This is a genomic window from Lentzea sp. NPDC020367, assembly GCF_044387305.1.
GTDB lineage: Bacteria > Actinomycetota > Actinomycetes > Mycobacteriales > Pseudonocardiaceae > Lentzea.
The window spans coordinates 847024-904694 of the sequence record NZ_JBIRVV010000004.1 but is presented as its reverse complement, the minus strand read 5'-3'; the positions used below and the strand labels follow the sequence as shown (position 1 = coordinate 904694).

The window sequence follows — 57671 nt, the reverse complement described above, 5'->3', positions numbered from 1 at the left end:
GTCAACGCGGGCATCAACACCGCGCACAAGAGCGGCATCCAGCTCAAGGGCGACACCGGTCTGTACAAGGTGACCGCCGAGGTCGAGGTCCGCACGCCCAGCGGCGAGAGCGTCAAGATCCCGGTCACGTCCTACCTGCGGGTCGGTCTGCCCGAGGCGGGCCAGATGGGCCTGCCGACGCCGGACGGCACGCGCGACAAGATCGTCGACGAGACCAACAAGGGCCAGAAGTTCCCGCCGCCCTACATGAGTGACGCGCTCGCCGCGGGCAACGCCAAGGTCGGCGAGTTCGCGGTCGCGTCGGAGGTCCAGACGCAGATCGAGGAGGCGCTGCGGGACGTCCCCGGCCTGGCGAACTTCCTGCCGAGCTGGAACGACCCCCACTCGAACCCGCGCAGCAGCAAGGGCAAGGCCTTCTCCGACGTCGCCGAGCAGCTCGCGAACCAGCGCAGGCTGACCTCGCAGCTCTCGCCGGCGGCGTTGCGGACCAACATGGACAGCCTCATGGGTCCCGGCGTCCAGGTGCAGCTCAAGAGCAGCAGCAAGTCCACCAACACCTACGTCAACGTCACCGTCAAGGCGAAGGTGACCGGCACCGAGCACCTCGGTCAGGCCGACGCGCGCAACGTCCGCGACGCGTCGTCGACCGGTCCGAAGCTCGACAGCTCCAGCAGCACCACCAAGGGCTGGAGCGGTGGCGTCGAGGGCAAGGTCGTCATCCCGGCGGAGACCAAGGCCGCCAAGCTGTCGCCGGCGCCGCAGGCCGGGGTGAAGTACAACCACTCGTGGACCGACAAGACCTCGGCAGGCCCGACGGTCAACAGCACCTCGCTGAGCGTCGGCAGCCCGAACGCCCAGGTGTTCCGGGGCGACGTGGAGTTCGAGGTCGAGATCACCACGTTCACCCGGCCGCGGGCCTGGGTGCGGCGGGTCGTGCCCGGCGCTCCCGGTTTCCACTCGCCGGAGCAGCACACGGTCGCGAAGACCGGTGACGGCGCCACCGACCTCAAGCCCATCAAGGGCCCGGTCAACCTCTGGGTGTCGGACAGCTCCACTTTGGACACCGACCCCGGCAAGGGCTTCGAGCCGGGCGCGCCCGAGCCGAAGACGCTCAAGGACGCGCCGACCGTCAAGAAGCTCCTGAGCACCAGGAACCCGGAGAAAGCACCGGACTTCCTGCACGTGGAGGCCGTCGCGAACACGACGGCGCTGCGCGACCAGGCCATCGACGCGCTCAACCGCGCGGCCGGTGGCGACTCGGCGCTGACCGTGCCGGGCACCGCCTCCCGTGCGCAGATCGACAAGATGTTCTCCCCGGAGAACATCAAGGCGAACCTGCGCACGCTGACCGAGACCGGCATCCAGGAGCAGGGCCTCAAGTACGACCGCCGGGTCACCGACCGGACGGGCGCCATCGGCGTCAAGTTCGGGCTGAGCAACCCGAAGATCGTGTCCATCTCGGACAACACCGGTACCGAGAACGCCAGCACCGGTGGTTACAAGGCGGGCCAGTCGTCGTCGACGAACCGGTCGGTCGACGTCACCGCCGGCATCAACGTGCCGATCAAGCCGAACTACCCCGCGCCGCCCGCCGGTGAGCCGACGCCCGCCAGCGGTGCCGGTGGCTTCGCGGTGGCCGGCAAGGTCACGCCGTGGTCGGACTCGAAGTCGACCGGCAAGGAGGTCGGCGGCAGCCACGACCGCAACTACGTGACGCCCGCGGGCGGCCGCACCGTGCTGGTGCAGCTCGACGCCGACGTCACCGTGGTCGGCGAGAGCCGTGCGGCGAACTTCATCGCCGGCACCACGCCCAGGGCCGAGGGCGCGACCGTCAGCCTGCCGAAGTCCGTCTTCGTGCGGGTGACCGAGGACGTGGCGCGGGACATGGGTCTGCTGCCCGACGTGCAGCCGACCGTGCCCAAGCCCGAGTTCCCGAAGATGGCGCCGCCGGCGACGGTGGCGAAGGGCGAACCGGGTGCGCTCGGTCTGTCCACCGTGGAATCCGTGCCGGACCTGTCGAACGTGGTCGAGGACCTCTCGAACAAGGTCAACGCGAAGACGGCGAAGCGCTTCGGCGACCCGCTGCTGCCGGACTCGGTGCTCAAGGACTCGATGAGCAACCTGCAGCGCCTGGTCGACTTCAGCTCGCCGGCCAGCGTCAAGGCGATGATCGACAGCGCGCTGGACGGCGGCGTTCCGCTGCTGGTGCACCAGCCCGGCACGTTCGGCAAGGACTCGTACCAGGTCACCCTGCGGGCCAAGGCGGACACGCCGAAGTTCCAGAACGTCGTCAACGACGGCGTCGAGATGGAGTCGACGATCGCCGGCTCGCACAAGGTGACCGATGGCCAGGGCCGCGCCACCGGCTGGGGCCTCGGTCTCAAGGCGCCGGGCCTCGCCCAGCCGGGCAGCGCGAACCCGAACGTCTCCGGCACCGCGGGTGTCATGGCGGCGGCGAACATCGGGCAGTCCAAGAGCAGCTCGGTCTCCACGTCCACGACGGACCAGTTCGCGAGCTTCCGCGCGGGCAGCGGACCGGCGGCGCGCTACACCGTGCCGATCGAGTTCGAGCTCGTCGTGGAGAAGGGCGACAAGGAGATCGCGCGGGCCGAGAGCGGCCTGCAGGAGATGACCGTCCGCCTGCACGCGGACAACCAGAAGGTCGACGGCTCGGCCGCGGCGCAGCCCTACGCGAAGGACCAGAACTCCCGCACGGCCGACCAGGGCACCCCGCAGGCCGCCTCCGACTGGCAGCAGGAGGGCAGCCCCTCCGCGCTGCCGCCGGGCGCGTCGGTGGAGAACCTGCGTGGCGCGCAGGACCTGCGTGAGGCGACGATCCAGGCGTTGAAGGACGCCGGCGCGAAGAAGGGCCTGACCGGCAAGGGCACGGGCGCGTTGAACAGCCTGCTGTCCACGCTGAGCCCGGAGAACCTGCAGCCGCACCTGCCCGGAATGCTGTCCGGCCCGCTGACCGTGCCGGGCCTGCACGAGGCCGCGCTGACGTTCGGCCAGGACGCGGACGTCAAGGTCTACGCCAAGCTGGTCGACCCGACGCTGGGCTCGCTCAGCGACGGTGTGGCGCTGGAGAACCCGAAGTCTCAGGTCACCGCGACCAGCACGGACTCGAAGGTCACCGAGACCGGCGACCTGTCCGCCGGTCTCGCGACCGGTGGCGCGGGCGTCAAGCAGAACACCGACCCGAAGGACAACGTCACCTTCGGCACCAGCGGTGTCGAGCTGCGGCACGCCGGCGAGGACTCGACGGCGAACTCCGGCGGGCAGACCGACAACAAGGTCAACAACCTCAAGCCGAAGGCGACGACCGGACTGGTGCAGTTCGGTGTCGAGTACCGCGTGGTCGCGACGATCGGCGGGAAGACCTCCGTCGTCGACCTGTCCGTGCCGAACTCGGCCGCGGTCCGGATGCCCGTCTCGGACGCGCAGACGGTGCTGGGCAAGAACTTCAGCCCGGAGCTCACGACCGCCCAGACCGAGGTGAAGACCGCGGCGGACGCCTGGCGCACCGCCGAGGTCAACGTCGACACCGAGCGGCACGCAGCGCAGCAGGTGATCAACAACTCGGCCGCGACGCTCGCCAGGGCCGACTCGGCGTTCACGTCCTTCCAGATCGACTACAACAAGGCGATCCAGAAGCACCTGGACGAGCAGGCGAAGCTCCCGGCTCTGGAGACCAGGGCCGAGATCGCCCGCCAGGAGGCGCAGCGCGTTCTCGACGCGATCTCCGAGCTGTCGCCCAAGGTCGGCGGCTTCGGCGCGCTGGCCATGACCGCGCAGTTCGAGATCGACGACGCCAAGTCGGACGTCGAGGCCAAGGCCACCACGCTGCGGACGCTGGAGGCCCAGCTGGCCGCGGCGCCGGGCAACGTGGCCCTGCAGGGTCAGGTCGACGCGGCCAGGCTGGCGCACACCAACGCCCAGACCACGTTGCGCACGGCGGAGGGCTCCTTCGCCAACGCCAAGGCGGGCATGGAGGACGCCCAGCACCAGCTGGACCTCGCCAACGCCGCGATCGGCGGTCTGCGCACGGACGCCGCCACCCGGCGTGCGGAGCTCGTGGCTCAGCAGCAGGTCGTGACCCAGTTCGAGGCCGCCCGCATCGCGCAGCAGGCGCGTCACGACCAGGCCGCAGCCCAGCTCGCCACCGACCACGCGACGCAGAAGGCGCTCGTCACGGCGGCCGAGACCAGGCTGAACACCGCCCGCACCGCCGCGGACGGACGGCAGCAGGAGTGGTGGGACAAGAAGGCGGCGGTCGACCAGCGGATCACCGACTACAACAACCCGCCGTCGACGACCACCACGTCGTCGTCCACTCCCCCGCCGCCTCCGCCCGCTCCGGAGACGTCCTCGTCCCCGGAGGCTTCTTCCAGCAGGGACGTCGAGACGCGTCCGGCGCCGCCTGCTGAAACGTCCTCGTCCAGCGAGGCGTCGACGAGCAGGAGCGCCGCACCGCAGCCGCCGAACGCGCCGTCCACCGAGGCGACCACGTCGAACGCGAACAGCGACACCGACGCGCCCACCAGCGTGCCGAACGTCGTGGTGGAGAGCCATCTCAAGGCGTTGACGGCGGACGCGATGACGAACGCCTCCCCGCTCGCCAACGAGGTGGAGGCGGCACTGCGGTCGGACACCAGCCGGTACGTGCAGTCCGAGGCGGGGCTCGCCCTGCTGCGGGCGTCGGTCGTGCTCGACACGAGGACCGACGACATCGCCACGATGATCCAGCGGCACGGTGTCGACCAGGTGGCGCGGGCGTTCACCAGGGAGTTCGGCCGCCCGATCATCGAGACGGCGCAGCTGGCGCAGTTCGGCGACCTGAGCACTCCGGAGAGCCGGACCGCGTTCAACGGCTGGGCGCACCGCATGTGGGACACGATCGGCAGCACGCCGTCCTACACCGCGAACCCGGACAAGCTCGCCGCCGACGTCTTCAACCACGACAAGGGCTACAACCGCGGCACGAACTTCGCGCAGGAGACGGCGTTCGCGGAACTGGTCGGCGCACCGTCGCTGGCCGACGCCATCGTCGCGACCAAGGTCTACGGCACCGACTCCTACAGCCAGGCGCTGTGGGTCCAGAAGGTGCTGGGCGACGCGGAGATCATCCCGTCGGACGCGATCGTGAGCCCGCAGGCGTTCACGCAGGCCGTCACGGACCACCGGGCCGAGATCGGCGCGGCGCTCGGCGCCGAGGTGACGCCGGAACTGGTCACCGAGCTGAAGCAGCACCTCCAGGGCGACGGCATGGTCGCCGACGACCCGGCGCCGGCTCCGGCCACCGCGCCCGTGCCGCCGTCGGCTCCCGCTCCCACCACCGAGGCCGAGGCCCGGCTGGTGGAGTTGACCGACGCCGCCATGGAGAACGCCACCCCGCTGATGAAGCAGGTGGAGGCGGAGCTCAAGGCGAACCCGCAGAAGTACCTGAACCACAAGGAGGGCCTGGACCTGCTGCGTGCCTCGGCCGTCCTGCACGTCAACGCGGGCGACGTCGCGGCGCTGGTCGACCAGCACGGCCTGGAGGCCGTCCAGAAGGCGTTCAACGACCAGTTCGAACGGCCGATCATCGAGAGCGAGCAGATCGAGGCGTTCGCCGACGACCCCGGCCACGGCAAGTTCGACGACTGGTCGCACCAGCTGTGGAACACCCTCGAAGGCAGCCCGACGTTCGCGGCCGACCCCGCGAAGATCGCCTCCGAGATCTTCGACCACGAGAAGGGCTACAACCGGGCGTTCAACTTCGCCCAGGACGCCGCGATCATCGACGTGACCGGCGCGCCGTCGCTGGCCGACTCGATCCGCGAGATCAAGCCCGACGGCACCGAGCCCCACCACCAGGCGTTGTGGACGCACAAGGTGCTCGCCAAGTCGCAGCTCGTACCGGCGGGCCTCGTCGGCCCGGAGGTGTTCACCCAGGCCGTCACCGACAACCGGACCGAGCTCGGTCAGGTGCTCGGCGTCCAGCTCGACACCGCGGCGATCGCCGTGATGACGGCGAACCTGCAGGACTACGGCATCGTCGACGACGACCCGGCCCCGTCCGCTCCCCCGATGGAGGCGCCGACGTCGACCGTGCCGCCCAGCGACCCGAGTCCGTTGCACAGCACGGACACGAGCGCGGCGTGGTTCGACCCGCAGAACCCGGTGTCGTCGCAGGCCATCGCGGACGCCCGTGCCACGACCCCGGCCACCAGCTGGGTGCGCGGTGAGGACGGCGGTGTCCTCGACTCGACGAAGGTCGGCCCGCACGGCATCAACATGCAGGCCTGGCGCGGCCCGATCGCGTACGACAACCGCGTGCTGAACGTGGACGGCGTGCCGGTCCGCGACTTCACCGTCCGGCTGCACCTCAACGGCGGCGACGCCGACGTCCAGGACCGCACCCGCGCGGGCGTCGAGGAGCTGTACAACCAGGGTTACAAGCTGCCCGGCGGCGAGCAGTTCCACGTCACGGTCGAGTTCACGAACGACCCCGCTGACGCGCACGCCACGATCGACGTCACGAACGACCCGAAGGGCAGGGCCAACCAGCTCACCTGGCCCTCGCACACCGACTCGCGGCGCCTGGCGCACGAGGTCGGGCACTTCCTCGGGTTGCGCGACGAGTACCTGGAGACCGGCGACGTGAAGCCGATCTTCCAGCACGAGGACGGCAGGGGCCGCGTCGTCAACGACAACTCCCCCATGACCCAGGGCATCGACAAGGCGGACGCCCGGCTCAAGCCGCGCCACCTCCAGCTGGTCCAGAACCGGATGGAGGCGCTGCAGTCGCACAACCCGCCGCAGCCCGGCGCCGACGAGCGGTCGGAGCTCCCGCCGCCGAACATGCCCAAGCGCGGCAACGAACACCTCGGCGAGGACCCGGCAGGGGACGCCGTCAAGCGGACCCGCGAGGAGCTCGAGGAGTTGTCCATCGAGGACAACGCGGACGTCGAGATGGCCGAGCAGGAAGCCACGCCGTTCAACGAGAACGGCGTGCACAACGCGGCGTACGAGAACCTGGCCCGGGGCAACGCGCTCGCGGAGGTCACCACCGAGAACTACCTGCAGTGGACGCAGGCCAGCATCGACGCCGACGAGAAGCCGTCGTTCGTCGTCAGCATGATCGTCCGGGCGAGCGAGCTCGACCAGCTCGACACCGTCATCGACGGTGTCATGGCCGGCGCGCACGACATGGACGGCCGCGTGGCGTTCGTGCTCGGCGTGAACGGCGCGACGCAGGCGGAGATCGACGCCGCCATCGCCACCGCCACCCCGTCGGTCGTCGGCCGGCCGGAAGCGGTCGCGCTGGTGAGCGTTCCGCACGGCCCGCAGGGCTTCAAGTTCGGCGAGACCCGCAACGCCACGCTGGAAAGCGAGGCGCACGTGTTCGCGGTGACCGCACTGGCCGTGGCCGGAACGCACCCGTACGTGGCGGTCATGGACTTCGACGCGGGCGACCGCACGACCCGCGACGGCGCGCACGTCTTCGACCACGTCGCCAAGCTCACGGAGGCGCACGAGGTCGGCCCCGCCGACGGTCCCGACGTCTCGAAGCCGTTGCGGCCGCTGATGATCGGCGGCGGCTACCGGGTGGCGGTCACGCCGGAACAGCTGCGCGCCGACGTCCTCGCCCGCATCGACGGCGACTCGAAGACCTCGGACGCGCAGAAGGAGGCCTACCGGGCCGAGCTCGACCAGCCGGGCTTCCACGAGCGGTTCGTGCACGTGATCGACGCGGACATGCACGCGCGCCGCAACCAGCAGGGCATCCACCCGCTGCTGCCCTACACGCCGGAGCCGAACCTGTTCGTCGACGGCCTGGTGCCGCTGGTGGACCCGAACGTGCGGTTCGGTCCAGGCCAGGCGGAGTTCGGGCAGCTCAGCCAGTCGCTCAACCGGTTCTACGCGGCGGAGCTGGCCAAGCTGCACACGCCGGCCGACGCCGCGGACATGGAAGCCGCCACCGAGATGGCCAAGGTGGACGTCCAGAACAACCGGCACCCGGTGCGCGGTCAGGCGTTCGCGACCGACTTCGTGGCGGGTGACACGGGCACCGACCTGTCCAGGATCGCCTACGGGCTGATCACGGACGGCAAGCTGCCGCAGTCGCACACCGCGCTGCCGAACGTGTCGGAGCGGTTCCTCGACGGCAAGCCCGCCAAGAAGGGCACGAAGTTCGCCGACGAGCGCGCACGTCTCGCCACCGGTGCGCACGCCGTGGTCGAGCCGTTCCTGCCTCCTGCCGCAGGGCAGACCACGAACACGTGGACCCCGCCCAACACGATGAAGACCCAGCTCGGCGCGCCGCAGAAGAACCGGATGAACCCGGCCGTGTCCGCGCCGATGCCCGCTCCGTTCGACCAGATGCAGGCGGGCGTCCAGAAGGACCAGAAGGTCGTCGCGGCCCACGGGCTCGTGGCGTCCGACCACGTGAGCAACACGCAGCGGCAGTTGCGGTTCCTCAACGAGGACGTCCTGGTCCGCCAGCCCGTCCCGCCGGTCACCGACAACGGCCTGTACGCCGTCGTCGCGCAGGCCCGCGGCCTGAACCCGGTGACGCTGCGCCAGCAGGTGGTGGGCCTCGCGGCCACCCACCAGGCGGTGACCAGGTTCGTGGCGGACTACACCGTCAGCCGGCCGATGCACCAGGGCCACATGAACGGCGCGCTGGTGGAGAACGCGAACTGGCACATGAAGCCCGACGCCGCCGAGAACGTCGGCGCCGGCAACGCCCGTGACCTGGTCGGACAGCTGATCGCGACGCAGCAGGGCGTCAACATCCGGATCCACCAGGCAGGCGGCAACCCGGTGCTGCTGCGGCCGATGGGCCCGCCGTTCCCCGACACCGTCGACGTCGAGATGGTGATCGACGGCCGGCAGGTCACCTACCGGCCGTACCAGCCGCCGGGAGGGGTGCAGCCGGACGCGCAGATGCATTAGCGTGGCTCGCGTGGACGAGTTCGCGCAGGCGCTCCGGACGGCGATCACGAATCGTGGTCTCGGTCTGGAGCGCCTGCGCGAGCACCTCTCGCAGAACGGCGTGTCGGTCTCGATGGCGACGCTGAGCTACTGGCAGACGGGCAGAAGCCGCCCGGAGCGGCAGAAGTCGCTGCAGGCCGTGGTCCACTTGGAACACATCCTGCAGCTGCCGCCGGGCCACCTCTCGGAGTTGCTGGGGCCGCCTCGCCCGCGTGGCCGCTGGCTGCGCCACGCTCCGGCGCCGATGTCCGCGTTCTGGCCGTCCCCGACACCCGTCGAGCAGGCGCTGCACGACCTCGACACGCAGTGGGACGACCAGCTCCTGCGGGTGAGCCAGCAGGACTTCGTGACGATCGGCGCGGACCGCACCGAGCGCACGTTCCGGTCGCGGCAGGTGCTGTCGGCGTCGATGACCGGGCCGGACCGGTGGGTCGTGATCATGCACGTCGACTCGCACGACCGCCCGTTGCCGCTGGTCAACGCCCTGAAGAACTGCACGGTCGGGCAGGTGGTCCGGGAACCGTCCGAAGGGCTGCTGGTCGCGGAGCTGCTGTTCGAACGGCCGCTGCGCAAGGGCGAGAGCGTCGTGATCGAGCACGAGCTGGTGAACCAGGACCCGTGTCCACTTGCGACGAACTACGAGCGCAAGTTCCGCCTGCCGACCCGGGAGTACGTGCTGGAGGTGACGTTCGAGGGCGACGCGCCCTCCTCCGTCGTCCAGCTCGCGGACGGTTCCGCCGTGACTCCCGGCCGCACGCTGCTGGACGTGGCGCTGGACGTGCAGCCCGGTGTGCGCGGGTTCAGCTGGACCTGGTCATGAACTCGTCCCTGTAGGAACGAGCTTGCCAGCCGCCGCAAGCGGCGGTTTTCAGGCTTGCTGCTGCCGTCCTAGCTGGCTGCCAGGATGGGCGCTGCGTCTGGGCGCATGACTTCGCCCCAGCGCACGACACCGCGGGCCGCGATGTTGTGCGCTGCGTTGTGGTCGGCGTGCCCAACGAAGTCACACCGGCCACACTGGAAGACCGCTTGACTGCGGCGGTTGCGTTTGTCGACGTGCCCACAGGCGTGGCAGGTCTGCGAGGTGTAGGCCGGATCGACCTGCACCACCATCACACCGGCCTGGTGGGCCTTGTAGGTCAGGAACTGACCGAGCTGGGCGAACGCCCAGGAGTGCAGCGTGGCCCGTTGGGGCTTGCGAAGCCGTACCCGGACACGGATTCCCGTCAGTTCCTCGACGGCGATCCCGCGCCCGGTGCGTTCAGCCTCGGCCACGATGCTCTTGCTGATCCGATGGTTCACGTCGGCGGCGAACCGGGCCTCCTTGCGGCGGCGCTTCTTGAGCAACCGTCGCGCGGAGGAGGTCCTCTTGACCTGCAACCGCTTCCGCAACCGCAGTTGGCGTATGCGGTAGCGGTTGAGACGCGACCCGGACATCCGGTCGCCATCGGATGTGGTGGCGATGTTGACGATCCCCAGGTCGACCCCGAGGAACCCGTTCACCGGTTCCCGCCGGGGTGCCTCGGGGCTGTCGACGACGGCGTGCAGCAGCCACACCCCGTCCCGGTGCAGCAGATCGGTCTCCCCGATCGCCGACCGGGAACGCAACAGGGCGAGATGCCTGGGGTTTCCCACGATCCGCACACCGCGCAGCCGACCGGCGACCGTCCAGATCGACACCGTCCCGCCGCGGCCCGCGTCACCGAGTTACCAGGACAGGCAGCGGGCGTCGAACGGCTGCCCGGCCTGCGGACGGAACCTGATCGGGGTGCCCTCGACCTTGCGGCGCCGCTCCGACCCAGGCGGCCCGTAGTTGCCCGCCTTGAGATTGGCCCGCAGTGTCGTGTAAGCGTCCACTGTCTTGCCGATCACCCGGATCGCCGGCTGCGCGGCCAACCCGAACCGTTCCCGCAATTCGGCGTAGAAGCGTTTCTGCACGTCGAACTTCCGGAACACCTGCTCGGCGCACATCCGCTCAGACAACCAGGAAGCCGCCGTATTGCAGACGCGCAAGGTATCGGCCAGCGCCGACGCCTGCTCAGGCGACGGCAGCAACCTCACCTGCACAACCTGCTTCACGTTGATCACCATGGCGTTGGCCTGCGTCACCACGATGGGAACCCGACACCGATGTACGCAGGGGACGCAGTGTCATCCACGACCTTCACGTCCATCTGGTCTTCGTCACAAAGTACCGGCGTGGCGCGTTCACCGATCAGATCCTGCGCCACTGCGAGGAGATCATGCGGGACGTGTGCGCCGGCCTCGGCTCGGCGCTGCGCGAGTTCAACGGCGAGACCGACCACGTGCACCTGCTCGTGCACCACCCGCCCAGCCTGGCCCTGTCCACACTGGTCAACAGCCTCAACGGCGTCTCCTCCCGACGCCTGCGGCAGGAATTCTCCACGCACATCCGCCGACACCTGTGGGGGCAGCACTTCTGGTCACCCTCCTACTTCGCCGCGTCGTGCGGTGGTGCGCCCCTGTCCATCATCAAGGAGTACAAGGAGTACATCGACCAGCAGCAGCGTCCCGACTGACGGCCCGCCGCGCGGGCCGCGCAAGCCGGGATCGGCCCCTCCTGGCCGTAAACGACCAGACTTCCGCCGACTGGAGTTCAGGTGAACCCGCGCGACGACGGGATCAGCGCGGCGGCGGCGGGTGCGGCGAAGCAGATCACCGCGCAGACGCCGAGCACCGCGCTCGCGCCGAACAGGTCGATCGCCGGCGCGATGAACGCCAGGCCGAGCGGCGCCAGGCCGTAGGAGAGCAGGAAGTCCAATGAGGACACTCGGGCGAGCTTGCCCGGTTCGACCTCGCGCTGGATCGCGGTGAACCAGGGGACGTTGAACAGCTCGATGCCGATCCCCGCGACGGCGTACACGGCGATCAGCACGAACGGGTGCACCGGTGCCAGCAGGCCCAGCGGGATGAGGCCGTAGCAGGCGAGTCCGGCCAGCGAGGCCCATCCCGCCGCCCGCGACCGCCAGCGGGCGATCAGCACCGCGCCCCCGAGCGCTCCCAGGGTGTACGCGGTCGTGGCGGCCGCCAGCACCGCCTCCGTGTCGTAGCGGTCCCGGCTCACCACCGGCAGCAGCACGGCCGTCGCGGAGTAGCCGAAGGCGATCATCGCGGTCAGCGCGCCGAGTCCGCCGAGCAACCACGGGTGCCGGCGTGCCTCTCTGATGCCGTCGAGGAAGTCGGCGACGAAGCCCGCCCGGGTCTCGCCGATCTGGACCGGCTTGCCCGTCCCCTTCGGTGGCACGAGCGCGGCGCACAGCCACAGCACGGCGGTGATCGCGAGCAGCGCGCGGGCGTCCAGGAGCAGTGCCGCGAGCGCGGTGAGGCTCGGCGCGATCAGCGTGGTCACCCTGATCGCCAGGGTGGTCGCCGCGTTGGCCTGCTGCCGTCCGGATTCCGGCACCACCTCGGCCACCAGCGCCTGGAACGCGGGGCGGCAGGCGCCCTGGCCGGCACCGACGATCGCCGCGGCGACGGCCATGAGCAGCAGGGACTTCCCCATCCCCACCGCGATGACCGGTGTCATGACCGCGGCGACGAGGCACGACCAGAAGACCACGGCGCGCCGGGGATGCCGGTCGGCGAGCACACCGGCGACGGGGACCGCGGCGACGAAACCCGCGGTTCTCGTGGCCAGTACGACGCCCAGTTCCACGGCGGTGATCGAGCGTTCGAGCACGGCCAGGCCCAGTACGAAGGGCATCGCCCACATCGCGAGGCCCGACGCGGTCGTTCCGGTCCACAGACGCAGGAACGCGGTGTTCCGGAAGACAGATGGCGCCGTTGCTTTCTCCGTCACGACGACCAAGGTCTCATCCTGGGCGCACTTCTGACCACCACGAGATCGTTATTCCCGGTGACCGCGAACGGACGGCACGAGGCCGGGTGTTCCCCCGCGCCTTGACGGGAACACCCGGCCTCGTGCCGTCCGTTGTGGACGGATCAGCCGATCTTCTCGATCTTCGCGTTGCGGATCAGGAACTTGCCGGGCTCACGGACCTGTTCGAAGGCCGCGTTGTTCAGCAGCGCACAGCTGCCGGACACCGACGCCACCTTGACGGTCGTGGACTTGTTGTTGTCCAGGTTCGTGACCTTCAGCGTGGTGCCGACCGGGAACGTGCCGCTGGACGCGGCGGGCTCGCCGCCCTCGCCGGACAACGTCACGGTCGAGCCGTTGCAGACCTGCTGGCCGGTAGCGCCACCGCCGTTGTTGTTGCCCTGGTTCGCGTTGGGCTGCTTGGTGGGCTGCTGGGCCGGCGCCTGACCGGCGTTGTTGTTGCCGGCCTGGCCGGCGTTGTTGCCGGCCTGGGCCGCGCCACCGTCACCCTTGCAGCCCGCCGCCTTGCGTCGCTGCTGGATGAGGTCGACCACGGCCTGCCGGTTCGCGATGCGAGCCTCGGACTGGGAGTCCGGAGCGCTCTTCTGGCCCGCGATGAAGGTCAGGTTGTTCTGCAACGCCTTGTCCAGTCCGCCGCAGTCCTCACCGGACGTGGCGGCCTGCCCCGCTTCGGGCTTCGCCTGGACGTTGTTGCCACAACCGGCGGCCGCACGCCGCTGGTTGATCAGGTTGACGACCGCCTGCCGGTTGGCGATGCGGGCGTCCGACTGCGCGTCGGGGTTCGCCTGCTGACCGGCGATGAAGGTCAGGTTGTTCTGGAGCGCGGTGTCGAGTCCACCGCAGTCCTCAGCCGCGTTCGAGTTGGTGCCGCTGAAGGCGAAGATGCCACCGGCGACAGCGGCGACCGCCAGCACGGCGCCCGCGCCGATCATGGCGGGCTTGCGGTGTCGAGCGCCCATTCTGTGTCTCCTCGGGGGGTCGAACGGTGTTGTACCGATGACTACGGGGAGGTCACGGACGGGGTTCAAAGCGAACAGAACACTGTTGGTTTTAAATGCCTTTAAGGTTTTCGGTGCGATGGTGATCTTGCTGGTCAGGCCGTGTTTTCGCGCGGCGGGGGCCAGTTCGGCCTGGTGGGGGCGACTGGGCCGAGCGGATGAGACCACCGGGGGGCCGTGGTCTGGTCTCGGGTCCGGTCGCACCTGTCGCCGCGCCGGGAATTGACGAAAACGTGCCGTCGAACCCTGAAATCCGGCCCCTTTCACCCCTGGTTCGAATTGACGCCCGAATAGGGCGATCCGCCGACGGTGATCTGACCGGGATCGTCGGCCACGGCGGCATCGAGCAACGGGCGTCGCCCGATCGTCACCCTGCACGAGCACGAGAGCTGGTTACATGATCCCATGCCCCAAGACCTGGAGCACTGGCGAACGAAAGTCCGTGACGCCGGACTGGGCTTCGAGGACGACCCGATCACCCTTTCCCTGACTCTGGCGCTTCCCGCCCTGTTCCCCTTGCACGACAGGCGATCCGCAGAAGCGCTGCTCACCGCGTTGCCGGGCTTCCGCGCGCGGCTCTACGACGTCCAGCGGACCGCGGACTTTCTCTCCCCAGTGGAATCAGGCGACGAGCTGGTGCGAGAAGCGTTGGGCGCCTTGGGAGAACCGGACAGTGGCGCCGCCGTGCTCGCCGGCGCGCTGCGCGCCGTTGCGGAACCCGATCGTCCACGTGCCGTGGAATCCTTGTGCCGTCTGGCATCCGTGCCGGGCGTCGCCGCCCAGGCCGCGGATCTCGCGCTGGCACAGGCGTCGGCCGACGACCCGGACGGCTACCTGCCCGCGCTCGCGCAGGCGGCGCCCTCGGTCGAGGACCCCGCGCGGATCATCGAACTGCTGCACCGGACTTTCGCCGCGGCGAGCGACGAGGTCGCCGCCGACGCCTACCTCTGCCTGCCCCGGCAGGACTCGCCGCTGGGCTCGGCGGCCGCCCGGATCGCGCTGGACCTGTTCTCCCGCAACACCTTCGGCTCCGAGCCCGATCCGGAGGACGAACCCAGCCCGATGCTCGACCTCCACCTCGCCGTCCAGAGGCTCGACGGACGGCGATCGGACCAGGCCGCCGCGTTCGCCCGTCGCGCCGCCGAGAACGCGCACAGCCAGGACCTCCGGGTCCGTGCGCTGGTCGCGCTCTCCCAGGCGGTGGCCCGGCTCGGCCACCCCTGGTACGCCCGCGAGAAAGCCGGCGAAGCCCTGGCCATCGCCCGTGGCGTCGGCGACAGGGGCCTGCTCTTCGACACCCTGCAGACCGTCGTGACGAGCAATCACGCCGTGAACGACCACGCCCGTGCGGCGGCCGCGTCGCTCGAAGCCCTGGAACTCTCCCGAAAACTCGACCCGGAGGACCGGGCCGTCGCGCTGGGTCTCGCCTGCGCGGCCCACTCCGGAGACCCGGCCCGTGCGGCCGAGTTCGCCGCCGAGTCGGTCGCGCTGCTCCGCGACCTGGCCGACCGCGATCCCGATCGGCACCTGCCGCGCTACATCACCGCCCTCGACACCTACGCGATCGCACTGGGCGATGCGGGCCAGGACGGGTTCGACGTCGGCCGGCAGGCCCTGACGCTGATCCAGGACCTGCACCGGCGCGACCCCGGGCGGCACGGCCCGCAGTACGCCAGGGTGGTGCTGAACTTCTCGAACCGCCTGGCCGCCCGCGGTGAGCACGCCAACGCGCTGGAGGGCTACCGGACCGCGATCCGCGTGCTGCACGAGCTCCTCACGCACTCACCGCGCACCTACGCCGCCCAGTGCGCCATCGCCACGTGGTCCATGGCCAACGCGTTCGCCGCCCTGCACCGCTGGAGCGAGGCGGAGCAGGCGATCCGGAGCGCCATCTCGCTGCAACGCAGCTGCGTCGGCGAGGCCCAGCCGTGGGTGATCCCCGACCTGCTCGACTCGCTGGAGTTCCTGAAGTTCTGCTTGTCCCGGGCCGAGCAGCTCGCGGAACTTCCCGCCCTGGAAGCAGAACAGCAGGCGCTGCGGCTCGTGCACGCGCGCTACCTGAAGCTCAGCGGGTCGGCCTCTCCCCCGCCGCCCGACGGGTGACGCGGTCGAGACCGGGCTTCGTGAGCGGCAGCGTGTGCAGCTTCTGCGGCTTGTCCGTGGGCTGCCATTGCCCGTCGCGCAGGATCTCCCACTGCTGGGCGTCGTCGACGCGGAGGAGCGAGTGCGCGTTGTCCAGGTCCACGACCTGGTGCGGCAGTTCGAAGACCGCGAAGTAGAAGTGACCGTCGATCGGCTGCGCTTCCCTGCGGGCGGCGCGGAGGTGCAGGCGGGCGGTGAGGCCGGCCTTCTCCGCGGCGTTCAGCGGCACGGCGAACTGGCCCTGCGGCTCCGGCACGACGTCGTACGCCGAGTCGAGGTCGAGGACGTCGGTCAGCTGGTGGAAGACCGCGTAGCCGGCGGTCTCGCCCGCTCGCGCCTCGGCCCGCCACCGCATCGACAGCCGTGCCATCGTCTCGACGGCCGTCGCCATGGACGTCCGCACGGCGTCCATGCGCGGCTCGCGGGTGGCCTGGGCGAGCAACCTCGACGGCTGCGGCTCCGGGTCGCCGGTGAACGCGAGCTCGCTGGCCGGGTCCTTCGCCACCTGGGTGACCACGGCCACCGGGCGCTTGTCCACGAGGACGACGTGGTGGGTGCAGCCGCGGTCCCACTGCGCGTCGATCAGCTTCTTGACGTGAGCGGCCTCGACGAGGCTGAGCGCGACGTACTCCTCCGGCTTGTCGAGGCCGGAGTCGATGCGGTGGAGCTTCTCGCTGGGCTCCCACGCCTGGTGCCCGGCGTACTCCTCCTCGACGGCGCCCTCCGGCCGGCGGATGAGCCGGTCCGCGTCGGCCAGGTCGAGCACACCCAGCGCGTCCTTGAACGACGCGTAGTACTTGTAGTCCGCCAGCTCCGACTCGTGGTCGCGCGACCGGATCGTGCGGACCATCTCAACCAGGAATCCGTCGGCCTCGCCGGCGCTCACCTCGCGGGTCGTCCAGTCCTGTTCGGACGGAACGCGGCCGAGCAGCTCGGACGGCTCCCAGCCCAGGTCGTGCGTGAACGCTTCCTCAACGGTCCCGGTCAGCCGCACGACGGCGAGCGGAAGCCCTTGTCCTTCAACGAGAATGATGACGTACCGGACTTCCGAGCTCATGACGGCAGTCTACGTCCACCGGTGCAGCAGCGTGCGGGCGGCCACTGTGACCCACGCGACCACCAGCACTCCGTACAGCACAACGGAAAACCCGGACAACACCGCCGAGGGAACCCGGACCGCGAGCGCGCTCGTCCCGGTCACCAGGGTGCCGAGCGGGAACACGAAACTCCACCACGTCAACGCGAACGGCAGCCCGCGCCGCGCGGTCCGCACGGTGACGGCCGCCGCGAGCGCCACCCACAGCAGGGCGAACCCCCACGTGATCGTGCCGTAGAGCACCCCGAACGCGGCCTGACCCGGCAGCACGGGCACACCGGCGAGCAGGTTGGCGGCGGTGATCGACTGGCCCAGCGGCCCGAGCACGATCCACAGCGTCGGCACGGTCGAGGCGGCGCCCAGCCCGTGCTGCACCAGCCGCTGCCAGATCTGCGGCACGATCACCATCGTCGCGAACAGGCTGACGCCGAACAGCGCGTAGCAGCCGAGGACCATGGCCTGCCGCGACGACCCCTCCGGCAGGTGCTGCGCCAGCAGGGCTCCGGAGGCGGCGGACACCATCGGCGGCACCACGGGCATCAGCCAGCCGGCGAACGCGCGCTCGCCGCTGCCGATCATCCGCAACGGCACCAGCACGGAGGTCGCCAGTCCGAGCAGCGTGCCGGCCGTCCACAGTGTCCAGTCGAGCGCCAGCGCGGCCGGCAGCCCGATCCAGTCGGAGCCGAGCAGCAACGCGCCCGTGCCGACGGTCATCAACGCCATCGGCGGCGCGCCCCAGAACTGGGCCATGACGGGGTCGGCGAGCTGCGCCCGCACCGTCGACCACGTCCAGCGGGTCACGGCGGCGGCCACGAGGAAGACCAGCAGCACGGCGTCGAACGCCCACACGTACGTGGCGGCGGTGCGCAGGCCGGGCATCGAGGCGCCGGCCGTGGCGACGATCCCCGTCCCCATCACCGAGGCGAAGAGGTTCGGGCCGAATGGTGCCGCTCGTCGCACCCCGACGGGCACGGTGTGTTGAGGTGCGAGAGCGGTCACGACATGACAATCCCCGCGCCGCGCCCGCCTCGGTAGGCACCAATCGCCGAGGTGGGCATAGGCTGCTCCTATGCCTCTGCCGTCCAGGGTCACCGACCTGACCAGCTTCGACCTGCTGCGCAGCGTCGCCGAGCTGGGCAGCATCGGCCGCGCGGCCCAGGCGCACGGCATGTCCCAGCCCAGCGCCAGCGAACGGCTCAGGACGCTCGAGGCCCGCGTCGGCGTCACGTTGCTCGAGCGCACCTCGCGCGGCGCCCGGCTGACCACGGCGGGCCAGCTGGTCGCCGGGTGGGCCGCCCAGGTGCTGGAACGGGCGGCCGACCTCGACGCCGGCATCACCAGCCTGCGCGCGGACCGGCAGAGCCACCTCAGGATCGCCGCGAGCCTCACCGTGGCCGAGTACCTGCTGCCCGCGTGGCTGATCGCGCTGCGGTCCGTCAGCCCGGACACCGCGACCGTGCTGTCGGCGGGCAACTCGGTGCACGTCGCCGAGCAGGTGCTGGCCCAGAAGGCCGACCTGGGGTTCATCGAGAGCACCGACGTGCCGGCGGGCCTGGCCAGCCGCGTGGTCGCGAAGGACGAGCTCGTGCTCGTCGTCGCTCCCGGTCACCCCTGGGCCCGGCGCCGCCGCGTCACCGCCGCCAAGGCCGCCGCGACGCCACTGGTCAGCAGGGAGTCCGGTTCGGGCACGCGGCAGGCCTGGGAGCACGCGCTGAAGGCCACGGGCGTCACCGAGTCCGCCGGGCCGTTGCTCGACATGTCGTCGACCACGGCGATCAAGGCGGCCGCGATCGGCGGCATCGGCCCCGCCGTGCTGAGCGTCCACACCGTGGCCGCCGACATCGCCGCCCGCACGCTCGTCCGGGTCGAGGTCGCCGGCGTGGACCTGCACCGCGCGCTGAGGGCGGTCTGGCCGTCCGGGCGGACACCCCGGGGCCCCGCCTCCGACCTGTTGACCATCGCGACGCGTAGTCTCACCGATCGTGCCGACCGGCGGTAGCAAACAGGTTCGCGCCGCGCGCAAGCGCAAGAAGCGCATGGCCCGCGTCATCAACGACCTCACCGACGAGCAGTGGGACGCCCTCAAGACGGCGTGGGGCGGCTGCGCCTACTGCACCGCTCCCGCCGCCTCGTTGCAGAAGGACTGCGTGCAGGCCCTCTCCCGCGGCGGCCGCTACACGCTCGGCAACGTCGTACCCGCGTGCGGATCGTGCAACGCCAGCAAGTCCAACGCCGAGGTGACGGGCTGGCTGCGGCGCAAGAAGCTCGACGAGCGCACATTCCTGGTGCGCCACTACGAGATCTCGAACGAGCTGACGGCCCGCTTCGTCCTGTCCACAGTGGAACCGGACTGAGCCGTGCCCGATCGGCCCGAGATCGTCTGCATCTGCGGCTCTGCCCGGTTCGCCGCCGAGATGCGTGCGGCGAACCGTGATCTGACCTTCGCCGGTGTCATCGTCGTCGCGCCGGGCGAGGCGGACGAGTTGGTCACCGACGAGCAGAAGGCCGCGCTGGACGCCCTCCACCTGCGCAAGATCGACCTGGCCGACCGGGTGCTGGTCGTCAACCCCGGCGGGTACGTCGGCGATTCCACGCGCAGGGAGATCGCCTACGCCCGCGCCACCGGCAAACCGATCTCGTTCAGCGACCCGGCCTAGGCGGAGTTGCGCACGGCGCTGTACCCGTCGAAGAGCGCGTCCCACGCCTTCTTGCACGCGGCGTCGAGCTGCCCGTCCGCGCTCACCCCACCGGCCGCGAACCACGGCTCGCACGGCGCGATCGCGGCGAGTTGGCGGCGCACCTCGGCGAGGGCCGTCTGACCGGCGGGCGGGAGCTTGGCCGACTGCTTCTCGACCTCGTCGATCACGCCTGTCACGTCGGGCATGACGTGCGTGCAGTTGTCGGCCGGGGCGACGGGCTCTCCTCGCAAACGTGCCGCGCAGTCCGTGAGCAGGACGCCGATCGCGTCGAGCCGGGGCTGCAGGTCGGGCAGCGGCGAACCGGTGACCGAGGGCACGGCGGGGGTGATCGTGGGCAGGGACGAAGTCCCGGTGCTGCACCCGAGCAGGAGGAAAGCCAGCGCAATGGCGGAGTAGCGCATGCAGGGAGCGTAGCGAGCCCGAAAGGCCGCCTGAGCTGGGGTGCTCCGGCGGCCTGGGCGTTCACTCGATAGGGGTCATGCGCGGATGTAGGACTTCACGCCGTCCGGGAACCCGAGCGGAGCGGTGTCCGCGACGTCGTCGGTCACGACGGCGGACTTGCCCTTGCAGCCCGGCTCGGACCAGATCTTCACGGCGCCGTCCGTGGTGAGCGACTTGAAGCCACCGCGCAGGTCGGCGCACTTGGACTCGACCTTGACGCCGGTCGCGAAGTTGTCGCCGCTGAAGTCGTCGAAGTTCTTGCCGGTGAAGAAGGTCACGGAGCTCGCGGGCTTGGCGCCGGGAGCGGGCGGGGCGGGCTGGGTGGCGGGAGCCTCGGCCGGGGCGACGGCGCGCTTGCCCTCGGGGTTGATCACGAACCACTTGTTGCCGACGTTCTGGCCCTTGATGTCACCGGCCTTCTCGTCCTTGCTGAACAGGTAGATCGGGCGACCGCCGATCGTCACCTGGGTGGCGCCGTCCTGGCGCTTGATGAACCCGATGTTCTCCCGCTTGATGCCGGGGAAGAAGAGCTTGGTGCCCTTGGTGACCGTGATGGGCGGCCACGTCTTGGCGCAGTCACCGTTGCAGTTGGACACCCCGCCCTTCACCGGGTCGTCGCTGAACCAGTAGACCGAGAGTCCCTTGCCGTTGACGACGGCGGGCTCCAGGCCACCGGCGTTGGCGACGCGCAGCTCGACCCACTTCTGCTTCACCTCGGGAGAAGCGGTCGCCGGGGCGCGGTCGCCGGTGTTCTGGTCTGCCTTGTTGGAATTCGCCGATCCGCGCAGGAAGTCCACATCGGACTGTTCGGCGGCGGCCTGCGTCTCCTGGGCCTTTTCCGTTGCAGGGGAAGCAGATCCGGACTGCGCGGCACCCTGACCGCACGCCGTCAGTGCGATGACACCGACCGCGAAAAGGGCAGCAGCGAACCCAACTTGCTTGCGACGCATTGTTTTTCTCATTCCTGAGTGGACTTTCGCCAACCTGTTCACCCCCAATCACGTACGGCCCCTCGGATCGGTTCAGCCGAGTTCGAGGTGAGAGCGCGATCACACTCGCCGGGGAGCGCACCCGGTACCGTTGGGGGCGTGAACATCAGCCTGAGCAGCGACTTCGCCGACGCGGTGCCGGAGATGGCGGTCTCGTGGGAGGCCGTCCCGGTCGCCGAACCGGAACTCCTGGCCCTCAACGAGCCACTCGCGAAGGAGCTCGGCCTCGACCCCAGCCGGCTGCGCGCGGACGATCTGCCGTTCCTGGTGAGCGGTCGTGGCGTCGCCCAGGCCTATGCCGGTCACCAGTTCGGCGGCTACTCCCCCCGGCTCGGCGACGGCCGCGCGCTGCTGCTCGGCGAGCTGACCGACGCGGACGGCCGGCTCCGCGACCTCCACCTCAAGGGCTCCGGCCGCACGCCGTTCGCCCGCGGTGGCGACGGGCTGGCGGCCGTCGGCCCGATGCTGCGCGAGTACGTCATCAGCGAGGCAATGCACGCGCTCGGCATCCCCACGACCCGTGCGCTGGCCGTCGTGTCGACCGGGCACGTGGTCCAGCGCGAGGAGCCGCTGGCCGGCGCCGTCCTCGCCAGGGTCGCCTCGTCGCACCTGCGCGTCGGCAGCTTCCAGTACGCCCGCAACACCGGCGACCTGGAACTGCTGCGCCGCCTCGCCGACCACGCGATCGCCCGCCACTATCCCGGCAGCACGTACCTGGAGCTGTTCTCGCAGGTGGTCGCCGCCCAGGCGTCCCTCGTCGCCCGGTGGATGCTGGTCGGCTTCATCCACGGCGTGATGAACACCGACAACATGACGATCTCCGGCGAGACGATCGACTACGGCCCGTGCGCGTTCATGGAGGCCTACGACCCGACGACGAAGTACAGCTCGATCGACGAACGCGGCCGATACGCCTACGGCAACCAGCCGATCATCGCCGAGTGGAACCTGGCCCGCCTCGCCGAGGCCCTCCTGCCGCTGTTCGCCGAGAACGAGGACGAGGCCGTCTCGCTGGCCCTCGCGACGCTGCGCACGTTCGACGCGCACTTCGAGGAGACCTGGATCGGCGACATGCGGGCGAAGCTCGGGGTGTCCGGTGACGTGAAGCCGCTGCTGCAGGACCTGCTCGCGTTGATGCACGAGAACCACGTCGACTTCACGTCGTTCTTCCACCTGCTCGGCAAGGCCGCTCGCGGCGACGCGGAACCCGCCCGCTCCTTGTTCCTGGACCTCGCGGCCATCGACGCCTGGCTCGCCCGCTGGCGCGCGATGGCACCGGACGCCGACGTGATGAACCGCGCCAACCCCGTCTACGTCCCGCGCAACCACCTCGTGGAGGAGGCGCTGGCGGCCGGGGCGGACGGTGACATGGATCCGTTCGACCGTCTGCTGAAAGCGGTTACCTCCCCGTACGGCGAACGACCCGGCCTGGAATACTTCGCCGATCCCGCGCCGCGGGACTTCAGTGCCACCTACCGGACCTACTGCGGGACTTGATGAAGCTGCAGCCGATCGGCCACGTCGAATCGCCCCTCCTCGACCGCACCGCCGCGCCCAAGCAGGCCGACGAGGGCGCGCCGGAGGCCTTGCTCGTGTTCGCGCCCGAGTACGCGCGGGCGATGCGGGAACTGGAAGCCGGCCAGGACGTCCTGGTCCTGACCTGGCTCGACCGCGCCGACAGGTCGGTGCTGGCGGTGCATCCCCGCAGCGATCAGGACCGGCCGGAGACGGGCGTGTTCTCGACCCGGTCGCCGGACCGCCCGAACCCGATCGGCCTGCACCACGTGCGGATCACCGCGGTGGACGGCCTCAAGCTGCGGGTCGCGCACCTGGAGGCCATCGACGGCACGCCGATCGTCGACGTCAAGCCCGTGCTGGGCCCGGAACGCTGACCTACTGGGGATCGCGCGGGCATCCCCCGTCCTGTTCCAGCCCCGCCGCCAGGTCCTCGCGGAACGGCAGTTCCCCGCACAACAGCCGAGGCGTCGAGGTCGTGTCCGTGTTGCCCTGCAACACCAGCACGGCCTTGTTCGCCGGCAGCCGCGTGCTCGCGCCGAACCCGATCGTCCCGGTGGCGCCCTGGATGGCGTTGTCCGGCCGGATGCTGCCGATCCCGGCGAGCAGGCCTTCGCGCACCCGCGCGCCCGGATCGGTCCGCCGCACCTGCCGGACCCCTTCCGCCAGCACCTGCATGGCGTCGTAGGCGGCGGCGGAACGCCCGTCGCCCAGCGTCTGGCAGGTCTTGCGGAACACGTCGAGGTAGTTCTTGTAGAACGGCACCTTCGCGCAGTCGGTCCACGCGGTGGGACTCGCGAACGACACGTAGTCCAGCCGCACGTTGGGGAACTGGGCCATGGTCCCCTCCAGGATGAACCGCGTGGACGAGTCGCTCGCGAGCACCGGTGGCGTGCTGCCCTGGCACTTGCTGTTCATGCCGCGCAGGAACTCCGCCAGGTACTGGGCGCGGCCGGCGTAGAAGACCGCGTAGCCGGGGGTGGCGTCCGCCGGGCACGCGCCCTGGCCGAGGCTCGCCGGTGCCAGGCCCTCGTCGTCGTTCGCGACCCGGTACGACTTGTACTGGCTGACCACGATTCCGCGTTCGGCGAAGGAGAGCCGGGCGTCCTCGGCCAGGTTCTGGCTGTACCGGTCGCTGGTGTCGCCGGAGAAGAAGATCGCCACGTTCGTCACGCTCAGCCGGGTCTGCAGGTAGTAGGCGGCGACCTTCGACTCGCGCAGGTTGTTGGGCCCGACCTGGTGGTAGTACTCGTTGATGGTCGCCATGTCGTCGGCGGAGGTCAGCGTGCCGATGATCGGCAAGGCGTTGCTGCCCAGGCTTTTCACCACGGACTTGGCGGTGTCGGAGCTGATCGACAACCCGGTCACCGCGACCACGCTCCGGTCGCGCGCCGCCAGTTCGACGATCTTGTCCGCGGCGACGTCACCGGACGCCAGACCGCGGCCGCCCGGTCCTTCGCCACCGTTGGCCAGCAACATCTTGATGGGCACGTCGCTGTTCCTCTGCGCCACCCACACCCCGCGCAGCTCCTCGACCAGGGCGTGGAAGCTGTTGGCGGTGCTCGGGGTCAGCACGCTGAGGAACACGATGGTGATCGCGTCCGGGCGCAGCGCCGCCTTGCGGTTCTCGGCCATGATCCGGCCGTAGACGTCCTGCAGCGCCGGCCGGATGTCCTCCGGCACCCAGTCGGGAACGAAGTGCCGCAACGGATCCGCCGACACCCCGATGCACTCCGTGCCGACCCGTTCCAGCGGCGAGCGCAACGACGGCGACCACCACTCGTCGCACCTGCCGTGGTTGAGGAACGGCACGGCCACCAGCGATCCGGCGAGCAGCAGGAGCACGAGCGGCGCCGCGAGGGCTCTGCGCAGACGCAGGGCCGGGTACTCGGACAGTGCGCCGACGATGCCCCGCGCGGGTTCGGTGGCGTCGGTGTCGAGCGCCAGCACCCAGTTCTCCGACCGCGACAGCTGCCGGAGCCAGTCGTGATGGCCGGCGAGCGCGTCCGCGGCGTGGGTGGCCGGCACGTCTGCCGACTCCTGCGCCGCGACGACGAGCAGCGGATCCGGCCGGCTCAACGGGTTCGCCCGCCACGACTGTCCACTCCGGACGCCGCTGCGCGCGCGGCCGATCGAGTCGACCAGCCACTGTCCCGCGCAGTCGCCGTCGTGGTTGTCGAGCAACAGCCACGGACATCCCGTACGCCGCCGCCCCGTCCCCCACAGGGTCCAGCGCCGGTGCGAACGCCGCAGGTCCTCCAGCAGCGCGCGCACGAGCAGGTCGCCGACCTCGTCCTCGTGGTGTTCTGCCAGGCGTTCCTTCACCACCGTGCGGGCGAGCCGGTAGAGACCCTGGCGCGACCGGCCGCCCAGCGACTGCTCGCCCACCCACTTCGCCGGGCGCCACAGCAGTGCCATCAACGCCAGGCCGATGCGCGGCATCACCCCGATGATCAGCCTGATCCACCAGGGGAAGTCCTGCGCGAGGTCCTGCATCCCGTCCCGCGTCACCCGCAGGCGCCGCTGCAGGTGCACCCGGAACTCCCGGGCGATCTCCCGTTCCTCCTCCTCCGCCTCGACCCCGGCGGGCAGCGTCAGGTCGAGCAGCCACCCGACGAGCGCGAACCGCGGGAAGCGCAACCGCGCCACGCCCCGCACCTCGCTCGCGAGCTGCCCGACCACGTCGTCGAGCAGCCTGCGCCGGGACTCCGCGGCGCCGTTGACGAGCGCGTACGGAACCCGGCGCCCCCGCGTGTCAGCAGGCCGGTTCGCCAGTGCCTCGAGCGGGCTCTTCGCACCGGGCGGCCGGCGCAGGTGCACGATCGGCAGCGGCACGTCGCGGGACGGCCAGCGCGGACGGGCGGACAGCCGGTCGAGCAGCCGCAGAAGCTCGATCACCCCGCTGAACTGCAGACCGCGCGTCTGCTCGGAACCGTGGAACCACCCCTGTGCCGCTCTGGACAGCGTCAAGTCCCCGCCCCGTTCTGCCGGATCCAAACAGAATCTGGACGGATTGTCGGCCAGGCAGGGCGCCTCATTAGCGGAAACGAACTTAATTCGAGTCGGGCGGGAATCGAGTGGGCGGGGTTTGAGCAGCGGGTACCCCCGGTCATGAGCCAACCGATTCCGCCGGCGCAGCCCGTGCCGACCACGCCGGGTCCTGACCAGCCGCGACCGACCGGTCCCGACCAGCCGTCGCCGCCAGGACCCGACCCCGATCCGTTGCGCCCTCCCGGCCCGGATCCCGATCCGCTGCCGCCGTCACCGAAACCGGTTTGAACCCCTGAGCAGCTGGGTACACGCACGTTTCGACAGGCCGGACCGACCTGGGGAGCGGGCATGCTCAGTGCTCAGGAACAGCAGCGGCTCAGTGACATCGAACGGTGGCTGCACGCCTCCGATCCGGACCTGGCTCGCCTGCTGAGCCGAGGTCCCCAGCGGAACCTGGGTCAGCGGGTGGCGGCGTTCTTCAGGAAGCCACCGCGACCGGCTGAGTGACCGCGTTCGGCGGCGCCTCCGCCCGGTTCCAGTGCATCCGCGACCACGGCAGGTCCATGTCCGTGAGCGTGGTGATCTGGCGTGGCCGGAGCTCGTCCGGCGCCGGCACCTCCGCGTGCCGGGAGTAGGCGGCGTCGACGTAGCGGTGGCCGGTGTCCGGGGCGAGCACGACCACGTGCCGTTCCGGATCCAGCCGCTGCTCCCACCGCGCCGCCAGGTAGGCCGCCCCCGCCGACAGCCCGGCGAAGATCGCGTGCTCCCGCAGGAGGGCGACGCCGCCGGACAGGGCCGCGTCGAAGCCGAACCAGTGCACGGTGTCGTAGAGCGTGTGGTCGACGTTGCCGAACGGGATCGAGCTGCCGATCCCGGCGATGATGATCTCCGGGTCGTGCACGTGCTCGCTGCCGAACGTCACGCTGTCGAACGGCTGCACGCCGACCAGTTCGACGGTCGGAGCGGTCTCGCGCAGGAACGTGGCCAGCGCACCAGTCGACGCCCCGGTGCCGACCCCGCCCACGACGCTGAGGTGGTCGCAGTCGGCGTGCTCGCGGATGAGGTCGGCGATCGGCCGGTAGCCGCGGTAGTGGACGTCGTCGTGGTACTGCCGCATCCAGTGGTGCCGCGGATGATCGCGAAGGATCTCCCGCACCCGTGCCACCCGTAGGCTCTGGTCCAGCTTCAGGCTCTTCGACGGCGGCATGGGTTCCACCGTGGCACCGAGGATCTCCAACTGGGTGCGCAGCGTCTTGTCGACCGTCGTCGAGGCGACGATGTGGCAACGCAGGCCGTAGCGGTGGCAGGCCAACGCCAGGGCGTGCGCGTAGATGCCGCTGGAGCTGTCGACCAGCGTGTCGCCCTGCGCGATGGTGCCGCGTTCGAGGAGGTACCGGACGGCTTCGAGCGCGGACGCGACCTTCATGGTCTCGAAGCGCAGGCAGAGGGTGCGGGAGTCGAGGCGCACCAGGGCAGGGCGGCTGAGAGCGTCAGCAATGTGATGGTCGATGTGGTGGTCCACGTCTTCTCTCATGCTCGGTAGCGGTACAGCGCGGACTCGTCGGCGCTGAACTGCGAGAACGGGAACGGTTCCGCGGACAGGGCGGTGACCCCCTCGCCGAGGAAGTGGCGGGCGACGGCGCTCGCGGTCTGGGCGTAGACGATCAGCGGGATGTCGCGTTCGCGGCAGGAGCGCAGGATCTCGTCGAACGTGCCGTTGCCGATCGTCATTCCCGTTGCCACCACGGCGTCCGCGACTCCGAGGACGTCCCGCATGTCCGGGGTGACCGGGTCGCCCCACTGCGTCGTGCGCAACGAGAGGTCGCACGGCAGGCACTCGGCGCCGCGCTCCCGGATGGCCGCGACCAACGGGTTCACCACGCCGATCAACGCGACCTTGGCGCCCGGTTCGACGTCGAGCAGGTCCGCTACGGCGGCATCCCTCGCCCGTGCCCGTTCTTCGGGTGTGCCGACCGGCAACACGACCCGTTCGGCTTCGGACGTCCGATGTGGACGGACGCTGCCCAGGTAGGCGTCGAGTGCTGCGATCCGCACCGGGGCCGGGGCCTCGGTGAGCAGCCGCGCGACCGGAGCGCCGGAGTAGTTCGCGCACACCGCCGGGTCGGCGTCGCCTTCCGCGAACGCGCAGGCACCGAACGCCGTTCCGACGCGGGCCAGCACGTACTGGTTGCGGTAGGTGGTGTCGCCGCCGGCCAGCCGGGTTCCGTGGTGGACCCAGAACACGCTGGTGGCGGGGATCTCCCGCGGATCCGGACCGTGCCGTCCCTCCAGCACCCCGGTGATCAGATCGTCCACTGTGGTCATCGCTTTCCCCCTTCTCAGCGGACCGGTTCGCGGTAGCCCACGGCCAGGTGGCCCAGGCTGTCGCGGCCGATCTCGGCTTCCACGTCGAACACCTCGCGCAGCAGCGGCGCGGTCAGCACGTCGGCCGCCTGGCCGTCGGCGACGACCGTGCCGCCGTGCATCAGGACCAGCCGGTCGCAGTAGCGGGCGGCCAGCGCGAGGTCGTGCAGCGCCACGACGACGGTCTGCGGCGTGCGCCCGGCCAGTTCCATCAGCTCGAGCTGGTGGCGGACGTCCAGGTGGTTGGTGGGCTCGTCCAGCAGCAGCCCGGACGTGCGTTGCGCCAGCGCCCGCGCCAGATGGGTGCGCTGACGTTCGCCACCGGAGAGCTGCTTCCAGGGCCGGTCCGCCAGCCCGGTGAGGTCGAGCTTCTCCAGCTCCGCGGCGACAATCGCGTGATCTTCGGCATCGGGGCCGCGCCACCGCGACCGGTGCGCGGTGCGGCCGAGCATCGCGACCTCGGCCACCCGCAGGTCGCTGTCGGTGTCGGCGGTCTGCTCGACGAACGCCAGCCTGCGCGCTCGCTCACGGGCGGACCACGACGTGATCTCCACACCGTCGTGACGAACATCGCCGCTGGTAGGAGTCCGAAGGCCGGCCATGCACCGCAGCAGCGACGACTTGCCGGAGCCGTTCGGCCCGATCAGCCCGATCGTCTCCCCCGGCTCGACCACCAGGCTCACGTCCCTGACGATGGTCTTGCCCGGCACGCCCCAGCTCAGCTTCCGCACCTCGATCCTCACAGCTCACCCCGCCTGCGCAGCACCAGCAGGAAGAGCGGCACGCCGAGCAGTGCGGTGAACACACCCACCGGCACCTCCAGCGGCGAGAACACCACGCGGGTCAGCGCGTCCGTCCACACCAGGAACACCGCGCCGACGACCGCCGACAACGGCAGGAGCTTGCGGTGCAACGGCCCGACGAGGAACCGGACGCCGTGCGGCACGATCAGCCCGACGAACCCGACCGCTCCCACGGCGGCCACCGCGACGGCGGTCAGCACCGAGGTCGTGACGAGCAGGACGATCCGAGTCGTGCGCACGTCGACGCCCAGCGAGGACGCGGTGTCGGTGCCGAACGCGAACCCGTCCAGCGCGGCCGAGCACAGCCACACCACGAGCAGGCCGACGGCCAGGATCACCGCGCACACCACCACGGACGTCCACCGGGCCGACGCGAGCGACCCCAGCAGCCAGTTCGTGACGGCGCGGATGCTGTCGGCGTCCCCGGAGGTCAGCAGGATCAACGAGGTGAGCGCGGCGAACAGCTGTCCCACGACCACACCGGTGAGCACGACGCGTGACGAGTCCAGGCCGGTGCGCCGGAGCAGCAGCATCAGCAACCCGAACGCCACCAGCGCGCCGATCAACGCCCCACCGGTCACCCCGAGCTGCGAGCCCGCGAACCCCAGCACCACCACGACCACCGCGCCCGTCGACGCGCCGGACGACACCCCGAGCAGGTACGGGTCGGCCAGCGAGTTGCGCGTGACGCTCTGCAGCACCGCGCCGCACACCGCCAGCGCCGCACCGACGAGCGCGGCGAGCAGCACCCGCGGCACCCTCAGGTCCCAGATCAGCGAGTCCAGCAGGCGAGGCAGCGGCACGACCGGCAGGCCGAGGCGCCCGCCCGCGGCCCGGCCGATCTCGGCCCAGCCCGCGCCCACGCCGATGCGGACGGCGAGCACCATCGACACCACGAGGACGACGAGGCTCAGCACGACCACGAGCGTGTTCTTCTTGCGCTGAAGGGTTTTCGGAGTTTCCAGGACGACCGGGTCGAGAACAGCGGCGTCAGCCACGGCCGGCGATCTCGTCGAGCCCCGCGCCGAACGCCTTGAGCGCGTCGACCGTGCGCACGGACGGGTCCATCTCGATGCCGGGCAGCTCGATCACCTTGTTCTCCCGCAACGCCTTGAGCTGCGAGACGACCGGGTGTTCGCGCATCATCGCGAGCTTCTCGCTCGCCTTGTCGCCGGGATTGCCTCGCTCGGACAGGTCACCGATCACGATCACGTCCGGGTCGCGCCGGGCGATCTCCTCGAACGACGCCTCCGGCCACTCCTGGTTCAGGTCGTCGAACACGTTGACCGCGCCGGCGATCTTGCTCATCTGACTCGGCATGCCGTCGCGGCCCGCCACGTACGGAACGCCCTTGAAGACCGAGTAGATCCAGACCACCTTCACCGGATCCCTTTTGACGGCTTGGACTTCGGCGACGGCCGCGCGCTGCTCGGCGGCGAGCTGGTTCGCCTTCTCGGTGATGCCGAAGATCTTCCCGAAGTTCTCGTAGTCGCGGAACAGCCGGTCGAACGGCGCGGTCGTGCCGTCCGGGCAGTTCACCGCGCTCACGAACGTGGGCACGCCCAGGGTTTCCAGCTCGTCGCGCGTTCCGGCGCGGTCGGCGGTGAAGAGTTCCTTGAACGACGCCACCACGACATCGGGGTTGGCCGCCCGCAGCGGTTCCGAGGTGAGGATCTTCGGCGACAGCACCGGGATCTTCGCGTAGGCGTCGGCGAACCGGGGCGACACCTTGGTCTTGACGTTCGCGGTGCCGGCCATCCGGTCCTGCATTCCCAGCGCCAGCAACGTTTCCGTCGAGTTCTGGTCCAGCGTGACCACCCGCTGCGGCGTGCCGGTGAACGTGAGCTGCTTGCCGCAGCTGTCCACCACCACCGACTGAGCCGTCGGCGCCTGGGCGCCTCCCGGTGTGGCGCAGCCCGCGGCCAGCACCGCGACCAACGCCAGTCCGAGACGGGCGGGGTGAGACATCGGATCCTCCAGAAAGTTCACTCGAACGGTGTGCGCTACTGTAACGACAATCATTTTCATTGCAACCCTGCCGGAAGGTAGATCGCGTGGCCCACGACACAATGCGCAGCCCATCGGTGTTGCGCAGCACCACTTTTCTCCGTCTCTGGACCGCGACGACGGCATCGGGCATCGCCACCTGGGCGCTGCCGTTCGTGCTGGGTCTGGCCGTGCTTTCGCGTTCGCTGACGGCCGTGGAACTGGGCGTCCTGCTCGCCGCGCGCACCGCGGGCTTCCTCGCCGCCGTCCCGGTCAGCGGCGTTCTGGCCGACCGCTACGCGCGCCGCCAGGTGGTCCTGTGGTCAGGTCTCGTGTCGGCTCTCGCCGCACCCGTGCTCGCTGCCTTCGTGGGCGACTCGTTGGTGTTCGCGGCGGTCGCGGCCGTGGCGATGGGAGCGGGCCAGGGCGCGTGCCGGCCGGCGTTCCAGGCGCTGACCGCCGAGGTGGTCGCGGCGGACCAACGTCAGCAGGCCAACGCCGCGATGACCCTGTCGGTGCGGGTGACGACGTTGGTGGCGCCGGGCCTGACCGCGTTGCTCGCCCTGGTCCTGAACACGCAGGTGCTGCTGCTCGGCATCGGTGCGCTGTGGCTCGTCGCGGCCCTGGTCCCGCCCGCCGGAACCGGACTCACCTCAGCGGGCGGTTCGGGTTTCGTGGCGGACTTCTGGGACGGCGTCCGCGAGGCCCGCAGGCACCCGTGGTTCCTGGCCGGGCTCGGCGCGCTGACCGCGGTGATCGCCACCGGCTACTCGGCGACCGGCGTGGTGCTGCCCCTGGTCAGCCGCGACCGCTACGACACCGAGGCGGTGCTGGCGGGCGCGTTGACCGCCTACACGCTCGGTGCGCTGGCCGGCGCCCTGCTCATCGCCCGCTGGCGACCCCGTCACGCGGGCTGGACCGCGCTGTTCGGCCTCGCCCTGTACGGGTTCGCGCCGCTGAGCCTGCTGCTGCCGGTGCACCCGTTCGTCGTGATCGCCGCCTACGCCGTCGCGGGGCTGGGCATCGAACTGTTCAACGTGCCGTGGTTCACCGCGACCCAGCGCGAGGTCGAGCCGTCGAAGCTCGCTCGCGTGTCCTCTTTGGACTTCCTGATGTCCTACGGCCTCGCGCCGATCGGCCTGGCGCTCATCGCACCGGCGATCTCCACGTTCGGCGCGCCCGTGGTGCTGGCCGCCTGCGCGGTGATCTGCTTCGCCGCGCCCGCGCTGGCCGCACTGGTGCCGTCGTCGCGCGACTTCGGGCCGCGCCGATGATCGTGCCCCGCCTGCAGGTCCTCGATCCCGCCGCGCGCAGGACGTTGACGGAGACGGGCGCGGTGATCCTGACCGGCCTGCCGAACTCCCCCGAATCGCTGCCCGTGGCCGCTTCTCTGCTCTTCGGCACGTCGTTGCGCGAGCTGTTCCCGTACCGGACGCGGCGTTCGGTGGACGGCGAGGTCGTCGGGTTGCACGCGGACAGCTTCGACGTGGTCGTCGACATCGCGGGGAAACCCGTGCGGCGCAGGCATCCCGACGAGGACCACGTCCTGGTGCTGCTCGCTTCCCAGGCCCCGTACGGAGGTCAGTCCTTCGTCCTCGACGCGCACGAGTTCACCGACTCGCTCGACGCGGAGCTGAAGGCGTTCCTGAGGGAGTCCGATGTGGACCTGTACGGCCGGTGGGCAGGCACGCGAGGCCTACCGGCGACGCCGCGGGTGGGCCGTCACATCGAGTACACACGTGCGGGCAGGCGCATCACGCGACGCACGGACGGGGTCGCGGCCCTGCACCGCGACCCCGCCGCTGAGCACGTCACTGCAATGCTCGCCCGCTTCGACACCGAGGTCGAACGGGTGCAGCGGACGTTGCCGAGACTCAGGGTGAACGAGGGCGAACTCCTGGTCCTCGACAACTACCGCTGCTGGCACGGCCGGGACGCACACACCGGCGCCCGGACCGTGCACATCCAGACAGTGCGAACGGACGACGCCTAGGAACCGGCCTTCTGCAGTTCCTTGCGCAGCTGCTCCTTGGTCATGTTCGACGCACCGGTGACGCCGAGGTTCTGCGCCTGGGTGAGCAGTTCCTCGCGGGTGGCCTGGCCCGGCAGCTCACCGAGGTGGTCGGCCCGGCTGCGCGCGAACGCCTCGCCGAGCTCGTAGCGGCGCTGCGCGCTCAGGCGCTTGCGCATGCCCGGCAGCACCGTCTTCTCCTCTTCCTCCACGTGGTGGGTGATGGAGTCGACGACGTCCTGCAGGGCCTTCTCGTACTTCGGCGAGTCGTACTCGCAGTCGAGGAGCTTGGCGAGCAGCAGCTCTGCCTCGGCGTGCTCCTCCTGGCTGTGCTCGACCTCGTCCTGCCCACCTGCGTCCTTGGCGGGCGGGTAGACCTCGGACTCCTCCGCGCGGCTGTGGGCGACGAGCAGGCCGCACATCACCGGCGTGAGCAGAGGGCGTTTCTCCGGATGGTTCTTCAGCTCGTCGAACAGGCGCTCCACCTCGCGGTGGTCCTGCATGATGAGGTCGACGACGTCGTACTGCATGGTGGTGGTTCTCCTTCAGTTCGGGTTGTTCCTCGGATAGCGCGTGGTGGTGGACTCGAGACCGCGCCGTCCGATCCGGCCGAGTGCCACGCCGAAAGCACTGATCACGGCGAGGGCGACGACCGCGCTGATGACGATCGACCAGGCCAGGCCCGCACCCAGCAGACCTGACGTCGCGCCGGCGATCACGCCGGCGACGAGTCCGTTCACGAGGTTGACGAGGCCGGCGACACCCAGTGCGGTGCCGATCAGCCGCGGCCGCCTCGTCTTGCGCCAGCCGGTCTGGCCTCCGTCCGCCTCGACGCCGAGGACGTCGTCGTGGATCTGACGCACGAACACGTCCTTGACGGACGGTTCGAGGTCGCCGTAGACGTGCCGGATGCGGTTGATCCCCAGGCCGGCCCGCACGTCCTCGATGGTGAGCTCGACCGTGCGGAACAACGTGGCGAGACCGATCAGGAACAGCGCGCTGAAGACGACCAGCAGCAAGGTCAGCAACACGGTCAGCGGCACGACCTGTGCGACGAACCCGAGTGCGATCATCGACGCGGAGATCGTCGTCAGCAGGTGTCCTGCCCGCCCGGTCGCGTCGGTGATCGTCGCCGTGCGGATCATCTGCAGCGTGTTGTGCTCCATGGTGAGGATCGTCAGCGCCGAGGCCTTGTCCACTTCCGACACGTCAGTGACCGAGCGCCTTGGAGAGTTCCTTCTTCGTCATCTTGGAGCGGCCCTTGACGTTGCGCTGCTTCGCCTCGTTGTAGAGCTGGTCGTACGTCGGCCCCTGCGCGCCCTTGTGCGACCGCTGACCGCCGCGCTTCTGCGGCGACATGTCCTCAATGGACGATCTGCTGGCCGTCCTGGACTCGCCGGCCTGCGCGCGGTTCTTGTTGACCGTCCTGGCGGCGATCTCCTTCGCGCGCTTCGGTGACGCTCCGCGGTCCTCGGCGGAGTCCTTGATGTGCTCGTACTGACGTTCACGTTTCGCGTTCGACCCTGCGGGCATCACGACCTCCTTGCCCGGCGAATACCCCTGGGCAGGGCGGTTCACACCCACCCGACCGGGTAGCCGAACGGCATGACGATGCGTGCCGTGGTGCTCAACTGCACCCTGAAGAAGTCGCCGGAGGAGTCCAACACGGACCTGCTCGCCCAGGTCGTGATCGACGAGCTGACGAAGAAGGACGTCGAGGTCACGTCGTTCCGGCTGGCCGACCACGAGATCCCGCCGGGCGTCGTGACCGACCTCGGCGGCGGCGACGAGTGGCCGAACGTCCACCGGTTGCTGCTGGATGCCGAGATCCTGGTGTTCGCCACCCCGACGTGGGTCGGCCGCCCCTCCTCCCTCGCGCAGCGCGCGCTGGAGCGGATGGACGCGATGATCTCCGAGACCGACGACCAGGACCACCCGGTCGCCTACAACCGGGTCGCGGGAGTGGTGGTGACCGGCAACGAGGACGGCGCGCACCACGTCATCAGCGAGATCTGCGGCGGCCTCGGCGACATCGGCTACACCATCCCCGGCCAGGCCTGGACCTACTGGAACCGCGGTCCGGGGCCCGGCCCGAGCTACGCCGACACCGACGAGGGCCACGAGTGGTCGGAGAACACCGGTCGCACGATGGCCGCCAACCTGCACGCCGTGGCGCAGGCCCTGGCAGAGCGCCCCATCCCCGCCTAGGTCGTGTCCTGCAAGTTCGTTCGGTGAGAGGCGCGGGCGAGAGACTCGGAGGCGGTGCCGCCCAATGAACTTGCAGGACACGGCCCAGGGCCTGCGTCGAACACGAGCGGCTCCTCTCAGGACACCTCGGTCGATGCCGGTGGAGGCGTGCGCCGCAGCAGGAGCACGACGAACCCGAGAAATCCGCGGTAGCCGCCCAGCCAGCTGGCGCGGTGCGACGCTGACACCTGGAGCGCGAGGTCGTGGTCGGGGTGTTCGGGGTTGTCGAGGGCCCAGTTGGCGAGGGTGCCGGTCCAGCACCATTCGTACTCGTCCCACTCCGCGAGGGTACTGCTGTACCCGTAGACCGGTGTCCACCCGTCCGCGACGACCTGGGCCACGGTGGTCGGGAGATCCGCGTACTTCTGCGGACCGCTCTCCTGTTGCGCGCGCACGGCGGCGTCGGGCTCGCGCTCCCAGAAGCAGTCGCCGAGCAGGAGCATCCCGTCTTCGGCGAGGTGTTCCCGGGCGGCGTTCAACGTGGGGAGCAGTCCGCCGTACGCGTAGGCGGCCCCCACGCTGAGCACCAGGTCCGCCTTCCTGGTCGATCGGTACTCGGCGACGTCCTGGCGGTGCAGTTCCAGCCGATCGGCCAGACCGAGCCTGGCCGCCTCGCCCAGGACGTGGTCGAAGCCTTCACCCGAGATGTCGACTCCGACAGCCGTTACGCCGTCGTGCGCCTGCAGCGCGCGTAGCAACCAGGTGCCGTCGCCGCAGCCCAGGTCGAGCAGGTGATCGTCCTGCGAGCGGATGGCCCGGTCGAGGAGGTGCGCCACTGTGCTGTCGCTCAACGGCGCGGATATCGGGTGGTCGGTGTGCGCGATGGCGCTGAGTTGTTGTCGGCCCACCATCGCTGTCTAACAGAGTCTGGATCTTGTGTCGCAGGCATTTCGCCCGTCTAGCCGACGGCGACCCGCAGCACCCCGCCTCGCTGCACGAACGACTCCGGCAGCCATGGCTGCTCCACCTCGCGGCCGTTCCAGCGCACGTCCTGCACGTGAACGGCCGGCGCACCCGGCGCGAGAACCGTGATGTTCTTCGCGGTGATCCGCGCCTTGGGGAACATCGGGCTCGACACGTGCAGCTCGGCGCTGCTCGGGGTGCGCGGGTACAGGCCCAGAGCGGCGAAGACGTACCAGGCGGACATCGTGCCCAGGTCGTCGTTGCCGGGCAGGCCGGACGGGCCGGTCTTGTAGACCAGCCGGGCCATCGCGCGCACGGTCTCCTGGGTCTTGCGCGGCTGGCCGAGCTCGTTGTAGATCCACGGCGTGTGGATGCCCGGCTCGTTCGTCGGGTCGTAGCGCAGCGCGTCGCCACCGGTCGCCCACGAGCCGTCCGCACGGTGGAAGAACGCGTCGAGCCTGGTCACGGCCGCGTCGTTGCCGCCCATGACCTCGGCCAAGCCCTGCACGTCGTGCGGCACCATCCACGTGTAGGTGGCGCTGCTGCCCTGCGCGAAGCCCTGGTCGGAGGCCGGGTTGAACGGCGTCACCCAGGTGCCGTCGGCGCGACGGGCCTGCTGGTAGCCCGTGTCCGGGTTGAACGTGTTGCGCCACCAGCCCGCGCGCTTCTCCATCTCCTCGCTGGGACGGCCGAGCCTGCGGCCCAGGTCCGCGAGCGCCTGGTCGGCGACGGAGTCTTCAAGGGTCTCGGCGGCGCCGCCCCAACAGTGGCACGTGTCCTGCGGGGCGTAGCCGAGGCGCAGGTACTCGGCGAGGTTCGGGCGCTGGCCCTCGCACTGGCCGGGGCAGCCCTTGTCGGACAGGCCGTCCGGGTGCGGGACGGTGGCCTGGCGCAGCAGTGAGTCGTAGGCCGCGCGCACGTCGAAGTTCCGCGCGCCCATGGCGTACATGCCCGCGATGGCCGCGGCGGACGGGTCACCGGTCATGACGTGCGTCGGGCCGGTGATGTGGACCCAGCGGTCCCACACACCGCCGTTCTCGCGGGAGATGTCCAGCAACGACTGCGCGTAGCCGCTCGCCACGTCCGGTGCCAGCAGCGCCAGCAACTGGGTGTGGGCGCGGTACTGGTCCCAGCCGGAGAAGTTGCCGTACCTGGTCGCCTGACCGGCGTCGCTGATCACGTTGGGCTGCAGGAAGGTGTGGTAGAGCGCGGTGTAGAAGATCGTGCGCTCGTCCGCGGTACCGCCGTCGACCTCGACCGCGCGCAGCTGCTTCGCCCAGGCCTTCTTCGCTTCTGCCGCAACGTCGGCGACGGTCGCGCGCTTCGGGATCTCCGTCGCGAGGTTGCGTCGAGCAGCGTCCAGGCTGGTGTACGAGATGCCCACGCGCATCCGCACGGAACTGTCCGCAAAGGACACGTACCCGCCGGAACCCTTGCCCGCGCGGTTGCTTCCGGTCAGGTAGCCCTCGCCGCCGGAGGCAGACGTCGTGCCAGGCCGCAGTTCGCTGTTGACCCACGTGCCGTAGGCCGAGATCGGGCGGTCGAACGACGCCGTGAAGTGCAGGCGGTAGTAGGTCTTCTGGTTGTTCGTGCCACCGTTCGCGCGCCGGCCGCAGAACGCGCCGGTCAGCACCGAGCCCGAGACAGTGTTCGTCGCCGGGTCGATCGTGATGTCGGCGTCCTCGCTGCCGTTGAGCGAGTTCGAGGTGCGGAACAGCAGCGATCCGTTGACGGGAAACGTGAACTCGCCGATGCCCGCGCGCGTCGACACGGACAGATCCGCCGTGGCACCGGACTTCAGGCCCACCCGGTAGCGGCCGGCCTCGGCCTTCTCGTCGGCGTGGGAGAAGTCGCTCGCGAAGATCTGGTCCTTGGTGTCCGCGGTCGGCGACGAGGTGATGTCACCGACGTGCGGCATGATCGGGATGTCGCCCGCGGCGCCGGGATGGCAGCCCGCGCCGTTGACGTGCGTGAGGCTGAAACCGCGCACCCTCGTCGCGTCGTAGGCGTAACCGTTGGCAGCACCCGTGTTCGTCTGGTCGCCGCGGGTCGACGTCGGGCTCCACGAGATCATCCCGAACGGCCGCACCGCGCCCGGATAGGTGTTGCCGCCGCCCGCCGAGCCGATCAGCGGGTCGACGTAGCGCGTGTCGTCTCTCACCGCCGCACTCGCGGGAGTCGCCAGCGCGGCGGTGAGGACAGTGACCAGGAAGACCGGGAGCGCTCTCACGTCCCGGGACAGTAACCGGTTCTCAGTAAACGCAGGGTGGCCGGTAGCCGTCGATCTTCAGGCTCTGGAACTCCAGGTCGTTCTTCGTGTTGCCGACGAACACCAGGCCACGGGCGTCGTCGAGGGCCTCGGCGAGCGGGTAGGACGGCTTGCCGAGCGCGGGCAGATATGTCCAGTCCTTTGTCTTGAAGCTGAAGAACCGCTTCACGAGCCTGCCGCCGGTGGACGGCACCTTGGTGACCCACTTGTCGCCGCCGCTCCAGAACGACGCGGGCCGCAGCTGGATGTAGAGGTCACTGGTGGCGCGGTAGGTCATCGAGAAACCGGCCGAGTGGGACAGGTCGGCCTGGGCCTCGAACTTGTTGCCCAGCCACACGACCATGACAGCCCAGTCGTCGGCCAGGAACTTGATCTTCGCCGTGTGGTCGTGCCGCCCCTTGGGCACGAGGATGCTGCCGGTCGCGGGCTCCGTGGCACCTTCACCACTGGCGATCCACTGCTGGTACCGGTCGATGGACGGGGTGGCGCACTCGCGGCCGTGCGAGGCGTTGGCGACCGCTGTCGAGCCGAGGGTGAACAGCAGCGCGTACGCGATCACCGCGACGCGGCCGAACGTCGATTTCAGGCGCATCTCGCGGACCGTAGCGGAAATTGGTATAAACCATTTCCCTTCACGGTTGACACAGGTCTCAGTTGGTTACCTGGACAGCGGATTGTGAGCGCTGCCCACCCCGGTCACAGTGAGCCCGTGCACCCCGCCAGATGCATCGCATTCATAGGTGTCGTAACGGTTTTCGCCCTCCAACTCACCACTCCGGCCACCGCCTCGACGGACTGCTCCCCCACCGTCGACGACCGGACGTTCGCCTCCGCCGCCCAACTGCGCGCTCTCAACGCCACCGTCGCCGGGTTCGGCGTCCGCGCCACCGGCAGCCCGGCCCACAACCGCCTGATCTCCTGGCTGGAACGCCGCGTGGACCGGCTGCCGGGCGTGGCCGTGCGGTCCGAGCCGTTCGCGATCCAGCGCTGGAAGCCAGGTCCCGGTTTCCTGCTCTCGGGCGGCCTAGTGCCGGTCGCCGGCGCGATCCCCTACTCCGAGCCCGGTCTGCGTTCCGGCGAGCTCGTCCGCCTGCCCGCCGGCACGCCGATCACCGCCGCGAACGCCCGCGGCAAGGTCGTCCTGCGCGACTTCCCCGCCCTCGACCGCGGCTACCTCGCCGAACCCCTGCTGAACAAGGACATGGTCGACGCGGGCCTGGCCGATGCCGCCGGGGTCGTCATCGCCTTCCCGTTCCCGCACGAGCAGGTGAAGGGCTACTGGGACCCACACCTCGGCACCCACTACCGCGTGCCGGGCGTGTTCGTCGGCTCCGACGCGGCGGTGCACCTGGTCCCGGGCACGCGAACGACGATCGGCGTCCTGGCCGGGCGCGAACCGGCCGTCACGCGCTCGCTCATCGCCACGCTCCCAGGCCTGAGCAGCGAGCGGATCGTCCTCGACACCAACACCGACGGCGTGGGCTGGGTGCAGGAGAACGGCACCGTCGCGCTGCTGGCACTGGCCGAGCACTTCGCCCGCCTGCCATTGCGCTGCCGGCCGCGCACGATCGAGTTCGTCTTCGCGACCGGCCACCTGCACCGCCCGGCGGAGGGCAGCGAGTTCCGGGCCCGCGCGCTCGACGCCGAGTACGACTCGGGTTCCGTCGCGTTCGCGTTCGTGCTGGAACACCTCGGCACGCGGGAATTCCTGCCGCTGAACGGTTCTCTGCGACCAACAGGCCTCGCCGAGCTGTCCGGCTGGTTCGCGGGCAGTCCGACGCTCACGCAGAGCGCGCTGACAGCGCTGGCGGGACGCGCGGTCGATCGCACGTTCGTCCTGCCCGGCAGCGACTTGCCGGTGCCGGGCCGCGTACCGGCGCAGTGCTCGTTCGGCGGCATCGGCACGCACTTCCACTCGCACCTGATCCCGACGATGGCGATGATCTCCGGGCCGTGGACGCTCTGGGCGCCGTCGTTCGGCTCCCAGGCCGTGGATCACGAACGGATGCGGCGCCAGGTGCTGGCCGCGGGCGACGCGATCACGGCGTTGGCCCCGCTAGCCCGGGACCAGATCGCCGGGCCGTACCTGGAGCAACGGCAGGCGCGTGCGGCCGGAGCACCCACCTGTTCGCACGATCTGCCGCCCGAGTGGGCGCCTAGAGGCTGATGCGTGCCTGGACGGCGAGGTGGTCGGACGGGAACTGGCCATCTCGCTGGAAGGTGTTGATCGCGGCGGCCTCGACGGTGGCGCCGCGGGTGAGGATCCAGTCGATGCGCGGGCCGTCCGGGACGAGCGGGCCGTAGCCGTGGAACGTCCCGTACGCCGGGGTGGTCCGCGGGCCCGCGAGCCACGAGTCGGCCAGAACGGACGTCAGCGTGGCGTAGGCCGGTGAGCCGGGGACGTCGTTGAAGTCGCCGGTCAGCACGACCGGCAGCGCCTGGGCCTGGAGCCGGTCGCGGACGAACTCGGCGCTGCGCAGCCGGGAGTTCGCCGACTCGTGGTCGAAGTGCGTGTTGACGGCGACGAACTGCTTGCCGGTCAGGCGATCCGCGAACCGGACCCACGTGACCATGCGGATCACGTTGTTGCCCCACGACCGGGAGCCCACGACGTTCGGGGTGGCGGACAGCCAGTGGTGGTCGAACTCCAGCGGTTCGAGGCGGAGGGTGTCGAAGAAGATCGCCATGAACTCGTCGTGGCTGCCGCCCGCGCGGCCCAGGCCGATCCAGTCGTAGTGGGCCGGCAGGTCGTGGGCGATGTCGAGCAGTTGCCCGTAGAGACCCTCCTGCGTGCCGAGGACGGCCGGCAGCTCGTTGAGCAGCAGCTGGGCCATGACCGGGCGCCGGACCGCCCACGAGTTCGGCTCGGCGGCCGAGGCGTACCGCAGGTTGAACGACATGACGCTCAAGGTCGACACCTCTCCGAGCATGGCACAGGCCCGCCTCTGTGTTGAATCACGCAAGCCGGAGTGAGGGTTGGGGCAAGTCGACGAAAAACGTGTCGACTTGCCCCAACCCTCACGAGACGGGCCCGCGTTCTAGCTGGCCGGCGCGTAACCGGTCGGGGTGCTGGTGAAGCTGCCGCGGCCTTGCGTCCGGCTGCGCAACCTCGTGACGTAGCCGAACATCTCCGCCAACGGCACGCTCGCCGTCACCACCGTCGTACCGGTCCTGGCCACCGAACCGAGGATCCTGCCCCGGCGCGAAGCCAGATCACCGAGCACGCCACCGAGGTACTCCTCCGGCACGGTGACCGTGACCTCGGCGATCGGTTCGAGCAACGTCATCGCGCCTGCCTTCAGCGCGTCACGCAGCCCGAGCCGTCCGGCGGTGCGGAACGCCATCTCCGACGAGTCCTTGACGTGCGTGGACCCGTCGACCAGCGTCACCCGCACACCGGTGACCGGGTGCCCGAGCGGCCCTTCGGCCAGCGCGTCCCGGCAGCCCTGTTCGACCGCGCGGACGAACTCCTGCGGCACGCGCCCGCCGGTGACGGCCGAGCGGAACTCGAAACCGGTCTCCAGCGGCTCGGTGTCGAGCACGATGTGCGCGAACTGCCCCTGCCCTCCGTCCTGCTTCACGTGCCGGTAGACGAACCCCGTGACACCGCTGGCAACGGTCTCGCGGTACGAGACGCGCGGGCGTCCCATGGTGATCTCGATGCGGTGCAACGTGCGCGCCTTCTCCACCGAGACCTCCAGGTGCAACTCGCCCTGGCCGGACAGCACCGTCTGGCCGGTCTCCTGGTCCGTCCCGAACCGCAGGGACGGGTCCTCGTCGACCAGGTGCGCCAGCGCCTCGGTCAGCTTGGCGTTGTCCGCGCTGGTCCGCGCTTCCACCGCCACCGAGACCACAGGATCGGCCGACACCGCGGGTTCGAGCAGCAGCGGAGCCGTTGGCGCGCAAAGGGTCGTGCCCGTGCGCGCCGACTTCAGCCCCACCAGTGCCACGATGTCACCCGCGACGGCCTGGTCGACCGGCGTGTGCCGATCGGCCTGGACGCGCAGGATCCGTCCGATGCGCTCGGTGCGGCCGCCCACCTGGATCGTCTCTCCCTTGTGGAGGGTGCCCGAGTAGACGCGCACGTACGCCAGCCGTCCGGTGGCGGTGGCGTTCACCTTGAACACCAACGCCGCGAACGGCGCGTCCGGGTCCGGCTGCCGTTCCTGGCCGTCGACGCCACGCACCGGCGGAACGTCCACAGGGGACGGCAGGTACGCGATCACCGCGTCCAGCAACGGTTCGACGCCGCGGTTGCGGTACGCCGAGCCGCACAGCACGACGGTGGCCTGACCTCGCCGGGTCAGTTCCCGCAGTGCTTCGACGAGCGTCTGATCAGAAAGGCCTCCCGCGAAGAACTCCTCCAACGCCTCGGGATGCAGTTCCGCCACCGCCTCCTCCAGGAGACGACGACGTCGTTGTGCCTCGGCCAGCAACGTGTCGGGCACGGGCCCTTCGGTCATGCCGTCGTCCCAGGTCAGCGCACGCATGCGCACCAGGTCGACGACACCGCGGAACCCGTCCTCCACGCCGATCGGCAGTTGCACGACGAGCGGCACGGTGTGCAGCCGCGTGCGGATCGACTCCACGACGGCGTCGAGATCGGCGCCCGCCCGGTCGAGCTTGTTGACGAACGCGATCCGCGGCACGCCGTAGCGATCAGCCTGCCGCCACACCGATTCGCTCTGCGGCTCGACACCCGCGACGCCGTCGAACACCGCGACGGCCCCGTCCAGCACGCGCAGGGATCGTTCGACCTCGTCAGCGAAGTCGACGTGCCCTGGCGTGTCGATGAGGTTGATGCGGTGCCCGTCCCACGTACAGGTCACGGCCGCGGCGAAGATGGTGATGCCGCGGTCGCGTTCCTGCGGGTCGAAGTCGGTGACGGTGGTGCCGTCGTGGACCTCGCCGCGCTTGTAGGTGCTGCCCGTCGCGAACAGGACGCGCTCGGTGAGCGTGGTCTTGCCGGCGTCGACGTGGGCGAGGATGCCGAGGTTGCGGACAGCGTTCAACGTGATCGTGCGCATGGCTGTGTGCCTTTGGTGTCAAGGACTTACGGGGTCAGCGCGATGACCCGACGAACACCTCTCAGGCGTTCGTCAGACACTCCGGTACCCGGCGCGCAGCGGGCAGCCGGGGTGCGGAGACACGAGGATCACGTCGAAACGGGACGGGAGCACGGCGGTGGTGCGCATGGCCGGTCCCCTCTCGCTCGGTAGCTCGTTGATGATCGTGGAGTGTAGACAGATCAGCACTCCCACGACAGCGGTTTACCCAGTTCAACATTCGCCCACAGCGGACTATTCCCCGGAACACCAGCTCAACGCCCCTCGTTCAACGACCATGCGCCTCTGTTTGCTCGGCGACTCGATCGCCGCGGGAGTGGGCAGCACGCGCCGGGAGGACACGCTCGGCCCGTTGCTCGCCGAACGCCTTCGGGCGAAGGGACACCAGGTCGACCTCAGCGTGCACGCCTTCGCGGGCGCCCGCTCGGCCGACCTGCGCGCCCAGGTTCGCGCCGCGGGCAAGACCGACATCGCGGTCGTGGTGATCGGCGCGAACGACCTGACCCGGTTCGTCCCGGCGCACGTCGGCGCGCAGCAGCTGCACGACGCGGTCGCGGACCTGCGGCGGGCGGGCGCCGGAGTCGTCGTGAGCACCGCGCCCGACCTGAGCGTCGTCGCACATGTGCCGCCCGCGCTGCGCGACGTCGTGTCGGCCGTGAGCCGCGACTACGCGCAGGTGCAGCAGCAGGCCGTCATCCGGGCCGGTGGCGTGGTCGCCCACGTCGAGCAGGCGGTGACGTCCCTGTTCGCCGCGGATCCCTCGCTCTTCGCGGCCGATCGCTTCCACCCGTCGTCCCTCGGCTACCGCGCGATCGCCGCGGCTCTCGCACCCGCGGTCGAAGCGGTCGCCGCAGAACTTCACGCCTGAACTTCACGCCTGACCGATTGCGATCAACGCCGTGGCGTCGTACTGTCCCGACTAAGTTCAAGCATTGAACGAATGAGGTGGATGATGAGCGCGCCCACTCCGGCGGACAAGTTCTCCTTCGGTCTGTGGACCGTGGGCTGGCAGGGTCGTGACCCCTTCGGCGAGGCCACGCGGCCCGAGCTCGACGTGGTCGAGGCGGTGCACCGGCTCGCCGAACTCGGCGCGTACGGGCTGACGTTCCACGACGACGACCTGTTCGGGTTCGAGGCGACCAACCGCGACCAGCAGATCAGCCGGCTGCAGGGCGCGCTCGCCGAAACCGGGCTCGTCATCCCGATGGTGACGACGAACCTGTTCAGCCACCCGGTCTTCAAGGACGGCGGCTTCACCAGCAACGACCGCGGCGTGCGGCGGTTCGCGCTGCAGAAGGTGCTGCGCAACGTCGAACTCGCGGCGGAGCTCGGTGCCAAGACGTTCGTGCTGTGGGGCGGGCGCGAGGGCTCCGAGTACGACGTGGCCAAGGACGTGCGGGCGGCGCTCGAGCGGTACCGCGAGGCCATGAACCTGCTGACGCAGTTCGTCACCGACCGGGGCTACGACATCCGGTTCGCGATCGAGCCGAAGCCGAACGAGCCGCGCGGCGACATCCTGCTGCCGACGGTCGGACACGCGCTCGCGTTCATCACGTCGCTCGACAAGCCGGAACTGGTCGGCGTGAACCCCGAGGTCGGGCACGAGCAGATGGCCGGGCTCAACTTCGTGCACGGCATCGCGCAGGCGTTGTGGCACGGCAAGCTGTTCCACATCGACCTCAACGGGCAGCGCAGCATCAAGTACGACCAGGACCTGGTGTTCGGGCACGGCGACCTGATGAACGCGTTCGCGCTGGTGGACCTGCTGGAGACGGCCGGCTACGAGGGCCCGCGGCACTTCGACTACAAGCCGTCGCGGACCGAGGACATCAAGGGCGTCTGGGACTCGGCCAAGGCGAACATGGCCACCTACCTGCTGCTCCGCGACCGCGCCGCGGCCTTCCGGGCGGACCCGGAGGTGCAGGAGGCGCTCGCGACGGCGGGCGTCGCCGAGCTGTCGCAGCCCACGCTGAACGCCGGCGAGTCCTACGATGACCTGATCAAGGACACCGGTTTCGACCCCGATCAGGCGGGCGAGCGGGGCTACGGCTTCGTACAGCTCAACCAGCTCGCCATCGAGCACCTCACGGGAGCACGCTGACATGACGCTCGTCGCCGGCATCGACTCGTCCACGCAGTCCAGCAAGGTCGTGGTTCGCGACGCGGAGACCGGCAGGCTCGTCCGGGAGGGCCGCGCGGCTCACCCGGACGGCACCGAGGTCCACCCGTCGCACTGGTGGACGGCGGTGCAGTCGGCGTTGTCCGATGCGGGCAGTCTGGACGACGTGTCGGCGGTGAGCGTCGCCGGTCAGCAGCACGGCATGGTCTGCCTCGACGAGGACGGCGAGGTCGTGCGCGAGGCGTTGCTGTGGAACGACACCCGTTCCGCGGCGGCGGCTGCTTCTCTCACGGACGAGCTGGGCGCGGCGGAGTGGGCGGCGCGGATCGGCCTCGTGCCGGTCGCGTCGTTCACGATCACGAAGCTGCGCTGGCTCGCCCAGCACGAACCGGCCAACGCCAAGCGCACCGCCGCCGTCTGCCTGCCGCACGACTGGCTGACGTGGCGGCTGCGCGGCACCGGTGATCTGGCCGACCTGGTGACGGACCGCTCGGACGCGTCCGGCACCGGCTACTTCGACTCGGTGACGAACGCCTACGTGCCGGATCTGGTCTCGCTGGCGCTGGGGCGCTCCGACGTGCTTCTTCCCCGCGTCCTGGGACCGGCCGAGTTCGTGGACGGCCCGGTGCGGCTCGGCGCGGGCGCCGGGGACAACGCGGCGGCCATGCTCGGTGTGGGCGGCGGCGCGGACGTCGTGGTGTCGCTCGGCACATCTGGCGTGGTCACGGCCACCAGCGATGTCCGGGCGCAGGACGCGTCCGGGATCGTGGCCGGGTTCGCCGACGCCACGGGCCGGTACCTGCCGTTGGCTTGCACTTTGAACGCCGCCCGCGTGCTGGACGCGACCGCCCGGATGCTGGGCGTCGACCTCACGAAGCTCAGTGAACTGGCCCTGTCCGCCAAGCCGGGTGCGGACGGCGTGGTGATGGTTCCGTACCTCGAAGGCGAACGAACGCCGAACTTGCCGGACGCGACGGGTGCGCTGCACGGCCTGACGCTCGCCAACGCGACGCCCGCGAACATCGCGCGTGCGGCCGTGGAAGGCATGCTGTGCGGTCTCGCTGTGGGCCTCGACGCTCTCGCTGAGCAAGGTGCGGACGTCACGGGCGTGCGACTCGTCGGCGGAGCGGCGGTTTCTCCGGCGGTGCGGGAGATCGCGCCGGTGGTGTTCGGGGTACCGGTGACGGTGCCCGCGCCTGGTGAGTACGTCGCCGACGGCGCCGCGAGGCAGGCCGCGTGGACGCTCACGGGCGGTGCGACGCCGCCGGAGTGGACGCTGGCGGAGAGCACCCGCTACGAGGCGGAGGCGGTGCCGGAGATCCGGGCGCGATACGGGGAAGCGGCGCAGCGATACTTGAGTCGATGACCACCGTCGACCACCTCCGCCAGGTCCGCCTCGGCAACCTGCGGACGGTGCTGCTCGCGCTCGTCGACCGCCCCGGCTCGCGGGCCGACCTCGCGGCCCGCACCGGCCTCACCAAGGCGACGCTGTCCAACCTCACCGAACCGTTGCTGGCCAACGGGATCCTCGTCGAGGAGCCGGCCACGCTCGCCGGCATGGGCAGGCCGTCCAAGCCGTTGCGCTTCCACCCGGGCGGCCCGGTCGCGGTGGGTGCGGAGATCAACGTCAGCCACCTCGCCGTCGAGACCATCGGACTCGACGGCGAGACGCTCGAGCGCCGTCTCGTGCCCGCCGACATGCGCAAGGCCACGGCGGACGAGGTGCTCGGCAGGATCACCGAACTGATCCGCGAGGTCACCGGGCCGCGCCCGCTCCTCGGTGCGGGCCTGGCGATACCGGGTGTCGTGCACGACGGCGTCGTCATCAGGACCCCCAACCTGCCGAACCTCGTCGGCGTGCGGCTGGCCGAGGCGCTGAGCCGGCGAACGGGCCTCGACGTCCTGCTCGACAACGAGGCCAACCTCGCCGCGCTCGCCCACCTGTGGCCGCGGCACCTCGCGGGCGAGGACTTCGTGCACGTGACCGCGGACGTCGGCATCGGCGCGGGCGTCGTGCTGAACGGCGAGGTCTACCGCGGGGTCAGCGGGTTCGCGGGCGAACTCGGGCACGTCGTGATCGAACGCAACGGCGTCCTCTGCACGTGCGGCAGCCGCGGTTGCGTGGAGCGGTACGCGGGGCTGGACGTCATCCTGCGCGAGGCCGGACGGCGACGGCTCGACTCGTTGCGCAAGGCACTCGACGCGGGCGATCCCAAGGCGCTGGAGGCCGTGCGGAACGCCGGCGAGGCGCTCGGGGTCGGGCTCGGGACCCTGATGAACCTCTTCGACGTCCCGACGGTCGTGCTCGGCGGCAGCTATGCCGTGCTGTACGACCATCTTCGCGAGGCCGTCCAGTCCGAAATGGACAGCAGGGTGCTCGCGGGCGGTGAACGGCACACCAGGCTGATCGCGTCACCCCTCGGCGAGTTCGCGGTCGTGCGGGGCGCGGCGGGACTGGTCACGAGGCGCGCGGTGCAGCAGCCCGAGCGGCTCTTCGCCTAGCCAGCACGCCGAGCACCACGGCGGCGAGGCCCACCACCAGCGACACGTAGCCGCCGACGATGCCGTAGCCGGTGCCGGGGCCGCCCTTCGCCATCAGCACGACCACGACGCCGATCACCGCCCCGGCCCCACCGGCGCCGACGGCCACCAAGGCGAGCGAACGCCGTGTTAACGCCAACAACCCGATCACACCAACGACAACGCCGATCAGCGACCACGTGCGTCCGGCGGTCATCTCGTAAGCAGCTGAGAGCAACATGGCCCCAGCCTGTCCCGCGAACCGCGAACGGTCGTCGTGCGTGCGCAGACAGCGACTACCGCGGGCGCGGTAGTCCGGAAGTCATCCCAGCGCAGGATCTACCAGCCCGAACACCGGATTAGGGTGCAGGCATGAGCAGGCGCTGGCTGGACTGGGCGATCGCCGCCGGGGTCGCCGCGAGCCTGGTGGTGGCCGGGCACCCCGCCACCGGGCCGGGCTACGCGTTGCTGGCCGCGAGCGGACTGGCGCTCGTGGCGCGCAGGACGGCCCCGATCGCCGTGCTCGCCGCGACCGGGCTCCTCGCGCTGGGCTACCAGGCGACCGGCGCCGACGTGCCGGTGATCGCGTTCCTGTTCGCCGTGTACTCGACGATGCGGGCGGGCCATCGCGTCGTGACGCTCGCCGGTTCCGTGCTGATGCTCGCCACGCTCCCCCTCGCGGCGCTCCTGTCGCCCCGCGATCTCACGGCGTACGAGGCGTTCGGGCAGACCAGGGACGTCCTGCAGATCGCGTGGCTGATCGCCGCCGCGGCCGCCGGTGAGGCGCTCAGGCAGGCCGAGCGCAGAGCCGACGAGGCCGAACGCACCCGCGAGGAGACGGCACGCAGGCGGGCAGGCGAGGAACGCCTGCACATCGCCCGCGAGCTGCACGACTCACTGACCCACCAGATCTCCGTGATCAAGCTGCAGGCCGAGGTCGCCGTCCACCTGGCCCGCAAACGCGGCGAGGACGTGCCAGAGCCGCTCCTGGTGATCCGCGACGCGGGCCGCGAAGCCGCGAGGGAGCTGCGGGCCACGTTGGAAGCGCTCAGAGACGACGACAAGAACCCGCCGCACGGCATGGACGACGTCCCCGCACTCGTCGAACGCGCGAGGTCGAACGGCCTGGACGCCCGGCTCACGATCGAAGGCCGCCACAGCGATGTCCCCGCCGCGGTCGACCGGACGGCCTACCGGATCGTGCAGGAGTCGCTGACGAACATCGCCCGGCACGCCGTCGCGGCGACCGCACAGGTCCACATCGACTACCGGCCGGACGCGGTGATCATCAAGGTGGACGACGACGGCACGGCGACGTCCAAGAACCCGGAGCCCGGCGTCGGGCTGCTCGGCATGCGCGAACGGGTCACGGCGCTCGGCGGTCACCTCCGCGCCGCGCCACGCAGTGAGGGCGGTTTCAGCGTGCAGGCCGAACTTCCCGTGGTGCAGCCATGATCCGCGTCCTGCTGGTGGACGACCAGCCGTTGATCCGCAGCGGTTTCCGCGCGTTGCTGGAGGCCGAGGACGACATCGAGGTCGTCGCCGAGGCCGCGAACGGCGAGGAAGCGTTGGACCAGGTCCGCAGGCACCTCCCGGACATCGCCCTGATCGACGTCCAGATGCCCGTCGTGGACGGCATCGAGGCGACCAGGCGGATCGCCGCCGACCCGGCGCTGGCCGGCACGCACGTCGTGATCCTCACCAACTACGGCCTGGACGAGTACGTCTTCCACGCGTTGAAGGCGGGCGCGGCCGGGTTCCTCGTCAAGGACGTCCAGCCGGAGGACTTCCTGCACGCCGTCCGGGTCGCGGCCCGCGGCGACGCGCTGCTCGCCCCGTCGATCACCCGCCGGATGATCGACCGGTACGTGAGCCAGCCGCCGCAGCGGAACCAGAGCCTCGTCCACCTGACCAACCGCGAACGCGAGGCCGTCACGCTGGTCGCGCGCGGCCTGTCCAACGACGAGATCGCCGCCGCCATGGTGATCAGCCCGCTCACCGCGAAGACCCACGTCAACCGGGCGATGATGAAGCTGCACGCCCGCGATCGGGCCCAGCTCGTGGTGATCGCCTACGAGTCGGGCCTGGTCGTCCCGCAGGCCTCGGAACGCGGATAGCCCTCGGCGCAGATCCGCGCCTCGGCGTCCTCAGTGGACAGTGACCAGCGGATGATCCGCGAGTCGTTCGCGCCGGACACCAGTTCGTCCTCCCGCGTGAACGCGACGGCCTGCACCGGACCGGTGTGCCCGGTCAGCGTCGTGCCGGCACGGGTGGCGAGGTTCCAGACGACGACCGAGTCGTCCTCTCCCCCGGACGCCAGTGCGGCGCCGGACGGGCTGAACGCCAGCGCCACCACGGCGGCGGAGTGGCCGGTCAGCGTCATCAGCTCCGCACCCGTGGCCACGTCCCAGACCTTCACCGTCCGGTTGGCGCCCGCCGTCGCGAACCGCGTGCCGTCCGGGCTGACCGCGACGTCCCGCACGTCGCCCTGACCGGTGCTGACGCGTCGTTCCAGCTTGTCGCCGGCGAGGTCCCACAGCATCGCGCCACCCGCCGGATCGGTGGAGATCAGCAGGCGGCCGTCCGGGGTGAACTCGACGGCGCTCGCGATGTACGGGCCACCGGAGAACGCGCCCTGCTTCAGATCGGGCAGGCTCCAGCGGAACCGGCCGAGCGACGCCGTCACGATCCCACGCCCGTCCGGCTGGTAGGCGATGTCGGTCGACGCGCCCAACCCGCTGTAGGACAACGACGACAGCCGTTCCCGCCGGGCGACGTCCCAGAGCGAGAGGGTGTGGTCGCGGGTCAGCGCGGCCAGCCGGGAGCCGTCCGGGCTGAACGCCACCGACTCCACCCGGTCGGAATGACCGTCCAAAGTGGCCACCGCGGCGCCGTCGAGATCCCACAGCCGCACGGTTCCGTCGTCTCCCGCGGACGCGACCGTGTTGCCGGACACGTCGATGTCGTTGATGCCGTCGGCATGTCCGGTGAACGGCGGCACGGCGTCCTCGCGCACCGCCACGATCCGGCCGTAACCCCCGGAGACCAGCAGCGTGCCGTCACGGCCGAGAGCGATCGCCCTGGACTCGGTGCGGCCGCGGTCGCGGTAGGTCGTGATGGGACGGCCGGTGCGGATGTCCCAGATGGTGATGAGACCGTCCTCGTCCGCCACCGCCATCCGGCCGCCCACCGGCCCGGACGCCTCCCACGCGTACGCGCCCTGCTTCGGCAGCTCGGACAGCAGCTTCCCGCTGACGTCCCAGAACTTGACGCCGTCGCGCAGGGTCGCGGTGACGATCGCCGTGCCGTCGAAGCCGACGTTGTTGACCTCCAGGGACGGGATCTCGCCGACGCGCGCCCCGGAGGCCACGTCCCACACCAGCGGACGCTCCTTGCCGTTCGCCGTGACCAGCAGCGCACCGTCTGGGCTGAACGCCAGCGCGTTCACCTCGTTCCCGTGGCCCTGGAAGGTCCGGCTGGTCTTCGCGGCCACGTCCCACACCTCGACGGCACCACCGGCGACGCCGACCGCGAACGACGTCCCAGCCGGGTGGAACGCGAGCCCGGTGGTGATCACGTCGAACTGGTGGGAGAACACGGCGGTGCCGCTCGCCAGTTCCCAGACCACGACGTCGCCGCGGCTGCCGCCCAACGCGGGCAGTGACGCGTTCGAGGCGAGGAACCTGTCGTCCGCGCTGAACTCGGCCTGTCTGGCGTAACCGCCGTCGGTGAACCCGTTGTGGTCCGCGAGCAGAAGCTTGCGGGACCGGGTCCGCGGGTCCCACAACGTGACGTGGCCGTCCCGATCGGCCGTGGCGATCACGTCACCCTTGTGCGACACGCTCACGTCGAGCACGGGCGGGCCGTCCGCGTTGAGCTCGATGCGGCGGCGCGGTGCGGAGGCGGCGCTCAGCAGCGCGCCACGGGTGTCGTCGTCCTCGTGCAACCGGTAGGCCGACACGGCGAGCTGTCCGGCGAGGTCGGGCGCCGTGTCGACGAGGCCGCGAGCGGACAGCGCGATCTGGTGCGCCTGCTCGATCCGTTGCTGGAGCTGGGCTTCCCGCGACTGCCACCACGCGACGCCGCCCCCGCCCGCGGCCAGCAGGAGCAGCACGCCCATGATCGAGACGAGCCTGGTCAGCAGCCGGTTGCGGCGCTTCACCGTGACCTGCTCGGCCTGGTCGTGCTCGCGACTGGCCGCGAGGAACGCCTCCTCCGCCGCGTTCAGTTCCCCGGGGTGGTCCTGCGCCCAGGCCGACGCGGTGACGAGCTGCGTGCCCCGGTAGAGCGCGCCGTCGTCCCGGTCCAGCTCGCTCCACGTGTGGGCGGCGGCGGTCAGCCTGCGGTGGACCAGCAGCGTCGAGCGGTCGTCGGACAGCCAGCGCTGCAACCGGGGCCACGCGCGGATCAGCGCTTCGTGCGCGATCTCCGCGGTGTCCTCGTCCACCACGATCAACCGCTCGGTGACCAGGCGGCCGAGCACGCCGTCGATCACCCCCGGCTCGGCGATGCCGTCGAGTTCGGCGCGGCGGATCGGTCTGCGGGTGTCCTCGGTGCCGTCGCCGAACGCGGTGAGGCGCACCAGGATCCGGCGCATGGCCTGCCGTTCGGCGTCGCCCAGGTCGTCGTGGGCGCGTTCGGCGGTCTGCGCGATCGCCCCGCGCACCCCGCCACCGGCCCGATACGCGGCCAGCGTCAGTTCGGTGCCGGAACGTTGCCACGTCTCGACGAGCGCGTGCGACAGCAACGGAAGCGCGCCCGGTTCGGTGTCCACGTCGGCCAGCACGGTCGCGAGGAGGTCCGCGGCGACGGACAGCCCGCTCATCGTGGCCGGGCGCAGCACGATGTCCCGCAGGTCGGCGCTGGACGGCGGCCCGACCAGCACGGTCGCCTCGTCCGCGAGCGCCTGCACCAGGCCGGGGTGCTGCGTGACGTGGGCGAGGAAGTCCGCCCGGACGCCGAGCGCGACGTGGGTGCGGCGATGCGGTCCCTGGGCGGCGTCGAGCAGCACGCCGATGAACTGTGAGCGTTCACCTTCGTTGGTGCACAACGTGAACAGCTCTTCCAGCTGATCGACCACGAGCAGCACGCGCACGTCGTCCGGGCCGTTCGCGAGCGCGTTGCGGACCTCGACGTCGAACGCCGCCGGATCGGTGCCGAGGTCGGGCCGCTTGCCGGTGAACGACGCGAGCGCGTTGGTGAGCGCTGCCATCGGGTGCGCGGTCGGCGTGATGACGATCGGCCGCCAGGACGCGTCGAGCCCGCCGACGACCCCGGCGCGCAGCAACGACGACTTGCCGCTGCCGGACGCGCCGAACACCCCGACGACGGGATGGCGGTCGATCCGGCGGGTGACCAGGTCGACGAGGTGATCGCGGCCGAAGAACCACGGGTGGTGCTCCGGCTGGTACGCCATCAGGCCGCGGTACGGGCAGTCCGCGCGGGCGGCCTTCGGCGGCGCGGGTTCGTGCAGCGGCGCGCCCTGCAACATCGTCTCGTGCAGGCCGCGCAGTTCGGGGCCGGGTTCGATGCCCAGGTCGCTCACGAGCCGTTCGCGTGCCCGCCGGAACACCTCCAGCGCCTCCGCCTGGCGGGACGCGCCGTAGAGGGCGGTCATCAGCTTGGCGTGCAACGGTTCCCGGTACGGATTGGCCTGCGCCAGCTCGGCCAGGCCGCCGATCACCTCGGCGTGCCGGCCCAGCGCCAGTTCCGCCGCCGCCCGTGCTTCGGCCGCACGCAGCCGGGCCTCGTCCAGCCGCGCGGCGAACTGGCCGGGCAGGTCCGGGTAGGCCGGGCCGCGCCACAGGCCGAGCGCCTCGGTGAGCAGATCGGCCGCCTTGGCGGGGTCGCCGTCCGCGAGCGCCCGTTCGCCGTCCTCGGTCAGCTGGTCGAACAGGTCCGCGTCGAGCTCACCGGGGTCGATGCGGAGCTCGTACCCGGCCGGTTCGCGGGTGATCCGGTCGCCGAGCCCCAGCGCGCGCTTGAGCTGGTAGACGTACAGCCGGACGTTCTCCTGGGCGGAGGCGGGCGGGACCTCCCAGAGCACCTCGATCAACCGCTGCGGGGACACGGGTGTGTTGGCGTGCCGCGCCAGCATCGCGAGCAGGATCCGCTGCTTCGCCGACCGCAACGGGGTCTCTTCCTCGCCCGCCGCGACGACGATCGGACCGAGCACCCGGAACCGCACGCACCCTCCCCCGATGATCGGCGGAACGGTAACAACGACCTGGCGTTATACGCAGCCGATACGGAGAAATACGGTCCTTTCCCGACTGTTCCGGGATGTGCCGACCATCCATGTCTCCCTGTCGCTGCGCAGCACGTTGCTGGCCGACCGGATCTCGTCCCGTCTCACCGCCGCCCCGTGGGCTGTCCCAGGCACTCCCGCCGACGTGATCGTCACCGACGCCGCTGCCGCCGCCGGGCCGCGCACGGTCGCGGTGCTGTCGTCGTTCGACGCAGTGGAAGGCCTGGTGCGGCTGGGCGTGACCGGGCTCGTGCTCGCCGACGACCCTCCGGAGGACATCGTGCGGGCCGTGCACGACGTGCACCGGTTCGGCGGATGGGTGTCGCCGCGGCTGGTGTCGTCGTTGCTGCCCGGTCCCCCGCCGGCGTCGCTGACGGTCCGCGAGCGGGAGACGTTGCGGCTGGTCGCAGAGGGCCGGGAGAACGCGGAGATCGCCGCGGCCATGTTCATCACCGTGAGCGCGGTGAAGTACCACGTGTCGAACCTGCTGAGGAAGTTCGGCTGCCGTGACCGCACACAACTGGTCTCGCGACTAGGGCGCCCGCTGGCGGTGCGTTCCTAGCGTGCTCGGCATGAGAATCCTCGTTGCCGCCCTGATCTCGTTCGGGGTTCTGATAGGAGTCGTCAGCCCCGCGCAGGCGGCCCTGCCGTCGTGGCCGAACGTCAAGGAGGGTCAGAACGGCGCGACCGTGCTGACCGCCCAGCACCTGCTGCGCCACCGCGGTTACAACATCGACGCCGACGGCGACTTCGGTCCGGCCACCGAAGCGGCGGTCAAGCAGTTCCAGACCGCCAACGGACTGTCGTCCGACGGCCAGATCGGCCCGAACACCTGGCCGAAGCTGATCGTCAGCGTCCAGCAGGGCAACAACAGCAACGCCGTCCGCGCCGCCCAGGTGCAGCTCAACCGCTACGGCTACGGCCTGGACGAGGACGGCGACTTCGGCGGCGGCACGCGCAGCGCGGCCGTGGCGTTCCAGAGCTCGAAGGGCCTGTCCGCGGACGGCGTCGTCGGCCCGAACACCTGGCAGACCCTGGTCGGCGGGTCGGGCTCCGGCGGCGGTGGCGGCGGCACCTACAGCCTGCCGCTGGCCAAGAGCGCCCTGCCGCGCAGCGAGTACGACGACCCGCACCACGACTATCCCGCCATCGACCTGCCGGTGAACAGCAAGCCGGCGTACGCGATGGTCACCGGTACGGCGTACCGCATCAACGAGCCCAGCGGTTGTGGCAACGGCCTGCGGATCGTCAAGAGCGGCGTCGACTACATCTACTGCCACTTCTCGTCGTGGTCGGTCTCGAACGGCACCGCCGTCAAGGCCGGTGACCGCGTCGGCACGACCGGCAACACCGGCAACTCGACGGGCCCGCACCTGCACATCGCGATCAAGATCAGCGGAACGTCCTACTGCCCGCAGAACTTCCTGCTCGCGCTGTACGACGGGCGGACGCCGCCGGCGCCGTCGTCGCTGCCCCGCACGGGCTGCTTCTACTGACGGACGACGGGCCTGGATCGCCGAGGCTCTCGGCGATCCAGGCCCTAGATCTCCGCATCCCGCAGGAGCCGGCCACTCGCGTCGTAGACCCGGACTCGCCCGATCGTGATCTTGTGCGGAATGCGGGAGAGGTAGGTCTCGCCGTACAGCTCGGCCTTGAAGACCTGTACCAGGAACTCGAGGACGGCGACCTCAGGGGCGACCCGCACCCACCTCGACGGTGCACACGACGAGCTGGCTGTCGGTGACGCCGACCTCCAGAACGCTGCCGTGCAACCGTTGCAGGGTGTTGAGCCGGAATCCCGGTGGCCGCCGGCAACCGTCGTCCGCGAGAAGGCGCATCGACAGCGGTACCGGAGCTCCGAGAATGGCGATGGTGCCCGCCGTGTCGTGGGCAGGAGCCAGCGCGGTGGCGTTAGAGACGCGCGACTTCCGACGTGGCGAGCAGGAACGCCCCGACGGCGAAGTTCGACGTGTCGTTGGCGCGCACGGGTTGGTGGTCGGACGGCTGCTGCCCCACACCCTGCACGTACCCGAGCCGGCCGCTGGACTGCAGGGCGAGCCTGGTCAGGCCGTCCCAGCCCTTCGTCACGACCGGGCGGTAGGTGGTGGCGCTGAGGAGCCCCGACCGCACGCCCCACGCGAGGCCGTAGGTGAAGAACGCCGTACCGCTCGTCTCCGGGCCCGGATAGTTGTCGGGGTCGCCCAGGTTGACGTTCCAGAACCCGTCCGAGCGCTGCACCTGCGCGAGCCTGGCGGCCATCTGCCGGAAGTCCGCCTCGTAGCCCGCGCGGTAGGGCGACTGCTGCGGGAGCACCTGCAGGACCTTGGCGAGCGCCGCGATCGCCCAGCCGTTGCCGCGCGACCAGTAGATGTTCTTGTTGACGAACTTGCTGTCCCGCCACCACAGCCCGTTGTTCCACAGCCGCTGCCGGGTGTACCGGTAGAGCCGGTCGCCGTAGTCCATCTTCCCGAGCCTGGCGAAGAGCGGCAGCGCCATGTGCAGCGCGTCGACCCACCACCAGTAGTCGGTCCTGCCGGTCGCGATCGTCGCGTCGATCTCCCGGACGACGGCCGCCCTGCGCCGCGGTTCCGGGTTGTCCTCGTACAGGTCGAGGTAGGCCTGCCCCGCCGCCTGGTGGTCGGCGAAGTGAGGGTTGCTCGACGAACTCTTGAGCCCGAAGTTGTGCCGGTTCGCCCAGCCCAGCGTGTAATCGCGGTACTTGGTGTCATTCGTGGCCCGGTAGAGCGCCATGACACCGCTGTGCAGGGTCGCGTCCTGCCAGTCGTTGCCGCCGACGGCCTGCGTGCGGATCCAGTAGTCCGCGGCCAGCCGCCCGGAGTCGAGCGGTCCGGCCGCTGCCAGCGCGGTGCCGGGACCGATGAGTGGCAGGGCTGATGCCCCGAGCAGGAACGAACGCCGCCTCACCATCAGGTTTTCTCCAACCTGTGACATGGGCGGCGTCATCGCCCATTAGAGCGGGCGGTCACCCCGCGAGGCCAGGGTTTCGCGAGATCCCGGTACGCGGTGAGCGACCACACAGCCCGTTCCGGAAACACTGCGGGCGCCGGGCCCGTTATACGTGTTGGTCGGTGCGATCCGTGTCCCCCGGGCCTCACCTCAACGCCTTCGCGGAAGACCGTTCGGCTGGTACCGCGCAGAGCCACTCGCCGAGAGGCGACCGATCGCACCGGCCTCACCAGACTCGTCCTCAAGGCGTCCCTCTCCCCGACAGACGTCTTGAGGGCGTCCGGTCGGCGCGGAGCTCTCCTGCCGCGCCGACCACCCGGTTTCTTCTTGCCCCGGAAGGTTTTCCGCGCTTCCGCCGGTGACCGGCCACACAGGTCCCCCTGGAACACAACGGATCCCCGCGCCGTTGTACGGGGTGGTCGGTGCGGAACGAGTCCCCGGGCCCCAACAGAATCGCCGTCGC

General features: G+C 70.4%; 48 protein-coding genes and 1 pseudogene (1 of these 49 running past the window's edge). 22 read left to right on the top strand and 27 right to left on the bottom strand.

What is annotated here, in order from left to right; all coding sequences use genetic code 11:
* Both ACH413_RS21650 and ACH413_RS21645 read left to right on the top strand, forming a co-directional pair.
* Nucleotides 1-8940, top strand: partial view of a hypothetical protein gene (locus ACH413_RS21650; RefSeq protein WP_360035151.1) — the final stretch only. Its footprint begins 15456 nt before the window's first position; only the last 8940 of its 24396 coding nucleotides appear in the window; the start codon falls outside the window, past its left edge; the stop codon is at nucleotides 8938-8940.
* A gap of 10 nt (nucleotides 8941-8950) precedes the next feature.
* Nucleotides 8951-9799, top strand: coding sequence for an XRE family transcriptional regulator (locus tag ACH413_RS21645; protein ID WP_360035154.1), 849 nt, complete (start codon nucleotides 8951-8953; stop codon nucleotides 9797-9799).
* A gap of 68 nt (nucleotides 9800-9867) precedes the next feature.
* Here ACH413_RS21645 and ACH413_RS21640 read toward each other — a convergent pair whose 3' ends face one another.
* Together ACH413_RS21640 and ACH413_RS21635 are read right to left on the bottom strand one after the other, a co-directional pair.
* Nucleotides 9868-10656 (bottom strand): transposase, encoded by a 789-nt coding sequence (locus ACH413_RS21640; protein ID WP_360035157.1) that lies wholly within the window; start codon nucleotides 10654-10656, stop codon nucleotides 9868-9870.
* A gap of 27 nt (nucleotides 10657-10683) precedes the next feature.
* On the bottom strand, nucleotides 10684-11088 hold the full coding sequence (locus ACH413_RS21635; RefSeq protein ID WP_360035160.1) for a hypothetical protein: 405 nt from the start codon (nucleotides 11086-11088) through the stop codon (nucleotides 10684-10686).
* 17 nt (nucleotides 11089-11105) lie between these two features.
* Between ACH413_RS21635 and tnpA the strand changes: the two are divergent.
* Nucleotides 11106-11516, top strand: a pseudogene (gene tnpA / locus ACH413_RS21630) (IS200/IS605 family transposase); the annotation flags it as partial.
* A gap of 77 nt (nucleotides 11517-11593) precedes the next feature.
* On the opposite strand, the gene ACH413_RS21625 reads toward tnpA, so the two are convergent.
* Nucleotides 11594-12796, bottom strand: a complete 1203-nt coding sequence (locus ACH413_RS21625) for an MFS transporter (protein ID WP_360035163.1) — start codon at nucleotides 12794-12796, stop codon at nucleotides 11594-11596.
* Nucleotides 12797-12939: 143 nt separating this feature from the next.
* On the bottom strand, nucleotides 12940-13719 hold the full coding sequence (locus ACH413_RS21620; RefSeq protein ID WP_396425130.1) for a hypothetical protein: 780 nt from the start codon (nucleotides 13717-13719) through the stop codon (nucleotides 12940-12942).
* A gap of 519 nt (nucleotides 13720-14238) precedes the next feature.
* On the opposite strand from ACH413_RS21620, the gene ACH413_RS21615 reads away from it, so the two are divergent.
* A complete protein-coding gene (locus ACH413_RS21615) occupies nucleotides 14239-15936 on the top strand; it encodes a hypothetical protein (RefSeq protein ID WP_360035169.1) in 1698 nt (565 codons plus the stop codon).
* Here ACH413_RS21615 and ACH413_RS21610 read toward each other — a convergent pair.
* Nucleotides 15899-17032 carry a hypothetical protein gene (locus tag ACH413_RS21610; protein ID WP_360035172.1) on the bottom strand — a complete coding sequence of 378 codons (1134 nt, stop codon included), beginning with the start codon at nucleotides 17030-17032 and terminating at the stop codon, nucleotides 15899-15901. The two genes, ACH413_RS21615 and ACH413_RS21610, sit on opposite strands and share 38 nt — an antisense overlap.
* 9 nt (nucleotides 17033-17041) lie before the next feature.
* A complete protein-coding gene (locus ACH413_RS21605; RefSeq protein ID WP_360035175.1) occupies nucleotides 17042-18070 on the bottom strand; it encodes a TDT family transporter in 1029 nt (342 codons plus the stop codon).
* 70 nt (nucleotides 18071-18140) lie between these two features.
* Here ACH413_RS21605 and ACH413_RS21600 point away from each other — a divergent pair, with 70 nt between their 5' ends.
* From ACH413_RS21600 to ACH413_RS21590, 3 genes are read left to right on the top strand one after another with little or no spacing between them, the layout of a single operon-like run.
* Nucleotides 18141-19070 carry a LysR family transcriptional regulator gene (locus tag ACH413_RS21600; RefSeq protein WP_360035177.1) on the top strand — a complete coding sequence of 310 codons (930 nt, stop codon included), beginning with the start codon at nucleotides 18141-18143 and terminating at the stop codon, nucleotides 19068-19070.
* A complete protein-coding gene (locus ACH413_RS21595) occupies nucleotides 19054-19425 on the top strand; it encodes an HNH endonuclease (RefSeq protein WP_360035180.1) in 372 nt (123 codons plus the stop codon). Before ACH413_RS21600 ends, ACH413_RS21595 begins: the two co-directional genes overlap by 17 nt.
* Nucleotides 19426-19428: 3 nt before the next feature.
* Complete coding sequence (locus ACH413_RS21590) at nucleotides 19429-19728, top strand: hypothetical protein (protein WP_360035183.1); 300 nt, start codon at nucleotides 19429-19431, stop codon at nucleotides 19726-19728.
* On the opposite strand, the gene ACH413_RS21585 is transcribed toward ACH413_RS21590, so the two are convergent.
* Together ACH413_RS21585 and ACH413_RS21580 are read right to left on the bottom strand one after the other, a co-directional pair.
* Nucleotides 19725-20171, bottom strand: coding sequence for a hypothetical protein (locus ACH413_RS21585; protein WP_360035186.1), 447 nt, complete (start codon nucleotides 20169-20171; stop codon nucleotides 19725-19727). The genes ACH413_RS21590 and ACH413_RS21585 overlap by 4 nt on opposite strands.
* Nucleotides 20172-20246: 75 nt before the next feature.
* Entirely contained in the window at nucleotides 20247-21161 is a 915-nt protein-coding gene (locus ACH413_RS21580) for a hypothetical protein (RefSeq protein WP_360035189.1), read from the bottom strand.
* A gap of 138 nt (nucleotides 21162-21299) precedes the next feature.
* On the opposite strand from ACH413_RS21580, the gene ACH413_RS21575 reads away from it, so the two are divergent.
* Both ACH413_RS21575 and tsaA read left to right on the top strand, forming a co-directional pair.
* Nucleotides 21300-22697: a protein adenylyltransferase SelO gene (locus tag ACH413_RS21575; protein WP_360035192.1), complete on the top strand. Its 1398-nt coding sequence runs from the start codon at nucleotides 21300-21302 to the stop codon at nucleotides 22695-22697.
* Nucleotides 22697-23092 (top strand): tRNA (N6-threonylcarbamoyladenosine(37)-N6)-methyltransferase TrmO, encoded by a 396-nt coding sequence (tsaA, locus tag ACH413_RS21570; RefSeq protein WP_360035194.1) that lies wholly within the window; start codon nucleotides 22697-22699, stop codon nucleotides 23090-23092. The genes ACH413_RS21575 and tsaA overlap by 1 nt, the downstream gene beginning before the upstream one ends.
* 1 nt (nucleotide 23093) lies before the next feature.
* Here tsaA and ACH413_RS21565 read toward each other — a convergent pair whose 3' ends face one another.
* The gene (locus tag ACH413_RS21565; protein WP_360035197.1) at nucleotides 23094-25685 is read right to left on the bottom strand and encodes a hypothetical protein; all 2592 of its coding nucleotides are present in this window, start codon (nucleotides 25683-25685) and stop codon (nucleotides 23094-23096) included.
* A 369-nt stretch (nucleotides 25686-26054) separates the two neighbouring features.
* Between ACH413_RS21565 and ACH413_RS21560 the strand changes: the two genes are divergently transcribed.
* Nucleotides 26055-26213 carry a DUF3040 domain-containing protein gene (locus tag ACH413_RS21560; RefSeq protein ID WP_360035200.1) on the top strand — a complete coding sequence of 53 codons (159 nt, stop codon included), beginning with the start codon at nucleotides 26055-26057 and terminating at the stop codon, nucleotides 26211-26213.
* On the opposite strand, the gene ACH413_RS21555 is transcribed toward ACH413_RS21560, so the two are convergent.
* The 5 genes from ACH413_RS21555 to ACH413_RS21535 are packed head-to-tail and all read right to left on the bottom strand — an operon-like array spanning nucleotide 26185 to nucleotide 30841.
* On the bottom strand, nucleotides 26185-27240 hold the full coding sequence (locus ACH413_RS21555) for a pyridoxal-phosphate dependent enzyme (RefSeq protein WP_360035203.1): 1056 nt from the start codon (nucleotides 27238-27240) through the stop codon (nucleotides 26185-26187). The genes ACH413_RS21560 and ACH413_RS21555 overlap by 29 nt on opposite strands.
* Complete coding sequence (locus ACH413_RS21550; protein WP_360035206.1) at nucleotides 27237-28031, bottom strand: Rossmann-like domain-containing protein; 795 nt, start codon at nucleotides 28029-28031, stop codon at nucleotides 27237-27239. The genes ACH413_RS21555 and ACH413_RS21550 overlap by 4 nt, the downstream gene beginning before the upstream one ends.
* 14 nt (nucleotides 28032-28045) lie before the next feature.
* Nucleotides 28046-28813 carry an ABC transporter ATP-binding protein gene (locus ACH413_RS21545; protein WP_360035209.1) on the bottom strand — a complete coding sequence of 256 codons (768 nt, stop codon included), beginning with the start codon at nucleotides 28811-28813 and terminating at the stop codon, nucleotides 28046-28048.
* On the bottom strand, nucleotides 28810-29871 hold the full coding sequence (locus tag ACH413_RS21540) for an iron chelate uptake ABC transporter family permease subunit (protein ID WP_360035211.1): 1062 nt from the start codon (nucleotides 29869-29871) through the stop codon (nucleotides 28810-28812). The genes ACH413_RS21545 and ACH413_RS21540 overlap by 4 nt, the downstream gene beginning before the upstream one ends.
* A complete protein-coding gene (locus ACH413_RS21535) occupies nucleotides 29864-30841 on the bottom strand; it encodes an ABC transporter substrate-binding protein (RefSeq protein WP_360035214.1) in 978 nt (325 codons plus the stop codon). Before ACH413_RS21535 ends, ACH413_RS21540 begins: the two co-directional genes overlap by 8 nt.
* A 101-nt stretch (nucleotides 30842-30942) precedes the next feature.
* On the opposite strand from ACH413_RS21535, the gene ACH413_RS21530 reads away from it, so the two are divergent.
* Together ACH413_RS21530 and ACH413_RS21525 are read left to right on the top strand one after the other, a co-directional pair.
* On the top strand, nucleotides 30943-32133 hold the full coding sequence (locus ACH413_RS21530; protein ID WP_360036053.1) for an MFS transporter: 1191 nt from the start codon (nucleotides 30943-30945) through the stop codon (nucleotides 32131-32133).
* Nucleotides 32130-32852 (top strand): TauD/TfdA family dioxygenase, encoded by a 723-nt coding sequence (locus tag ACH413_RS21525; protein WP_360035216.1) that lies wholly within the window; start codon nucleotides 32130-32132, stop codon nucleotides 32850-32852. The genes ACH413_RS21530 and ACH413_RS21525 overlap by 4 nt, the downstream gene beginning before the upstream one ends.
* Here ACH413_RS21525 and ACH413_RS21520 read toward each other — a convergent pair.
* The 3 genes from ACH413_RS21520 to ACH413_RS21510 are packed head-to-tail and all read right to left on the bottom strand — an operon-like array spanning nucleotide 32849 to nucleotide 34403.
* Nucleotides 32849-33400, bottom strand: coding sequence for a hemerythrin domain-containing protein (locus tag ACH413_RS21520; protein ID WP_360035219.1), 552 nt, complete (start codon nucleotides 33398-33400; stop codon nucleotides 32849-32851). The genes ACH413_RS21525 and ACH413_RS21520 overlap by 4 nt on opposite strands.
* Before the next feature lie 15 nt (nucleotides 33401-33415).
* The gene (locus ACH413_RS21515; protein WP_360035221.1) at nucleotides 33416-34078 is read right to left on the bottom strand and encodes a hypothetical protein; all 663 of its coding nucleotides are present in this window, start codon (nucleotides 34076-34078) and stop codon (nucleotides 33416-33418) included.
* Between the two features lies 1 nt (nucleotide 34079).
* Nucleotides 34080-34403 carry a plasmid stabilization protein gene (locus tag ACH413_RS21510; RefSeq protein WP_360035224.1) on the bottom strand — a complete coding sequence of 108 codons (324 nt, stop codon included), beginning with the start codon at nucleotides 34401-34403 and terminating at the stop codon, nucleotides 34080-34082.
* 72 nt (nucleotides 34404-34475) lie between these two features.
* Between ACH413_RS21510 and ACH413_RS21505 the strand changes: the two genes are divergently transcribed.
* Entirely contained in the window at nucleotides 34476-35078 is a 603-nt protein-coding gene (locus ACH413_RS21505) for an NAD(P)H-dependent oxidoreductase (protein ID WP_360035227.1), read from the top strand.
* A 116-nt stretch (nucleotides 35079-35194) separates the two neighbouring features.
* Here ACH413_RS21505 and ACH413_RS21500 read toward each other — a convergent pair whose 3' ends face one another.
* Genes ACH413_RS21500 through ACH413_RS21490 form a run of 3 tightly spaced genes read right to left on the bottom strand, consistent with a single transcriptional unit; the run spans nucleotide 35195 to nucleotide 38881 of the window.
* Complete coding sequence (locus ACH413_RS21500; RefSeq protein ID WP_396425098.1) at nucleotides 35195-35965, bottom strand: SAM-dependent methyltransferase; 771 nt, start codon at nucleotides 35963-35965, stop codon at nucleotides 35195-35197.
* A 50-nt stretch (nucleotides 35966-36015) separates the two neighbouring features.
* Nucleotides 36016-38250 carry a GH92 family glycosyl hydrolase gene (locus tag ACH413_RS21495; RefSeq protein ID WP_360035233.1) on the bottom strand — a complete coding sequence of 745 codons (2235 nt, stop codon included), beginning with the start codon at nucleotides 38248-38250 and terminating at the stop codon, nucleotides 36016-36018.
* 22 nt (nucleotides 38251-38272) lie between these two features.
* Nucleotides 38273-38881, bottom strand: coding sequence for a hypothetical protein (locus ACH413_RS21490; protein ID WP_360035236.1), 609 nt, complete (start codon nucleotides 38879-38881; stop codon nucleotides 38273-38275).
* Between the two features lie 117 nt (nucleotides 38882-38998).
* Between ACH413_RS21490 and ACH413_RS21485 the strand changes: the two genes are divergently transcribed.
* Entirely contained in the window at nucleotides 38999-40456 is a 1458-nt protein-coding gene (locus ACH413_RS21485; protein ID WP_360035239.1) for a hypothetical protein, read from the top strand.
* Here ACH413_RS21485 and ACH413_RS21480 read toward each other — a convergent pair.
* Nucleotides 40446-41207 (bottom strand): endonuclease/exonuclease/phosphatase family protein, encoded by a 762-nt coding sequence (locus ACH413_RS21480; protein WP_360035242.1) that lies wholly within the window; start codon nucleotides 41205-41207, stop codon nucleotides 40446-40448. The two genes, ACH413_RS21485 and ACH413_RS21480, sit on opposite strands and share 11 nt — an antisense overlap.
* 120 nt (nucleotides 41208-41327) lie before the next feature.
* Nucleotides 41328-43316, bottom strand: a complete 1989-nt coding sequence (fusA, locus tag ACH413_RS21475) for an elongation factor G (RefSeq protein ID WP_360035244.1) — start codon at nucleotides 43314-43316, stop codon at nucleotides 41328-41330.
* Nucleotides 43317-43632: 316 nt separating this feature from the next.
* Here fusA and ACH413_RS21470 point away from each other — a divergent pair, with 316 nt between their 5' ends.
* The 4 genes from ACH413_RS21470 (at nucleotide 43633) to ACH413_RS21455 (ending at nucleotide 47976) form a co-directional block, all read left to right on the top strand.
* Nucleotides 43633-44223, top strand: coding sequence for an SGNH/GDSL hydrolase family protein (locus ACH413_RS21470; RefSeq protein WP_360035247.1), 591 nt, complete (start codon nucleotides 43633-43635; stop codon nucleotides 44221-44223).
* An 81-nt stretch (nucleotides 44224-44304) separates the two neighbouring features.
* Complete coding sequence (gene xylA, locus ACH413_RS21465; protein WP_360036056.1) at nucleotides 44305-45456, top strand: xylose isomerase; 1152 nt, start codon at nucleotides 44305-44307, stop codon at nucleotides 45454-45456.
* Between the two features lies 1 nt (nucleotide 45457).
* Nucleotides 45458-46840 carry a xylulokinase gene (gene xylB, locus ACH413_RS21460; RefSeq protein WP_360035250.1) on the top strand — a complete coding sequence of 461 codons (1383 nt, stop codon included), beginning with the start codon at nucleotides 45458-45460 and terminating at the stop codon, nucleotides 46838-46840.
* Complete coding sequence (locus tag ACH413_RS21455) at nucleotides 46837-47976, top strand: ROK family protein (protein WP_360035252.1); 1140 nt, start codon at nucleotides 46837-46839, stop codon at nucleotides 47974-47976. The genes xylB and ACH413_RS21455 overlap by 4 nt, the downstream gene beginning before the upstream one ends.
* On the opposite strand, the gene ACH413_RS21450 is transcribed toward ACH413_RS21455, so the two are convergent.
* Complete coding sequence (locus ACH413_RS21450; protein ID WP_360035255.1) at nucleotides 47933-48235, bottom strand: DUF6223 family protein; 303 nt, start codon at nucleotides 48233-48235, stop codon at nucleotides 47933-47935. The two genes, ACH413_RS21455 and ACH413_RS21450, sit on opposite strands and share 44 nt — an antisense overlap.
* A gap of 131 nt (nucleotides 48236-48366) precedes the next feature.
* Here ACH413_RS21450 and ACH413_RS21445 point away from each other — a divergent pair, with 131 nt between their 5' ends.
* Together ACH413_RS21445 and ACH413_RS21440 are read left to right on the top strand one after the other, a co-directional pair.
* Nucleotides 48367-49449 (top strand): histidine kinase, encoded by a 1083-nt coding sequence (locus tag ACH413_RS21445; RefSeq protein WP_360035258.1) that lies wholly within the window; start codon nucleotides 48367-48369, stop codon nucleotides 49447-49449.
* Nucleotides 49446-50111 carry a response regulator transcription factor gene (locus tag ACH413_RS21440; protein ID WP_360035261.1) on the top strand — a complete coding sequence of 222 codons (666 nt, stop codon included), beginning with the start codon at nucleotides 49446-49448 and terminating at the stop codon, nucleotides 50109-50111. The genes ACH413_RS21445 and ACH413_RS21440 overlap by 4 nt, the downstream gene beginning before the upstream one ends.
* On the opposite strand, the gene ACH413_RS21435 is transcribed toward ACH413_RS21440, so the two are convergent.
* Complete coding sequence (locus ACH413_RS21435; protein WP_360035264.1) at nucleotides 50066-54181, bottom strand: BTAD domain-containing putative transcriptional regulator; 4116 nt, start codon at nucleotides 54179-54181, stop codon at nucleotides 50066-50068. The two genes, ACH413_RS21440 and ACH413_RS21435, sit on opposite strands and share 46 nt — an antisense overlap.
* 97 nt (nucleotides 54182-54278) lie before the next feature.
* Here ACH413_RS21435 and ACH413_RS21430 point away from each other — a divergent pair, with 97 nt between their 5' ends.
* A complete protein-coding gene (locus ACH413_RS21430) occupies nucleotides 54279-54803 on the top strand; it encodes a response regulator transcription factor (RefSeq protein WP_360035267.1) in 525 nt (174 codons plus the stop codon).
* Nucleotides 54804-54813: 10 nt separating this feature from the next.
* Nucleotides 54814-55737: a peptidoglycan-binding protein gene (locus ACH413_RS21425; protein WP_360035270.1), complete on the top strand. Its 924-nt coding sequence runs from the start codon at nucleotides 54814-54816 to the stop codon at nucleotides 55735-55737.
* Nucleotides 55738-55781: 44 nt separating this feature from the next.
* Here the strand turns inward: ACH413_RS21425 and ACH413_RS21420 are convergent, their stop codons facing one another.
* The 3 genes from ACH413_RS21420 to ACH413_RS21410 all read right to left on the bottom strand — a co-directional run bounded on the left by ACH413_RS21420 (nucleotide 55782) and on the right by ACH413_RS21410 (nucleotide 57169).
* Nucleotides 55782-55946: a hypothetical protein gene (locus ACH413_RS21420; RefSeq protein ID WP_360035273.1), complete on the bottom strand. Its 165-nt coding sequence runs from the start codon at nucleotides 55944-55946 to the stop codon at nucleotides 55782-55784.
* Nucleotides 55930-56079 carry a hypothetical protein gene (locus tag ACH413_RS21415; RefSeq protein WP_360035276.1) on the bottom strand — a complete coding sequence of 50 codons (150 nt, stop codon included), beginning with the start codon at nucleotides 56077-56079 and terminating at the stop codon, nucleotides 55930-55932. Before ACH413_RS21415 ends, ACH413_RS21420 begins: the two co-directional genes overlap by 17 nt.
* 73 nt (nucleotides 56080-56152) lie before the next feature.
* Nucleotides 56153-57169, bottom strand: coding sequence for a glycoside hydrolase family 88 protein (locus ACH413_RS21410; protein WP_360035279.1), 1017 nt, complete (start codon nucleotides 57167-57169; stop codon nucleotides 56153-56155).
* Nucleotides 57170-57671: the final 502 nt, after the last annotated feature.

Bases quoted from the DNA above. Each gene is read 5' to 3' on its own strand.
- ACH413_RS21550 (WP_360035206.1), bottom strand. From the start codon at position 28,031: ATGACCACAGTGGACGATCTGATCACCGGGGTGCTGGAGGGACGGCAC.
- ACH413_RS21585 (WP_360035186.1), bottom strand. From the start codon at position 20,171: ATGCGCTACTCCGCCATTGCGCTGGCTTTCCTCCTGCTCGGGTGCAGC.
- ACH413_RS21410 (WP_360035279.1), bottom strand. From the start codon at position 57,169: ATGGTGAGGCGGCGTTCGTTCCTGCTCGGGGCATCAGCCCTGCCACTC.
- ACH413_RS21560 (WP_360035200.1), top strand. From the start codon at position 26,055: ATGCTCAGTGCTCAGGAACAGCAGCGGCTCAGTGACATCGAACGGTGG.
- ACH413_RS21490 (WP_360035236.1), bottom strand. From the start codon at position 38,881: ATGCGCCTGAAATCGACGTTCGGCCGCGTCGCGGTGATCGCGTACGCG.
- ACH413_RS21555 (WP_360035203.1), bottom strand. From the start codon at position 27,240: ATGAGAGAAGACGTGGACCACCACATCGACCATCACATTGCTGACGCT.
- ACH413_RS21450 (WP_360035255.1), bottom strand. From the start codon at position 48,235: ATGTTGCTCTCAGCTGCTTACGAGATGACCGCCGGACGCACGTGGTCG.
- ACH413_RS21455 (WP_360035252.1), top strand. From the start codon at position 46,837: ATGACCACCGTCGACCACCTCCGCCAGGTCCGCCTCGGCAACCTGCGG.
- ACH413_RS21440 (WP_360035261.1), top strand. From the start codon at position 49,446: ATGATCCGCGTCCTGCTGGTGGACGACCAGCCGTTGATCCGCAGCGGT.
- tsaA (WP_360035194.1), top strand. From the start codon at position 22,697: ATGAAGCTGCAGCCGATCGGCCACGTCGAATCGCCCCTCCTCGACCGC.
- ACH413_RS21510 (WP_360035224.1), bottom strand. From the start codon at position 34,403: ATGCCCGCAGGGTCGAACGCGAAACGTGAACGTCAGTACGAGCACATC.
- ACH413_RS21505 (WP_360035227.1), top strand. From the start codon at position 34,476: ATGACGATGCGTGCCGTGGTGCTCAACTGCACCCTGAAGAAGTCGCCG.
- ACH413_RS21525 (WP_360035216.1), top strand. From the start codon at position 32,130: ATGATCGTGCCCCGCCTGCAGGTCCTCGATCCCGCCGCGCGCAGGACG.
- fusA (WP_360035244.1), bottom strand. From the start codon at position 43,316: ATGCGCACGATCACGTTGAACGCTGTCCGCAACCTCGGCATCCTCGCC.
- ACH413_RS21530 (WP_360036053.1), top strand. From the start codon at position 30,943: ATGCGCAGCCCATCGGTGTTGCGCAGCACCACTTTTCTCCGTCTCTGG.
- ACH413_RS21610 (WP_360035172.1), bottom strand. From the start codon at position 17,032: ATGAGCTCGGAAGTCCGGTACGTCATCATTCTCGTTGAAGGACAAGGG.
- ACH413_RS21600 (WP_360035177.1), top strand. From the start codon at position 18,141: ATGCCTCTGCCGTCCAGGGTCACCGACCTGACCAGCTTCGACCTGCTG.
- ACH413_RS21520 (WP_360035219.1), bottom strand. From the start codon at position 33,400: ATGCAGTACGACGTCGTCGACCTCATCATGCAGGACCACCGCGAGGTG.
- ACH413_RS21615 (WP_360035169.1), top strand. From the start codon at position 14,239: ATGCCCCAAGACCTGGAGCACTGGCGAACGAAAGTCCGTGACGCCGGA.
- ACH413_RS21535 (WP_360035214.1), bottom strand. From the start codon at position 30,841: ATGTCTCACCCCGCCCGTCTCGGACTGGCGTTGGTCGCGGTGCTGGCC.
- ACH413_RS21415 (WP_360035276.1), bottom strand. From the start codon at position 56,079: ATGCGCCTTCTCGCGGACGACGGTTGCCGGCGGCCACCGGGATTCCGG.
- ACH413_RS21470 (WP_360035247.1), top strand. From the start codon at position 43,633: ATGCGCCTCTGTTTGCTCGGCGACTCGATCGCCGCGGGAGTGGGCAGC.
- ACH413_RS21580 (WP_360035189.1), bottom strand. From the start codon at position 21,161: ATGCGTCGCAAGCAAGTTGGGTTCGCTGCTGCCCTTTTCGCGGTCGGT.
- ACH413_RS21425 (WP_360035270.1), top strand. From the start codon at position 54,814: ATGAGAATCCTCGTTGCCGCCCTGATCTCGTTCGGGGTTCTGATAGGA.
- xylA (WP_360036056.1), top strand. From the start codon at position 44,305: ATGATGAGCGCGCCCACTCCGGCGGACAAGTTCTCCTTCGGTCTGTGG.
- ACH413_RS21445 (WP_360035258.1), top strand. From the start codon at position 48,367: ATGAGCAGGCGCTGGCTGGACTGGGCGATCGCCGCCGGGGTCGCCGCG.
- xylB (WP_360035250.1), top strand. From the start codon at position 45,458: ATGACGCTCGTCGCCGGCATCGACTCGTCCACGCAGTCCAGCAAGGTC.